At 45.4% G+C, this 57,671-nt stretch carries 49 protein-coding genes and 1 pseudogene (2 of these 50 running past the window's edge); 23 read left to right on the top strand and 27 right to left on the bottom strand.

Annotated elements, in window-relative coordinates:
• Both AC3FZD_RS21180 and AC3FZD_RS21175 read right to left on the bottom strand, forming a co-directional pair.
• Positions 1-579, bottom strand: the 5' portion of a protein-coding gene (locus tag AC3FZD_RS21180; protein ID WP_488737927.1) for a M42 family metallopeptidase. Its footprint begins 456 nt before the window's first position; only the first 579 of its 1,035 coding nucleotides appear in the window; it begins with the start codon at positions 577-579; the stop codon falls past the left edge of the window.
• A gap of 10 nt (positions 580-589) precedes the next feature.
• Positions 590-2,083, bottom strand: coding sequence for an ammonium transporter (locus AC3FZD_RS21175; RefSeq protein ID WP_488737926.1), 1,494 nt, complete (start codon positions 2,081-2,083; stop codon positions 590-592).
• A gap of 308 nt (positions 2,084-2,391) precedes the next feature.
• On the opposite strand from AC3FZD_RS21175, the gene AC3FZD_RS21170 reads away from it, so the two are divergent.
• Genes AC3FZD_RS21170 through AC3FZD_RS21155 form a run of 4 tightly spaced genes read left to right on the top strand, consistent with a single transcriptional unit; the run spans position 2,392 to position 5,637 of the window.
• Positions 2,392-3,072 (top strand): hypothetical protein, encoded by a 681-nt coding sequence (locus tag AC3FZD_RS21170; protein WP_488737925.1) that lies wholly within the window; start codon positions 2,392-2,394, stop codon positions 3,070-3,072.
• A 24-nt stretch (positions 3,073-3,096) separates the two neighbouring features.
• Positions 3,097-4,512, top strand: a complete 1,416-nt coding sequence (locus AC3FZD_RS21165) for a bifunctional orotidine-5'-phosphate decarboxylase/orotate phosphoribosyltransferase (RefSeq protein ID WP_488740401.1) — start codon at positions 3,097-3,099, stop codon at positions 4,510-4,512.
• Positions 4,513-4,571: 59 nt separating this feature from the next.
• Positions 4,572-5,042, top strand: a complete 471-nt coding sequence (locus AC3FZD_RS21160) for a tetratricopeptide repeat protein (RefSeq protein WP_488737924.1) — start codon at positions 4,572-4,574, stop codon at positions 5,040-5,042.
• A 25-nt stretch (positions 5,043-5,067) separates the two neighbouring features.
• The gene (locus AC3FZD_RS21155; RefSeq protein WP_488737923.1) at positions 5,068-5,637 is read left to right on the top strand and encodes a Uma2 family endonuclease; all 570 of its coding nucleotides are present in this window, start codon (positions 5,068-5,070) and stop codon (positions 5,635-5,637) included.
• Positions 5,638-5,725: 88 nt separating this feature from the next.
• Here AC3FZD_RS21155 and AC3FZD_RS21150 read toward each other — a convergent pair whose 3' ends face one another.
• Positions 5,726-6,283 carry a Uma2 family endonuclease gene (locus AC3FZD_RS21150; protein WP_488737922.1) on the bottom strand — a complete coding sequence of 186 codons (558 nt, stop codon included), beginning with the start codon at positions 6,281-6,283 and terminating at the stop codon, positions 5,726-5,728.
• A 445-nt stretch (positions 6,284-6,728) separates the two neighbouring features.
• On the opposite strand from AC3FZD_RS21150, the pseudogene AC3FZD_RS21145 reads away from it, so the two are divergent.
• The 5 genes and pseudogenes from AC3FZD_RS21145 to AC3FZD_RS21125 all read left to right on the top strand — a co-directional run.
• A pseudogene (locus AC3FZD_RS21145) lies at positions 6,729-7,175 on the top strand (class I SAM-dependent methyltransferase); the annotation flags it as partial.
• 603 nt (positions 7,176-7,778) lie between these two features.
• The gene (locus tag AC3FZD_RS21140; RefSeq protein WP_488740400.1) at positions 7,779-10,736 is read left to right on the top strand and encodes a glycosyltransferase family 4 protein; all 2,958 of its coding nucleotides are present in this window, start codon (positions 7,779-7,781) and stop codon (positions 10,734-10,736) included.
• Positions 10,711-11,508 (top strand): hypothetical protein, encoded by a 798-nt coding sequence (locus tag AC3FZD_RS21135; RefSeq protein WP_488737921.1) that lies wholly within the window; start codon positions 10,711-10,713, stop codon positions 11,506-11,508. The genes AC3FZD_RS21140 and AC3FZD_RS21135 overlap by 26 nt, the downstream gene beginning before the upstream one ends.
• Positions 11,509-11,634: 126 nt before the next feature.
• Positions 11,635-12,030 carry a tetratricopeptide repeat protein gene (locus AC3FZD_RS21130; RefSeq protein WP_488737920.1) on the top strand — a complete coding sequence of 132 codons (396 nt, stop codon included), beginning with the start codon at positions 11,635-11,637 and terminating at the stop codon, positions 12,028-12,030.
• 42 nt (positions 12,031-12,072) lie between these two features.
• Entirely contained in the window at positions 12,073-13,620 is a 1,548-nt protein-coding gene (locus AC3FZD_RS21125) for a glycosyltransferase (RefSeq protein ID WP_488737919.1), read from the top strand.
• A gap of 30 nt (positions 13,621-13,650) precedes the next feature.
• On the opposite strand, the gene AC3FZD_RS21120 is transcribed toward AC3FZD_RS21125, so the two are convergent.
• The 3 genes from AC3FZD_RS21120 to AC3FZD_RS21110 all read right to left on the bottom strand — a co-directional run bounded on the left by AC3FZD_RS21120 (position 13,651) and on the right by AC3FZD_RS21110 (position 18,093).
• Positions 13,651-15,876 (bottom strand): O-linked N-acetylglucosamine transferase, SPINDLY family protein, encoded by a 2,226-nt coding sequence (locus tag AC3FZD_RS21120; protein WP_488737918.1) that lies wholly within the window; start codon positions 15,874-15,876, stop codon positions 13,651-13,653.
• Positions 15,877-16,086: 210 nt separating this feature from the next.
• Positions 16,087-16,647 carry a type IV pilin-like G/H family protein gene (locus tag AC3FZD_RS21115; RefSeq protein WP_488737917.1) on the bottom strand — a complete coding sequence of 187 codons (561 nt, stop codon included), beginning with the start codon at positions 16,645-16,647 and terminating at the stop codon, positions 16,087-16,089.
• 126 nt (positions 16,648-16,773) lie between these two features.
• Positions 16,774-18,093, bottom strand: coding sequence for a methyltransferase domain-containing protein (locus tag AC3FZD_RS21110; protein WP_488737916.1), 1,320 nt, complete (start codon positions 18,091-18,093; stop codon positions 16,774-16,776).
• A 107-nt stretch (positions 18,094-18,200) separates the two neighbouring features.
• Between AC3FZD_RS21110 and trxB the strand changes: the two genes are divergently transcribed.
• Positions 18,201-19,562, top strand: a complete 1,362-nt coding sequence (gene trxB / locus AC3FZD_RS21105) for a thioredoxin-disulfide reductase (RefSeq protein WP_488737915.1) — start codon at positions 18,201-18,203, stop codon at positions 19,560-19,562.
• 77 nt (positions 19,563-19,639) lie between these two features.
• On the opposite strand, the gene bicA is transcribed toward trxB, so the two are convergent.
• Together bicA and AC3FZD_RS21095 are read right to left on the bottom strand one after the other, a co-directional pair.
• Complete coding sequence (gene bicA / locus AC3FZD_RS21100; protein ID WP_488737914.1) at positions 19,640-21,370, bottom strand: bicarbonate transporter BicA; 1,731 nt, start codon at positions 21,368-21,370, stop codon at positions 19,640-19,642.
• A 443-nt stretch (positions 21,371-21,813) separates the two neighbouring features.
• Entirely contained in the window at positions 21,814-22,926 is a 1,113-nt protein-coding gene (locus tag AC3FZD_RS21095) for a sodium-dependent bicarbonate transport family permease (protein ID WP_488737913.1), read from the bottom strand.
• A 779-nt stretch (positions 22,927-23,705) separates the two neighbouring features.
• Here AC3FZD_RS21095 and AC3FZD_RS21090 point away from each other — a divergent pair.
• Both AC3FZD_RS21090 and AC3FZD_RS21085 read left to right on the top strand, forming a co-directional pair.
• Positions 23,706-24,023, top strand: a complete 318-nt coding sequence (locus tag AC3FZD_RS21090) for a P-II family nitrogen regulator (RefSeq protein WP_488737912.1) — start codon at positions 23,706-23,708, stop codon at positions 24,021-24,023.
• Between the two features lie 133 nt (positions 24,024-24,156).
• Positions 24,157-24,744: an NUDIX hydrolase gene (locus AC3FZD_RS21085; protein ID WP_488737911.1), complete on the top strand. Its 588-nt coding sequence runs from the start codon at positions 24,157-24,159 to the stop codon at positions 24,742-24,744.
• A gap of 46 nt (positions 24,745-24,790) precedes the next feature.
• Here AC3FZD_RS21085 and AC3FZD_RS21080 read toward each other — a convergent pair whose 3' ends face one another.
• From AC3FZD_RS21080 to cpeY, 3 genes are all read right to left on the bottom strand, one after another.
• The gene (locus AC3FZD_RS21080) at positions 24,791-26,449 is read right to left on the bottom strand and encodes an ABC transporter permease (RefSeq protein WP_488737910.1); all 1,659 of its coding nucleotides are present in this window, start codon (positions 26,447-26,449) and stop codon (positions 24,791-24,793) included.
• A 31-nt stretch (positions 26,450-26,480) separates the two neighbouring features.
• Entirely contained in the window at positions 26,481-27,428 is a 948-nt protein-coding gene (locus tag AC3FZD_RS21075; protein WP_488737909.1) for an ABC transporter ATP-binding protein, read from the bottom strand.
• A gap of 132 nt (positions 27,429-27,560) precedes the next feature.
• Positions 27,561-28,829, bottom strand: coding sequence for a C-phycoerythrin alpha-cysteine-82 phycoerythrobilin lyase CpeY (gene cpeY / locus AC3FZD_RS21070; RefSeq protein WP_488737908.1), 1,269 nt, complete (start codon positions 28,827-28,829; stop codon positions 27,561-27,563).
• Positions 28,830-29,057: 228 nt separating this feature from the next.
• Here cpeY and cpeB point away from each other — a divergent pair, with 228 nt between their 5' ends.
• The 3 genes from cpeB (at position 29,058) to AC3FZD_RS21055 (ending at position 30,972) form a co-directional block, all read left to right on the top strand.
• A complete protein-coding gene (gene cpeB / locus AC3FZD_RS21065; RefSeq protein WP_488737907.1) occupies positions 29,058-29,612 on the top strand; it encodes a phycoerythrin subunit beta in 555 nt (184 codons plus the stop codon).
• A gap of 87 nt (positions 29,613-29,699) precedes the next feature.
• Positions 29,700-30,194: a C-phycoerythrin subunit alpha gene (cpeA, locus tag AC3FZD_RS21060; protein ID WP_488737906.1), complete on the top strand. Its 495-nt coding sequence runs from the start codon at positions 29,700-29,702 to the stop codon at positions 30,192-30,194.
• A 157-nt stretch (positions 30,195-30,351) separates the two neighbouring features.
• Positions 30,352-30,972, top strand: coding sequence for a HEAT repeat domain-containing protein (locus tag AC3FZD_RS21055; RefSeq protein WP_488737905.1), 621 nt, complete (start codon positions 30,352-30,354; stop codon positions 30,970-30,972).
• 65 nt (positions 30,973-31,037) lie between these two features.
• On the opposite strand, the gene AC3FZD_RS21050 is transcribed toward AC3FZD_RS21055, so the two are convergent.
• The 6 genes from AC3FZD_RS21050 to AC3FZD_RS21025 all read right to left on the bottom strand — a co-directional run bounded on the left by AC3FZD_RS21050 (position 31,038) and on the right by AC3FZD_RS21025 (position 37,504).
• Complete coding sequence (locus AC3FZD_RS21050; RefSeq protein WP_488737904.1) at positions 31,038-32,723, bottom strand: NAD+ synthase; 1,686 nt, start codon at positions 32,721-32,723, stop codon at positions 31,038-31,040.
• Between the two features lie 116 nt (positions 32,724-32,839).
• The gene (locus AC3FZD_RS21045) at positions 32,840-33,568 is read right to left on the bottom strand and encodes a ribonuclease III domain-containing protein (RefSeq protein WP_488737903.1); all 729 of its coding nucleotides are present in this window, start codon (positions 33,566-33,568) and stop codon (positions 32,840-32,842) included.
• A gap of 13 nt (positions 33,569-33,581) precedes the next feature.
• Complete coding sequence (locus AC3FZD_RS21040; protein ID WP_488737902.1) at positions 33,582-34,316, bottom strand: NUDIX hydrolase; 735 nt, start codon at positions 34,314-34,316, stop codon at positions 33,582-33,584.
• Positions 34,270-34,875: a nicotinate-nucleotide adenylyltransferase gene (locus AC3FZD_RS21035; protein WP_488737901.1), complete on the bottom strand. Its 606-nt coding sequence runs from the start codon at positions 34,873-34,875 to the stop codon at positions 34,270-34,272. Before AC3FZD_RS21035 ends, AC3FZD_RS21040 begins: the two co-directional genes overlap by 47 nt.
• 57 nt (positions 34,876-34,932) lie before the next feature.
• Positions 34,933-36,273: a nicotinate phosphoribosyltransferase gene (locus AC3FZD_RS21030; RefSeq protein ID WP_488737900.1), complete on the bottom strand. Its 1,341-nt coding sequence runs from the start codon at positions 36,271-36,273 to the stop codon at positions 34,933-34,935.
• A 370-nt stretch (positions 36,274-36,643) separates the two neighbouring features.
• Positions 36,644-37,504, bottom strand: a complete 861-nt coding sequence (locus tag AC3FZD_RS21025) for a prohibitin family protein (protein ID WP_488737899.1) — start codon at positions 37,502-37,504, stop codon at positions 36,644-36,646.
• Between the two features lie 221 nt (positions 37,505-37,725).
• Between AC3FZD_RS21025 and AC3FZD_RS21020 the strand changes: the two genes are divergently transcribed.
• A complete protein-coding gene (locus AC3FZD_RS21020) occupies positions 37,726-38,919 on the top strand; it encodes an NAD(P)/FAD-dependent oxidoreductase (protein ID WP_488737898.1) in 1,194 nt (397 codons plus the stop codon).
• An 18-nt stretch (positions 38,920-38,937) separates the two neighbouring features.
• A complete protein-coding gene (locus tag AC3FZD_RS21015; RefSeq protein WP_488737897.1) occupies positions 38,938-39,648 on the top strand; it encodes an HAD-IA family hydrolase in 711 nt (236 codons plus the stop codon).
• 140 nt (positions 39,649-39,788) lie between these two features.
• On the opposite strand, the gene thiD is transcribed toward AC3FZD_RS21015, so the two are convergent.
• From thiD to AC3FZD_RS20995, 4 genes are all read right to left on the bottom strand, one after another.
• Positions 39,789-40,595, bottom strand: a complete 807-nt coding sequence (gene thiD / locus AC3FZD_RS21010) for a bifunctional hydroxymethylpyrimidine kinase/phosphomethylpyrimidine kinase (RefSeq protein WP_488737896.1) — start codon at positions 40,593-40,595, stop codon at positions 39,789-39,791.
• 22 nt (positions 40,596-40,617) lie between these two features.
• On the bottom strand, positions 40,618-41,907 hold the full coding sequence (gene ftsZ, locus AC3FZD_RS21005) for a cell division protein FtsZ (RefSeq protein ID WP_488737895.1): 1,290 nt from the start codon (positions 41,905-41,907) through the stop codon (positions 40,618-40,620).
• 331 nt (positions 41,908-42,238) lie between these two features.
• Positions 42,239-43,072 carry a cell division protein FtsQ/DivIB gene (locus AC3FZD_RS21000; protein ID WP_488737894.1) on the bottom strand — a complete coding sequence of 278 codons (834 nt, stop codon included), beginning with the start codon at positions 43,070-43,072 and terminating at the stop codon, positions 42,239-42,241.
• Between the two features lie 111 nt (positions 43,073-43,183).
• On the bottom strand, positions 43,184-43,597 hold the full coding sequence (locus AC3FZD_RS20995) for a hypothetical protein (RefSeq protein WP_488737893.1): 414 nt from the start codon (positions 43,595-43,597) through the stop codon (positions 43,184-43,186).
• A gap of 228 nt (positions 43,598-43,825) precedes the next feature.
• Here AC3FZD_RS20995 and AC3FZD_RS20990 point away from each other — a divergent pair, with 228 nt between their 5' ends.
• Together AC3FZD_RS20990 and AC3FZD_RS20985 are read left to right on the top strand one after the other, a co-directional pair.
• Positions 43,826-45,592 (top strand): S8 family peptidase, encoded by a 1,767-nt coding sequence (locus AC3FZD_RS20990; RefSeq protein WP_488737892.1) that lies wholly within the window; start codon positions 43,826-43,828, stop codon positions 45,590-45,592.
• Positions 45,589-45,807 carry a hypothetical protein gene (locus tag AC3FZD_RS20985; protein ID WP_488737891.1) on the top strand — a complete coding sequence of 73 codons (219 nt, stop codon included), beginning with the start codon at positions 45,589-45,591 and terminating at the stop codon, positions 45,805-45,807. Before AC3FZD_RS20990 ends, AC3FZD_RS20985 begins: the two co-directional genes overlap by 4 nt.
• 103 nt (positions 45,808-45,910) lie before the next feature.
• Here the strand turns inward: AC3FZD_RS20985 and AC3FZD_RS20980 are convergent, their stop codons facing one another.
• Positions 45,911-46,537, bottom strand: a complete 627-nt coding sequence (locus AC3FZD_RS20980) for a ThiF family adenylyltransferase (protein WP_488737890.1) — start codon at positions 46,535-46,537, stop codon at positions 45,911-45,913.
• An 83-nt stretch (positions 46,538-46,620) separates the two neighbouring features.
• Positions 46,621-47,358: a GDSL-type esterase/lipase family protein gene (locus AC3FZD_RS20975; RefSeq protein ID WP_488737889.1), complete on the bottom strand. Its 738-nt coding sequence runs from the start codon at positions 47,356-47,358 to the stop codon at positions 46,621-46,623.
• 231 nt (positions 47,359-47,589) lie between these two features.
• Between AC3FZD_RS20975 and selD the strand changes: the two genes are divergently transcribed.
• Positions 47,590-49,827: a selenide, water dikinase SelD gene (selD, locus tag AC3FZD_RS20970; RefSeq protein WP_488737888.1), complete on the top strand. Its 2,238-nt coding sequence runs from the start codon at positions 47,590-47,592 to the stop codon at positions 49,825-49,827.
• 66 nt (positions 49,828-49,893) lie between these two features.
• Here selD and AC3FZD_RS20965 read toward each other — a convergent pair whose 3' ends face one another.
• The 3 genes from AC3FZD_RS20965 to AC3FZD_RS20955 are packed head-to-tail and all read right to left on the bottom strand — an operon-like array spanning position 49,894 to position 52,714.
• Positions 49,894-50,817 (bottom strand): DNA cytosine methyltransferase, encoded by a 924-nt coding sequence (locus tag AC3FZD_RS20965; protein ID WP_488737887.1) that lies wholly within the window; start codon positions 50,815-50,817, stop codon positions 49,894-49,896.
• A 15-nt stretch (positions 50,818-50,832) separates the two neighbouring features.
• Positions 50,833-51,927, bottom strand: a complete 1,095-nt coding sequence (locus tag AC3FZD_RS20960) for a HindVP family restriction endonuclease (RefSeq protein WP_488737886.1) — start codon at positions 51,925-51,927, stop codon at positions 50,833-50,835.
• Between the two features lie 34 nt (positions 51,928-51,961).
• Complete coding sequence (locus tag AC3FZD_RS20955) at positions 51,962-52,714, bottom strand: amino acid ABC transporter ATP-binding protein (protein ID WP_488737885.1); 753 nt, start codon at positions 52,712-52,714, stop codon at positions 51,962-51,964.
• A 140-nt stretch (positions 52,715-52,854) separates the two neighbouring features.
• On the opposite strand from AC3FZD_RS20955, the gene AC3FZD_RS20950 reads away from it, so the two are divergent.
• The 3 genes from AC3FZD_RS20950 to AC3FZD_RS20940 all read left to right on the top strand — a co-directional run bounded on the left by AC3FZD_RS20950 (position 52,855) and on the right by AC3FZD_RS20940 (position 57,031).
• Complete coding sequence (locus AC3FZD_RS20950; RefSeq protein ID WP_488737884.1) at positions 52,855-54,369, top strand: ABC transporter permease subunit; 1,515 nt, start codon at positions 52,855-52,857, stop codon at positions 54,367-54,369.
• Positions 54,370-54,498: 129 nt separating this feature from the next.
• Positions 54,499-55,611 carry an S-(hydroxymethyl)glutathione dehydrogenase/class III alcohol dehydrogenase gene (locus AC3FZD_RS20945; protein WP_488737883.1) on the top strand — a complete coding sequence of 371 codons (1,113 nt, stop codon included), beginning with the start codon at positions 54,499-54,501 and terminating at the stop codon, positions 55,609-55,611.
• A gap of 37 nt (positions 55,612-55,648) precedes the next feature.
• Complete coding sequence (locus tag AC3FZD_RS20940; RefSeq protein WP_488737882.1) at positions 55,649-57,031, top strand: D-alanyl-D-alanine carboxypeptidase; 1,383 nt, start codon at positions 55,649-55,651, stop codon at positions 57,029-57,031.
• Between the two features lie 120 nt (positions 57,032-57,151).
• Here AC3FZD_RS20940 and AC3FZD_RS20935 read toward each other — a convergent pair whose 3' ends face one another.
• A protein-coding gene (locus AC3FZD_RS20935; protein ID WP_488737881.1) for a DUF4033 domain-containing protein crosses the window boundary here: on the bottom strand, positions 57,152-57,671 show its 3' portion. Its footprint extends 134 nt past the window's final position; 520 of the gene's 654 nt are visible here — the last part of the coding sequence; its start codon lies off the right edge, out of view; it ends in the stop codon at positions 57,152-57,154.

The following is a 57,671-nucleotide window of genomic DNA, read 5'->3' as shown; positions in this document are numbered from 1 at the left end:
AATGGCTACCGAAGCCTTGTTATCTAAGGTATAACTGGCAATATAATCCTGCAATCGCAGGGCCCGCTTGCGCTGTTTTCCCACTACCACGCGAGTTCCGGGACGGACTCCAGCTTCGTGTAACTGCTCCTGGCTCAGTTTGGTTTCGATCCAAACCTTTTCCCACTCTACCGGCTGGGTTTCCTGCTGTAGCTTTTGGGGAGATTCATGGGAGACATGACGAGAGCCAAAACTAAGGATACCGGAAAGGGTGCGGCGATCGCCCAAAATATCAACCACACCCTCCCCATACACCCAAGGAAACGAGCCTCCTAGTCGAGCCACCTCCAACCGTCCCCCTGGTTTGATGCGCTTGACGATGGCCCCAATTTCATCCTTATGGGCTGTAATGGCGATTGCCCTGCTGTTATCTTTACCGGGAATTTTAGCCACCACATTATCAGCCCAATCTACCTTCACCTCAACTCCCAGACGCTCAAACTCAGCCAACAGAAACTGAGTCATTTCTCCCTCTACTCCACTGGGAGAGTGGAGCATCACCAGATCTTCAATCCGTTTAAACCAGCTATCTCCGTTCATCAATCTCCCTTCAATCTTGCTCTTTGATAAATCCACTATAGGCTTCCATACTATGTTCGCTCAGATCTAAGCCTTCTTGTTCCTCCATAGGAGTTACTCGTATACCCACCGTAAAGCTCAAGGTTAACCAGAACAACAAGCTAAAGGTAATCATGGCAAATCCCACTGCCAACACCCCCAACAACTGATTGAGGAATTGGGAATAGCCCCCACCAAACAACAATCCTGCCAATGGCCCCTGGAGGTCGGTATACCAAGGATAAATATTTGGCCCCACACTAAATAGGCCTAGTGCCAATGTTCCCCAGATCCCACAGACTAAATGTACAGAAATGGCTCCTACTGGGTCATCAATGCGCCATTGTTCCAAGTAGACTACCGAAAAGACCACGATGATACCGGAGATTACGCCAATGGCGATCGCACTACCAATATGGATATAAGCACAGGATGCTGTCACTGATACCAAGCCCGCCAAAATCCCATTAATAATCATGGTCAGATCGGGTTTGCCAAAATAGCGCCAAGACACCACGGTGGCAGTTACTCCACTGGCGGCGGCTGACATATTGGTGGTTAGAATAATATGGGTAATCGCTTCTGGATCGGCCGTCAAGGTTGAACCCGGATTAAATCCAAACCATCCTAACCACAGAATCATACAACCCAGGGTAGAAATGGCTAAATTATGACCGGGAATTGCAGCAATTTGCCCATCTGGATACTTATCCATGCGCGGCCCTAATAAAACTGCTCCCATAAATGCCCCCCATCCCCCCACAGAATGAACGACGGTCGATCCAGCAAAGTCCCAAAACCCCAGTTGGGCTAACCATCCATCCCCCCAAATCCAATGGCCAATAATGCCATAGGCTAATCCGACTAAGCCCACACTGAAGAGGATAAAAGCAGCAAATTTAATCCGTTCGGCTACTGCTCCAGAGACAATGGTTGCGGCCGTACCTGCAAAAGCTAGTTGAAAGAAAAATTTCGCTTTTAGGGGAATTGCTGCCCAATCTAGGGAACGATAGATTCCTTCATAGGCTTCACCAATGGCTGGACTATTGTCAGGGCCACTTAAGAAAAACCCTTGCACCCCAATGAAGGGGTTACCATCGCCAAACATTAAGGCAAATCCCGTGGCCCAAAAGGCTAGAGACGATAAGGCGAATACAATCAGATTTTTTGCTAAAATATTAACAGCGCTTTTGTGACGGCAAAAGCCTGTTTCTAGCATGGCGAAGCCAGCATTCATAAAAAATACCAGCACTCCAGCAAAAATTACCCACAGGGTATTCAGGACGATTTGGATTTGATCGGGGATGTCACTACTTGAAGGGCTGGGAGTCTGGGCCTGGGCGATCGCCTGCCATGCAAGAGGAATTAAAGTCGTCATTACTCCCAAGCTTACCCAAAACCAAAGGGAGTGTTGCTTGATGCTTATTGACAATTGAGTTGGTTTCTTTGAGGTTTTTGGCTCAAACTGTAAATACGGTTTTCTCATCTCTTAAAATACACGGATTTCGGGTAAACTGTTTAAGTCTCATTAACAACTGAATAAAAGCGTGAATTCTCTAGCCATGGGAAAAAATCTAGGGAAAAGATATCCACCTTAGCAATCTCAACTTTGATTGTGCATGAAAGATCCGACCATTAAATGAATTAAATGATACAGAATTTTTTCGCTGTTTTCTGTTACACCGATCGTAAGGAATTCCTTAAAAACGGTTAATCAAAAGATTAAAATATAAACTTAGCTTATACTTTACAATTTTCTCCATGGTACTCTGAATCCATTTGTCTAATCCTTCTATGACTAATCCAAGAGCGACTGTTCTTTTATGTCAACCCTCCGATTTCCAACGGTGGATATGGCAAAGAGTTTTAATCTGCCAAAACTTGGCAGTGATCCTGGCAGCATCTGCCGCCAAGGTATTGGAAATGCTAGAAGAGATCCAATCTAGTGGTCATCCGCAACCGGTGGTTATTCTGATGGATCGACAAACTTCAGATTTAGAGCCAGATCTATTCTGTCGCTGCTGCCAAGATCGAGATCCAGAAATCCCGGTGATTCTGTTAGAAAGTACCGATCCAGAAGTGACTCATTCCCAACGACAAGCGGCGATCGCCTATGGAGCGATCGAGATCCTGCCTCCTTTTGAAGCTGATACCCTAGCGCTTAAAGTGATTGCGGGCATCAAAAAAGTCCTATTGGCTCTGGGCGGATTAACCATTTATAATGATCCTCTGGTTTCCTGTCTACTTGCCTTAAAACAGGACATGGAAAATAGCCCATCTTTATCGGTTCCCTCCCTGGAGAGTGCCCTGAAGCCTGAAGATGCCTTGGAGACTGCTTCTAATGCCTTTGCTGCATCTGAACATAAGGGAGAGAGTCCCCCTCATCTGCAACCTGTACCTTCTGTGCAAAAACCAGGACAAAATAATTCGGAAAAAGCGCGTCATAAACGAGTGTATCGAGGCAGAGTATACTAGGGTACGGTTTGAGCAGGAGGGATGATGGGTTTTTGGCAGAAGTATGAAGGGGCGATCGCGAAAACGGATAGTCTGCTCTACGCGAATCTCGATCCGGATTGGGAGCGGTTAGTAACTGAGGATTTAGAGCAGGATTTACAGCAGAGAATTGCCCAAACTCAGGATCTTGTTTGTGCCTATACCTTGAATTTGGGTGCTTATCAAATTTTAGGGGCTGAGGGCATAGCTTTACTGCAATCGATCCGGCGATCGATTCCCCTATCGATTCCCATTATCCTTGATGCCCAATATAGCGATTTAGAGACGAGTACGGGGTTTGCACGGTTGGTGTTTGAAACTTGGCAAATGGATGGGTGTACGGTATTGCCCTATGCGGGTTTAGACCAAGTAGCTCCGTTTTTGATGTATGGCGATCGCCTGGTTTTTGTCCTCTGTTATACTGGTAATCCTTCCGGCTCTGTTCTCCAAGATTATCCCCATAGCGATACCCCTCTCTATCTCCATCTTGTCGAAGCTGCCCAAAGTTGGGGCACACCGGATCGAGTTGCCCTATCTTTAGGAGAAGTGATGCCGGATGTGTTGGCGCAAGTCCGTTTAGCGGCTCCAGAACGGTTGATTTTATTGACGGATTATGATAGTATATTCCCGGATGTAACAGAAATTTTAGATGCGGGTTTGAATGGCAGTGGGGATGGCTTATTACTGCCGATTCCTCCGGAAATCTTCGCAGAGGATAATCCTAGGGAGGCGATCGCTAATTTACGGGACAAAATCAATCAAGAACGACAACAAAAACTTGAAGGTCGTCCTACCTGTGAGCTATGGGTTCCCGATGTCTGTTTCTTGGAGGCTACGCCCTATCGAGATTTAATCCTGCAACTCTATGATATTGGCTGCATCACCTTTGGCGATCATGTACAAGCTTCTGGTGCAGTGTTTCCTTACTACATTGATCTGAGAAAAATTATTTCTTTACCGCAAATTTTCCATCAAATTGTCAGCGCCTATGCTGATATTTTGAAGACTTTAGAGTTTGACCGCATTGCTGGAATTCCCTACGGAGCCTTACCGACAGCGACTGGGTTAGCCTTGCGCCTAGAACATCCGATGATTTATCCTCGCAAAGAGGTGAAAAATCATGGGGCAAAACGGTTAGTTGAAGGTCATTTTGAACCGGGTGAAAAGGTGGTGGTGATTGAGGATATTTTGATTACGGGACGCAGTGCCATGGAGGGAGCGGCAAAACTTAAATCTGTGGGTTTAGAAGTTGAAGATATTGTGGTGTTTATCGATCATGAGCGGGGAGTGAAAGAGAAACTGAAAGAACAGGGCTATTGCGGCCATTCGGTTTTAACTTTATCGGAAATTGCCCAAACGCTGAAAGAAGGGGGACGGATTACGGGGGATCAGTTTGAGTCCTTGATGAGCGAACAGATCTGAATTTTGCTCAAAACTCGAAAAGGGTAATACACTAGAAAGAAAGACCCTCGTAGAAAACCATGCGCGATCCAGAATTAGATGGTTTGCTATCCGATCTCCAGAGTGACTCCGAACCTGTGCGCGAACAAGCGATTCAGGAACTATGGCGGCGCTGGTTTAATCAGAAGGGGATGATGGGTTTAAAGCGGCTGCAACAGGCTCAGAGAGTCTTGGATGCGGGTCAATTTGACAGGGCAGAAGAGGTGCTAACGGAAGTGATTCGGGATTGGCCAGATTTTGCGGAGGCTTGGAACCGGAGAGCGGTATTATATTATATGCGTCGGGAGTATTACAAGGCGATCGCCGATTGTGAGGAGGTGGTGCGCTTAAATCCGCATCATTTTGGGGCGCTGCATGGGTTAGGATTGTGTCATGCGGCTCTGGCTCAGTATCGGGAGGCGATCGGGGCGTTTCGTCAAGCTTCGGCGATTGTTCCCCATGCGATCGAGAATCAGCGCCTCATCCTTGAATGTACTGCCCGGTTAAGTTAAATGCCGATATCTGTGGTCAGGACGTATGGTAACTTTAATGCTCGATCCGATTATTCAACTTACCTCTGAGCAATTTTATCAACTCTGCCAACAAAATCCAGAGCTTAAACTCGAACGCAGCGCAACGGGAGAACTGGATCTTATGCCCCCTACAGGTGGTGAAACGGGCCGTGTGAATACTAAACTGATTCTGCAACTGGCTCTGTGGAATGAACAAACCCAACTCGGTGAAGTTTTGGATTCTTCGACTGGGTTTCATTTACCCAATGGTAGCGATCGCTCCCCAGATGCAGCTTGGATTACTAAAGAGCGTTGGCACAATCTTACCCCAGAACAGCGCGAAAAGTTTCTCCCCCTGTGTCCCGATTTTGCTGTGGAAATTCTGTCTCCGAGCGATAGTTTGGCCAAAACTCAAGCCAAAATGCAAGAATACCTCGATAACGGTTGTCGTCTGGGTTGGTTGATTAACCGCAAACAGCGCCGGGTGGAAATTTACCGTCCCGGACAACCCCCAGAAGTGCTAGATGCTCCCAGCAGTGTATCAGGTGGAGAGGTTTTGCCAGGTTTCTCCCTGGACTTGACTGCGATTTGGTAGGGGGCGATCGCCGATTGTGATCTCAAATCCGAATAATTAGTTACACTATGTTGGGTTGTGGTGGGTATTGCCCACTTTACTACAACTACTACAATATTTTTTGCAAAGCGACGGTAAAACCCGGAATCACATCTTCTCCTTCTAGGATTGCATTCTCTGGATATTGCGTAATCGAACCATCAGCACGATAAACAAAAGCACGACGGTTGATGCGATCGATTAACCATCCTAATTTCACCCCATTGTCGATATATTCTGCCATCTTTGCTTTTAACTTAGTTAAACTATCCGTCTTAGAACGAATTTCAATGACAAAATCAGGGACTATATCGCAAAATTCGTCTTCTCCAGTATCCCATTCCTCTGAGAGACGTTCTCTGGCAATAAAAGCAGCATCAGGAGAGCATAACGCACCGTTAGGAAGTATAAAACCCGCACTTGAACTAAAAACTTCTCCTAATTCATGAGAGTCTACAAAGGCGAATAAATAAGCACCTGCTTTTAGTTCTCGATTACTAGAAATTTTTCCAGTTGGTGGCATTGTGATTAAAGTTCCATCGGCATTGCGTTCAAATCTCAGTCCGGGATTTTGGGAACTGAGTTGCATTAATTCTGCATCAGTAATGGGTTTAATGGCTAGGGTCATGATAGCGTGATCGCATGGGTTTGTTTGTTTCCTCTCATATTAACCCTCTCTCTTGATAAGTGGTTGTTGAGTACCTCTGTTACAGGGTGGGGGGATGGGGGGATAGGGAGATAGGGGGTTTCAGGAACAATAATGTAGCAAACATTTAAGAATTTGATTTATAATGACTCTTAACCTCGATCGCATCTTCCACTGGGTTTCATTTACCCAATGGCAGCGATCGCTCTCCGGATGTCGCTTGGATCGCTAAAGAGCGTTGGCATAATCTTACCCCAGAAGAACGGGAAAGGTTTCTCCCTGGATTTGACTGCGATTTGGTAGGGGGCGATCGCCTGGCTAAAACTCAAGCTAAGGTAAATGAATCTGATCGCTTTCCTGAGCAAATGGGGAATACTAATTCAGTAACATAAAACAGACTTCAATTGAGAATCGGGTAAAAGAAACAATGCTAAGTGAATCAAATATTGCCGAATGTCAAAGTAAGTTTAATCTCAGCTATCATGTCTCTTTTGCCCATATCTGTCAAGAGTTAGTTGGTTTTGCTGGAAAAGATGTTTTAGAAGTAGGGGGAAGTCTCCCTCCAGAATTCGTTTTTGACTATCTTCATGTAAAATCTTGGTCAGGAATAGAAACGCCAGAGTATGAAGAGTCTTTAAAAGAAGCAGGGGGATTATCTCATACAGGAACCATTCTTTACGATCTCAAGGATATTTCTAAGTTAGGATTTAAGGACAGAACTTTAGAAAAATATAATTTTTTCTTAGCCAATATAGAAGATTTACCTCCAGAATATTACGAAAAATACGATCTGATTTTTTCCATTGCCACTTTTGAGCATATTCATAAATTACCGGCTGCCTTAGATAAGATGTTTCTGGCTTTAAAGCCGGGTGGAAAACTCTTCTCACTATTTGCACCCATATGGTCATCTCATGATGGGCATCATTTACCCAAGATAACCGATCGCTCTGGCCAGGTTTTCGAGTTTGGCAATTCACCCATTCCACCTTGGGGACATTTATTGATGAGACCTCCAGAGCTATGCCGTTACTTATATCAACATACAGATAAAGAAACAGCCGACTTAATTGTATATTATGTTTATAGTTCACCTCATATTAATCGTTATTTCACGGAAGATTATCTGGGTTTTATTGAAGCTAGTCCATTTAAATCTATTCAAACGCAAGTCATGTTTGAAGGCTCAATTGACGAAAAAATAAAAGAGAAGTTAGAAAACTTATATCCAGGTCGAAAATCATTCAAAAACAATGGTTTATTGACTATTCTAGAAAAGCCTCAAGCTCGATTAACTGAGCAAAACAAAGAAGGTTTTGAGAAATATTCTCTACAGAAAATCATTGCACCGGAAATAAAAAATGATGAGTTCTATGTACAAATTGAACGAATTGCTAGAACCCAAGATGTGCAAACCATACTAGAGATTGGGGCATCATCGGGAGAAGGTAGCACAGAAGCATTAGTCAAAGGGATTATGCTAAACCCTCATAAACCAAGGTTATTTTCTATAGAAGTATCTAAATCTAGATTCAAAAAACTGAGGGAAAGATATCAGAATAAATCTTTTTTTAAGCCCTATAATGTGTCATCAGTTTCAATAGATGATTTCCCACAAGAATCAGAAGTATCTGATTTTTATCAAAACTACAAAACTGGATTAAATAGTTACTCCCTTGATTTGGTTTTACAGTGGCTGAATGAAGATAAAACATATTTGAGAGAAGCTGGATTAAGTCAAAATGGAATTGAGATTATAAAGCAAGAAAATAACATAGATCAGTTTGATGCAGTTTTAATAGATGGTTCTGAGTTTACAGGTAGCGTAGAACTGAATCAATTATATGGCGCAAAGTGGATCATGCTTGATGATATTAATACCTTCAAAAACTATCGAAGCCATCGCAGGTTATTAGCAGATCCAAACTATGACTTAATTAGCTATAATTTGTTGGTGCGTAATGGATATTCTATTTTTGCAAAAAACAAACAAAAAAAAGCTAACCAAGCTTCCAATATCCCCATCCATTTTTTCACTATTGTCCTTAACGGCGAACCATTTATTCGCTACCACATCGATATTGTCAAACAACTTCCCTTTAAATGGCATTGGCATATTATTGAAGGAGTCGCTGACCTCAAACATGATACGAGTTGGAGTGTGAAGCTTGGCGGGAAGGTAACGGATGAGATTCATAATCAAGGGTTGAGCAAAGATGGAACATCAGAATATTTAGATCAACTCAAATTAAAGTATCCAGAAAATATCACAATTTACCGAAAACCAGAGGGGCAATTCTGGGATGGCAAGCGAGAAATGGTGAATGCTCCTTTAGCCAACATTCAAGAAGAATGCTTGCTTTGGCAGATAGATGTGGACGAAATATGGACATTAGAGCAGATTTGTAGTAGTCGGAAACTGTTCATCAGAAATCCAGAAAAAACAGCAGCCTATTACTGGTGCTGGTACTTTGTTGGAGAAAATTTGGTTATAAGCACCCGTAACTGCTACACTCAAAATCCAAGACAGGATTGGTTGCGGACTTGGAGATTTAAGCCGGGATATGTTTGGGCAGCCCATGAACCGCCGATATTGGTTGAGCCTTTATCTGAGGGACAATTTCAAAATATAGCGGCTCTTAATCCTTTGACTCATGATGAAACGGAGAAAGAGGGGTTGGTGTTTCAGCATTTTGCTTATGTGACTGCTGAACAATTGCGCTTTAAAGAGCAGTATTATGGCTATCAAAATGCGGTTAACGAGTGGAGGTCGCTACAGTCAGTATCTCAGTTCCCGGTTTATTTGCGTGATTATTTTTCATGGGTGGGAGATGAGACAAGGGTCGATCGGGCTGAGTCATTGGGTATCGTTCCCTTAGTCCAGAAAGAGGTAACTGAAGGAAATTGGAAATTCTTGCAACCTCAATTCTCAGAACTCTTGAAACCAGTTGAAAAGCGATCGCCGACCATAGTCATAGATGGCGTGTTCTTCCAGCTTTATAATACAGGGATTGCGCGGGTCTGGCGATCGCTACTGGCAGAATGGGCTAAAACGAACTTTGCTGGCCATATAGTATTACTCGATCGAGCTAACACTGCCCAAGTGCCTGGAATCCTATCGAGAACAATTCCAGCTTATGACTACAACAATACAGAAGCGGACAAACAAATGCTTCAGGAAGTTTGCGATCGCGAAGGGGCAGATCTATTCATTTCTACCTACTATACGACTCCCCTATCAACCCCTTCTGTATTCATGGCCTATGACATGATTCCAGAAGTCCTAGGAGCAGATGTTAATCAACCCATGTGGCGTGAAAAACACCATGCCATCAGTCATGCAGATGCCTACATTTCTATTTCTGAAAGCACTGCCCGCGATCTCGTCAAATTTTTCCCAGAGATTACCCTCGATCGAGTTACCGTAGCTCATTGCGGTGTTTCTCCCACATTTACGCCAGCAACAACCGCCCAAATCAATGAATTCAAATACAAATATGGGATTACTAAGCCTTATTTTCTGCTGGTGGGTGCGGGTGGAAATTATAAAAATGCCATCCTATTTTTCCGAGCGTTTGCCCAACTACACAGCAAACAAGGCTTTGAAATTGTCTGCACAGGTAGTGGTTTAACCCTCGGCAATGACTACAGACAATATGCTTCAGGGACTGTGGTACATCCATTGGTTCTCCCAGATGAAGAGTTGAGAATAGCCTATTCTGGGGCAGTGGCTTTGGTTTATCCCTCCGTGTATGAGGGCTTCGGAATGCCAGTAGCAGAAGCCTTAGCTTGTGGTTGTCCGGTCATTACCTGTGCGAATGCTTCTCTGCCAGAAGTTGGGGGAGATGCTGTTATCTATGTTGAACCGGATGATGTCGAGGGTTTGGCAGAACAACTCTGTGAAGTGCAAAAACCTAGTGTTCGTCGCTCATTGATGGCTAAAGGTTTAGCACAAGTGAAGCAGTTCTCTTGGCAGAAAATGGCTAATACTATGCGTTCAGCCCTACTAAAGGCTACGTTGGCTCATCTCAATCTCCGAGAGATCAATTTAATCGTATTTCCAGATTGGTCACAACCGGAAGAAAAAACTGGGTTAGTCTTGCAGGAGCTGATTAAAGGTCTAGTTAGTCATGGCGATCGCGCTAAAATGACCTTATTGATCGATCATAGTGGTATGGAAGCCGAAGATGCCAATCTGCTTCTATCGAGTATAGCGATGAATTTGCTGATGGAAGAGAGTATGGAGGTAGATGAAGGGCCGGAAGTCGTTTTGGGGGACTTAAGTGAGGCTCAATGGTCAGCTTTAATTCCTCAATTACGGGGGCGAATTCGGCTAGAGGATGAAAATCAGGAGGCGATCGCCTTATCTCAGGTAGAGACTATTCCGGTTATCGAGCTAGGAGATCTCCATGTTGATGAAGCGACAGTGGACTAACACCGTAGCAACAGCAGGGCTAATGATCCTCTGTTGTCTGGCTATTGTTTCAGTACAATTGCCTAAATTGAATCGTCTTAAAGTCGCTTCCAGTGAGCGATCGCTACAACAACTCCAGCAAGAAGTCGCTCAAGAAGCGATCGAACTTCAATTACTCCAGGTTTTGCCCAACTTTGGCTTTGATAATCTCATTGCCAATTGGAGCTTTATTAAATTTCTCATCTATTTTGGAGACGATCCAGCCCGCGATCAAACTGGTTATGATTTAGCTCCTGAATATTTTCAGATCGCCCTTCATGAAGACCCCCGATTTATTTCCGCTTATTTTGGCATGTCTGCCAGTGTATCCTTGTATTTAGGAAAACCTGAATTCTCCGTAGAAATGATGCAAAAAGGATTACAGTCTCTTAATCCCAAAGATCCCCAGCATTCCTACTATATTTGGCGTTACTTAGGCACTGACCAACTCCTGTTTCTTGGAGATGGAGAAGCAGCAGAAAAGTCCTTTGCTCAGGCGGCCCAATGGGCTAGTGAATATTCTGATTCAGAGAGTCAGTTTATCGCTCAACTGTCTAGTTCCACCGCAGCATTTTTACAGGAGAATCCAGACAGTAAACAAGCGCAATTTCAAGCTTGGCAGCTTGTGCTATTTAATGCAACAGATGACAAAACACGCCAGAGGGCAATTTCCAAGATGGAAGAACTTGGGGGTCGTGTTATCCTGGATTCAGACGGTAGGATTAATCAGCTTATTCTACCTCCCTCCCCCTAACCCAGATTGACCAGTTAGTTCCTTCTCCTGATTTTTATCTACTTCAGTTGGGGTATTCTAAAGTTATCAACTGCCCACAACGGATTTCTAGTCCCTCTACTTTTTAGCAGCAATTTACATAAAACCATGACTAACTTACAACGCTTTTTTGCTATTTTTGGTGCGCTTGCATTCTTTGGTTCTACTGCTTTGGCTACTACTAGACTCTTTCGCACCCCTCCCAGACCCAATCCCTCTTCAGAGACTCAAACTCTGACAGTAGAAGAACAGCTCTTAAGTCAAGAACGAGGTTACCTAACTGTTTTAGAACGAGAACCTGAAAACAAAGTAGCTCTAGAAGGTTTAGTCATGGTTAGACTACAAATGAATAACCTTGAAGGGGTGGTCAAACCCCTAGAAACTTTGATCAAAATTGCTCCAGAAGACACTACTTATCAAACTCTTTATAAGGAACTTCAACAGCAACTCAATACGACTAAACCAGATGAATCAAGTCCATCACCCGCTAATGAATCACCCTAATTTTTAAGAATTTTTTTTGCTCGACTGTAGCTTACGAATAGAATGAATATTGAACCTGAAAATCCGGATAATAAAGTTCAGCCTTGTACGGTTTACTTCTATGTTGTTGAAGGTAGTTTTCCTCACCTGGCTATTTGTTTAGCAGAAGGATTCAAAGCCCTCGGAATACCCGTCTATTCTAATTTGAATTACTGGTTAACTTCACCGGATCGACAAGAGTACCTATTTACCCACGATCCTGATATTCATCCTCAAGATTGCTCCATCGCGATCATGGATAAGAATTGGGCTTTTAGTCCCCATCCTGCCTTACCTGAAGCCATATTGCAACCCCAGCGCAACTACCTGACCATCTATTTAGATGATATGGATGGACTGCGGGCATCTGTAAATGAAGCTAATATTCCTAAATTTGACTTTATTTTCCGAACCCACTGTCACAGTCGCAATCAAAATCCTAGCAATTTTGTGCCTTGGGTTTTTGGACTCTCGAATCGCATTTTAGACGCTACAGAAAGTTCCATCAAGTTTTCGGCACGGGAATCTTCTATTTTGTTTAATTATCGCGTCTATCAAGACTGTTTATTGGTGGTTAATTTGCCCAAAAAAATTGATGAAGGCGTTTTAATCGCTGAAAAAGGTGTAATTTGGGCAGATTGCCCCCTGCGATTGGTCATGCGCGATCGCTTTCTGCCTTTAATTGAACTGATTCTTTCGGTGAATCAAACGATTGATACTTCTGATAATGCTCCTTCTGAATCCTATGATTTATTGCACTGGCAGCAAACGGGTCATCGTCATCATCCCCAATATTATCAGCGTCTAAAAAGTCACCAAGCTTGTGCTGCTTTTGCTGGGTGGTTAGTTCCTCAGTCGGCCACGAAACTCCCTTATGTTACTTGGTGGGATAGTTGGCGTTTTTGGGAATCTCTAGCGGCTGGATGTGTCACGTTTCATATGGATTTTGATAAGTATGGTGTAGAGTTGCCAGTGATGCCAGAAAATTGGAAACACTATATCGGTATTGATATTGACCAGATGAAAGAAGCAGTCGATCGAATTGCTAGTGAGCCAAATCTCCTTAACAACATTTCTCAAGCTGGCCGAGAATGGGCCTGGGAGCATTATTCTCCTGTGCCAACTGCTTTGAGATTTTTGAAGATATTGGGATTTAAAACAGTTGGCGAGTTTCTCCCTTTTGAATTAAGAGCAATTAACCTAATTGCATTTCCAGATTGGTCAAGGGCTAAATCTCAGTTGTATGATGATTTATCTGAGTTACTCAAAGCGGTTTTTAATCACGGCGATTGCCCCCAAATTTCTCTCCTGATTGATACTACAGACATTACCCCAGAAGAAGCCACTGAAATCTTATCTCACATCAGCTTTGATCTGTTGATGTCCGAAGAAATTGTAGAGTCCTCACCGGATAATGAACCGGCTATTGTACTTTTAGAGCCTCTAAATTCCTCTCAGTGGCAAGTTCTACGATATCACCTGCACGCTCGCATTGCTCTAAAATATGACAATCAAGAGGTGATCGCACGTCGAAAACTGCAAGATCTACCCCTATTTCCTTCTTCCTCTTAACTGAAAGCCGCCTAGCTTCTGGAATGATCCCTAACCGGCTGATTCAACATAGCGTTGCCACATCTGTCGATAGGCCTTTTCCATTTCCTGGGCAAACTGCTTACCATTCCACAGGGGTGAGGTTTTACGAGACTCACTCAACTGCCAATGGACTTTTTGCCGCAGTTCAGGTTCCATACCGAAACGAACCCCCCATTCCACATACTCTTCATCTGTCCAAGCAATCCCCTCAGTTACTCCTGCGTTCACCATCATGGTATAACTATTTCGCGCAGCAAACTGTTGTCCTACTCTAGTTACCAGGGGAACACACATCCACAAGGTTTCTAGGGTTGTCGTGGCTCCATTATAAGGATAGGTATCCAGAACTACATCAGCAATGCCCATATTGGCTCGATGCATGGCAGACGAAGGAGCAGGTAGAACAAACTTTAAGCGATCTTCTGAAACGCCTTCTTCCTCGGCTAATTCCAGAAAGAATCGCTGAATCGCAATTTGATCCCCATATCCTTTAATTAAAAAGTAACTGTTGGGAACTTCTCTAATAATTTTTAATTGTAATCTCGCCGTTTCTGGATGACGCTTATACCCCCTTTGGGAGCTAAAATAAAGGATGGCATCATTGGGAATATCCAGCATTTCTCGGCGCAGACACGGAACACCGACTTCAAAGCCATCTACAGCCACATAGGTTTGTGGTAGTCGCCAAATCTTCTCACTATAGTAATCCTGGGCGCGATCGGGCAATACATAGGGATCGGCGATCATATAGTCTACTGTAGGAATACCTGGAGCATCCCATCCCAACCAAGTTACTTGAATAGGAGCGGGTTTCATGGCTAAAACAGCACAAGATAAATCCAAGGTTAAACTATCAAGATCGACCAAAATATCCACTCGATCTTCACTGATTTGATCCGCAACTTCATTATACTTGAGACCTAATTTACGAGCTTCAGTGACATTATTGATGAACCATTGCTGTAAGGGATCGATGACCTGCGATCGATAGTTGACCACATAGGCATAAATATCATAGTTTTCCCGGTCATGATGTTCAAAAAGCCATCGGGCTAACCATCCGACAGAATGGGTACTAAAACAATGGGATAAGTAACCAATTTTGAGACGCTTATGGGCTTCAGTGGGCGGATTCCAGTTTTGGCGATAGGTTTGAATTTTTTCCTGGGCATGAAACTCAATTCCTGCCTGACAGAATTGAGCTAGATTGTTGTGAATTTGACGATTATTTTCCGCCCGATCTTCAAAGTAGGGAAAGAAATAAGCGGTGGTGTACAGGCGAATATTGGTTTCTATATCATAATTACGAGCTTCATCTAGATTCAGGGACTGAAGTAACTCTGCTTGTTGATGGGCCACATTGAGGGATTCTTGCCAATAGCCTCCTGACCCCATCAATGCCCTAACTTTTATGTAATAACTGATGATTTTATCGATTTGAGTTGTAGAAAAAGCAAATGCTTTCTCTGCTGCCTCAATGCCTTTCTCATAATCCGGTACGGTTTGATAATAGGCTGATATATGCCGTAAAATTTCTACATTTTCTGGGGCAGTTTTCAGCGCAATTTCAGTGAGCTGGACAGCGATATCAGGCCGCTGTAAGGTTTGACAAATTTTAACACAAGCAAATAGAAGGATATCAACAAAAGCTAATGATTGGTAGCGAAGAACATGGTTTACACTCGCTTCTGCTAACTGGGGTAAGAACGGATCGAGGGGTGCTTCATCTAAGAATAACTTTAAGGTTTGCAGCAAAAGGCTAAAATCAAGATTTAGAATTTCGGGATCGGTTTCTAGGATCGAAATAATCTCCATCTGATCAAGTTCTTCTTCCGTTAGGACTTCTAACTTAAGACCTAATTGGAGAAGTTTGAGCAGATTATTAATATCAGTTGGACTAATTTCACGAAGATGCTGACGCACCACCCAGGCTAACTGAAGATCCTCTTTTTCCTCTTGGCGATTGGCTTCGGTGACTAAAATTTCTACTAATTCTTGTGTCCATTGTTCGACTTCTGCTTCATTTCCTTCTCCAATCACCAGCATCCATGTCACTTGCGCTTCTACTTCCTGGCCTTGAAGAAGTAAGGCTAATCCCAGATACCAATATCCCTGTCTTGCTTCTGGATTGATTTCCACCATTTGTTCATAGAGCGTAATCGCTTGTTCATACTTCCCTATGTTGAAATAGTCTAATGCTTGTTGCTCTAACTCTGTCGTTGGTGTTTGTAGCATAGTAAATATGAATTTGAAGAAAATTAAGGAAGAGCTAATGCCCTTTACTCTCCCTTAATAATAATCCCTAAAAGCCTCTTTTGTAGGCTTCTAGGGATTTTTAAGGATAATCGTTTTTTTCACAAAACCATTAGCAAGGCGGGTGGTGAGTATAGCTGTATTGATTGATTATTGCTCTTCACCACCACCAATTCTAAGCCAGTCAATTCATCAACCGGACAAGTCAGACCAGCCAGTGGGGCAAGAAGGACCTGTTCCGTCTAGGGCTGTAAAGCTAGTAATTACAGCAGCCATGGTTACTTTGTCGCTTTCACACAATACGGCTAAAGTGGTTGCTTCACTGGTTTCTTTAACCGCTGCTGCTTGTACGCCACCGATGTAGGTTTTCAAGGTAGCAATCTTCGTTTGTCCGATGTTGGTTACAGCAGTACCACCACTGATCTGGGCGATACCTTGACCAACAGCTCCACTAATCGTATAGACATAGTTTTCAGTATCCGTTTTGATACCTAGACCCAAGGTTCCCAGGGTTGAGGTAAATCCACCTTTTTCTAGGTAAAAAGCTTGTTGCTGGCGGTTCATGGAACCTACATATTGCTTGGACTCAGATTGTTTGGCTTTGTTGGCTTGGTTGAGGAAGGAAGGCAGAGCGATCGCCGACAAAATACCGATAATGATGATAACGACCAGCAGCTCAATCAGGGTAAAGCCTTCATCTTCTTTCTTGGTAATCAGGTGTTGCAGGAACTTGGTTCTAAATTCAGTCTTCATGATGATCTACTTCTCCTTGGGGGTGGATGAACTAAGACTTCTAACTCCATTGACTATAGCTTACCCATCCCATTCTGCTTTCATATCACCCCGATCAAATTTTTTTTTTGATTTTTCCGGATCGGGTTAGGACTCTAGCAATACATAGCCCATCTCGTACAGGGGGATGAGCAAATCTTTGACTTTCTGAGTCGCTTGGGAGAGAGATATCTCTTCTCCAGTGACTGGATCGACGGGATAGAGCCTTTGCGATCGCCCCACCAAATCTCTAAAAGTGTAGGAAGCATCAATCAAGGGTAACAGCATACTCATGACCACACTATCGACCAAAGGCGTAATCTCTGGGTCGATGGAGAGATATTCATATAAGGGTAGGGCGCTCATTTGGGTAATAGAGGCGATCGCCCCCTGCTTTAACGCCTCCGTTCTCAGTTGGGGGTGCAAATGAACTCTTGCCCGATGCCAATGCTCCTCTGTCCATTCCTCAACCCTTACGATCTGACTATCCTCTTGAGGATGTCCGCACCAAAAATCAATCAGCCGACTTGCAGGGTGCAATAACTCATGAATGTGAAATTGCTCTTCTATCGGCATCTCCGAGAGCTTGAACAGGATATCAATCGGCAATTCATCTACATTTTGGAATAAATCCAATAAATCCCACTCTTTCCACTTCACCATACCGAAGAATTCCAAACCACTTTCCCTAAATAAAGTGAACACTTCAGGAATACTAAAGCCTTTATCTCCGAGCAAAAGATGATTAGAAAACATTAACTGATCTGAGTTTTCATATCGTTCTCCCCAACAGATTTGTTTACTGAAAACCTTATCTTTTAAATTTCTCATCGTAGCTTTAACTAGCTCTGCTTCTTCCTCTTTAGGATTACCATCCATTAATCCCACTCTTTGCCAAATTTCTTGCATTCTAAACATGCTTTGTCTGCCCATTTTACTATGCAAGTTAGCTCGAATTATTCCACCTTGTTTTAATACCGACTTAAAAGATCTCAACCCTTCCAAGGTATCAGGCACTAAATAAAGAACATCATCACAGTTGATATAATCAAATTCATAGTCCAAACTCTCAATTTTCTCAATGGGCATCACATAAAATTCAGCATCCTTAAACCCATGCAACTTTAGCCGTTCGCGAGCAATTTCAACTGATTTTTCAGATAGATCGATGCCCACAACTTTAGCTCCAGGATTGGCTTCAGCTAAGGTCAGAGACTTATATCCACTGCCGCATCCAGCATCTAAAATCACTTTACCGGCTGTGTCAATTACTTTTTGATCTCGCCGATAAAATGCCGTCACCATATTATGAATATAGAGGGAAGAGTAATCTACTTTAGGGGTTGCGGCTAAAGGAGCATTATAATAGGGGAGAGCATTAAATTGATCTCGAATCTTATCAATATCTTCCATTGGGTTACCCACCATTGACTTAATCTTTCCGCTTAATTTTAACCTGTATATCCCTCTCAACTCAGATTTTTACACCTTTTATGGGCTATACTAAACGGAGTCGTTATGAGTTTAGTTAGCCCATGAGCAACTCCACAGTCGAGAATCTAGTGATTATCGGTTCCGGCCCGGCCGGGTTTACGGCCGCCATTTATGCAGGTCGCGCCAACCTCAAACCCGTGGTTTTTGAAGGGTATCAGATGGGGGGAATTCCGGGGGGACAACTGATGACCACCACAGAAGTGGAGAACTTCCCCGGTTTTCCCGATGGTATCACCGGGCCGCAACTGATGGATAGGATGAAAGCACAAGCCATCAGATGGGGAGCGGAACTGTATACGGAAGACGTGATTTCCGTTGATTTAAGTCAGCGCCCTTTTACGGTAAAATCGGACGAACGAGAGTTGAAGACTCATACTATTGTGATTGCCACCGGTGCAACGGCCAAACGGCTGAATCTTCCCCACGAGCAGGAATTTTGGAGCAATGGCATTTCCGCTTGCGCCATTTGTGATGGAGCGACTCCCATTTTCAAAGGTGTAGAACTGGTGGTCATTGGGGGTGGAGACACCGCAGCAGAAGAAGCGGTCTATTTAACCAAATATGGCTCCCATGTTCATCTGCTGGTGCGAAAGGGCGAAATGAGAGCTTCTAAAGCCATGCAAGACCGGGTACTGGCTCACCCTAAAATTACCGTTCATTGGTATACAGAAGCTGTCGATGTCTATGGAGAAGGGAATAAATTTGGCGGTGTGAAGGTCAAGAATAACCAAACTGGAGAAGAGAAAGACCTACCTGCGGGGGGGTTATTCTATGCCATTGGTCATACTCCCAATACCCAACTATTCCAAGGGCAATTAGCGTTAGATGATGTGGGCTATATTATTACCCAACATGGGGTACAAACCAGTGTAGAAGGGGTTTATGCCGTTGGTGATGTGCAAGACCATGAATTCCGCCAAGCCATTACTGCTGCTGGAACGGGATGTATGGGAGCCATGTTAGCCGAGCGGTGGTTATCGGTTCAAGGTTTAGGTCAAGAATTTAAGCAGGAAGAAGGGGAAAAGCCATCAGAAGCGGCTCCAACGGTGACGCAAGCGGATACAGAAGAGACGTTTAAGCTGGAGGAAACACGGCATAAGGGAGGGTATGCCCTACGGAAATTATTCCATGAAAGCGATCGCCCCCTACTGGTTCTGTATACCTCCCCCACCTGCGGCCCCTGTCACAGTCTCAAACCCATTCTCAGCAAAGTTATCGATGAGTTTGACTCTAAAATTCACTATATCCAAATTGACATCGAAGCCGATCCAGACATTGCCGAAAATGCAGGAATTACTGGCACTCCCACCGTACAACTCTTCAAAGATAAGGAATTAGTGCAAGAACTCAAAGGCGTGAAACCCAAAAGTCAGTATCGCCAAGTGATTGAAAGCAGCCTTTAGGTTACTGGGGAATGAATCCCTACAAATAAGATATGTAGAGTATTTCCGGCCGGAAATACCCTACATAATTATTGAATTCAAGTATTCATCGAAGAAGGGGAAAAATCAGAGGAAGAAGCCATACTAGAAGCCTCATTATCCTCAGACTGATATTGTTTTTTATGGTCTAACAAGGCGATTGCCTGACGCAAAGCTTCTGTACGATCTACCAACAGATGATGGGGCGGCAATTTTGCCAACACACCCAACTTTTCTAACCGTTGTTTCACCTTACCCATAGCACCCACGATCATCACCTGACGACCTTGATCGAGAGCATCTTCAATCGCATTTTGAATCGCTAAAGAAGAGGTAACACCCATCACCGGTACATCTGTCAAATCAACAATCAGAATATCATGGTCTTCCATCGCTGTATGCTCACGAGAAATGGCCTTAGCCACCCCGAAAATCATCGGCCCGCTTAAGTGAAACAGTAACACTCGGTTATTTCCGCGATCGAGAAGTTCTTTTTCTTCATCATTGAGCAAGATCGCATCATCAGCATCCGTAATCGTTTTCACATCATTGGACTGGAGTTCACTTAAGCGCTCAATCGTCAAGATATTCGCAATAAAAACCCCAACTCCAACCGCAGCAATCAAGTCTACGAATACCGTTAACCCGATCACCCCGTACATAATCAAGGCCCCTTTCAAAGAAACCTTATGAGCTTGTTTGAGGAAACTCCAATCAATAATATCAACACCCACTTTCAGGGCAATCCCTGCTAATACAGCCAAGGGAATATTTTGGGTTAATCCACCAGCAAACAGAACCACACAGAGTAACGTAACTGAACGAATCACACCAGAGAGAGCAGTACGTCCTCCCGTTTGGATATTAATCACCGTTCCCATGGTGGCCCCAGCACCAGCAATCCCTCCGAATAAACCGGACATAATATTACCCAAACCTTGACCAATTAATTCCTTATTAGAATCATGTTGGGTACGGGTTAAACTATCAGCAACCACAGAAGTTAAGAGGGCATCAATACATCCGAGCATCCCTAGAACCAGAGCATCAACCACCATGATTCTGAGAACATCAAAGCTGAACATGGGTAATTGTAAGCTCGGTAAACCACCGGGAATTTCACCAATCCGCCGCAGGTCTGTACCTCCTAGGAAAATGACAGAAATGAGTGTTCCAGCAATTAAGGCAATCAGTTGGGGAGGAACGAATTTCTTAACTTTTGAGGGAGTGAAAAACAGAATCCCTACCGTTAGTGCAGCCAAACTCAATTCCATCGGTTGAATATTGGCAAATAAATCGGGTAAGGAGCGCAAAGTTCCGACCACACCGCCTTTGGGACTGGCCTGACCTAAGAAGGGCCCTAATTGCAGGATGATCATGATTAAACCAATCCCAGACATGAACCCAGAAACCACGGTATAAGGCATCAGGGTCACGTATTTACCCAACTTCAGGACTCCAAAGAGAATCTGAAATCCCCCCGCCATCATGACTACGGTAAATGCCATGGCCAAGCCTTGTTCTTGACCGTGGCTGGCAACTAGGTGGGCAATAATCGAGGTCATGACTACAGTCATGGGCCCGGTAGGTTCAGAGATTAGGGTAGGAGTACCCCCAAATAGGGCAGCAAATAAGCCGACCAAAACTGCACCATAGAGTCCAGCCTGGGGCCCTGCACCAGAGGCGACCCCGAAGGCTAGGGCCATTGGTAGGGCAATTACTGTGGCAGTGAGACCGCCAAAGATATCGCCCTGTAGGTTATTAAAATTGATTCGGTTAAAGACTTTCATTTTGGAACCGGTTTTCCTTGGTAGCAAAAAATCTGTATATTGATATACAGCTAACGGGATTTAAGCTCTCTTTGAATACATAGTATTTAATCTATGCATTTATTAAGATATCTTGAGACTTTCTATATATTACCCTAAAAAATCGCATAGTAGAAGTAAATCGATAGATTTTGTATGTCAAGTCTCTGGGCTATGAGCCATAGCATAAGTCAAAGATGCGATCGAGGTAAATAGCCTGCCAAAATCCAAGAGATGATGATAACCAAGCCTATCAAACCCAAAAAGCCGGGGTCATAACCCCGGCTTTTTGGGTAGCCGTTTTTTGTAAGGATTCCATATTAATCAAAGGAGAGTGAAGGTAGGGAAGGGGTCTAGATTCTACATCATAGCCGCCGCGTTGGTCGCTGGGCAGAAGCACCGGCAGACCCCAACCCGTCTAGGATTCAACCGCCTAATGCCTGAGCAAGTCCGATGAAGAGCGGTATACACAAGGCAATCGCAACCGGCGTGCCTACGGCTGTGGATGCACCGATGTAGGCGGAAGGGTTGGCCGACGGGATACCAGCTCGTAAGGTAGGCGGCCCTGAGATGTCAGAACTCGAAGAAGCGATGACAGCGAGAATTACGACACCACCAAGGCTGAATCCTGTGGCGTAGTGGGCAATCAGGCCGAAACCGAAAGCAATGAAACCATGGATTATGGGAGCAACCAGGGCATATAGGGCATACCATTGGGCGACCTTGCGGAGTTCACCGAGTCTTGACCAGGCTTCCATACCCATGATCATCATCAGGATGGACAGCAGACCGCGAAAGAGTGGCTCATAGAAGCTTTCAAAGACACTTTCTGGGCGGGTTAGCAGGCCTAGACCGAGGCCGAGCAACAGTGCAGATAGGGCAGATCCCTGGAGACTTTCTTCAATGATGGGCCATATCTTGACGCGATCGCCTCCTGGAACATGCTCCTTGCTAGGATATCCACTGGCGATAATCCCTTGATCGCTGGAATAGCCACCTACGGCAACGGGCTGCTTGCTCAGAGATTCTTCCTCTGTGAGGTATTTGTCCCGTTTCTCCTTGGTATAAACGCTGGCTAAGACGATTGCCGTCACCAGTGCAGGGATATCCATGAAGGGATAAAGGGCAGCAGCCCAGGCCTCATATTCTATGCCTTGGGCTTCCAGTAGTGTCAAGGCAGCCGCCATGGTTGAACCACTCACCGCACCGAATAAGCCTGCGGTTGCCAGGGCATCCACGACTCTGATCTTCGGCAGATTGGCCAAAGTGAAGCGCCCGATGAATACGATCAAGATGCCCATGACCACAGCGAACAGGGCGGGTAATAGCATTTCTCCCAGATTGGAGTTGCGGATTGCAATGCCGCCGCTCAGTCCAATTTTGATCAGCAGCATGAAGACGATAAACTTATAGATCGCATCGGGAATTTCCAGTCGGCTATTGACTGCGGCAACGACCACACCACCAATCAGAAAGCCAAGTGTTGGCGACTGTAACTGGGACAGAAAGCCGGTCAAGAAATCGGAAATAAAATCCACAAATACCTCCTTCAACCTCCTCTACGAGGGGTGATTATTGTGATGAGTGAGCTTTGAACGGGTTGGGAAGGTGATAAATGTTTTGCACCTTCTTCTATAGATAATAATCTATCAAGAATTTAATTCTATCTGTTTAACTCTATCCTAAAATGCACAGATTTTTGCAATTCCTAGTAACGTAATCTCAAATTGAAATGATAAGTTTTTCTTTTATATTGTCCTGCCGGACTCTGGTTAATAGGCCAGTGCGATCACAGAGTTTTCTCCATGGGATAGTCCCTTTGCCAAAGGGCAAAATGACTGTAATTGCGTCTTTTTGCTGATTTGCGCTTCCTTGATTATCATTGGACTTGGAGTCTAGGACTGATACCGCCAGCAGACCTCTATTAGTGAGCTATCGATTAAGCCCTTGAGTGAGTGGTATGAAGAAGGAGTTCACCTGCCACCCGCCACTTGATATAGGCTTCACTAAACCCTTAAACCTTTACTGCATAAGAGTTTGGCTCGATACCGATGTCCTCATCAACCAAGAAGAGACTCTACTGCTAGAGCAATATATTGTCTCAAACTTGCCGAATTTTTGATAACTGAAACTTATTGACCGATCGATGGTGATGATGCTATCGTGCTGATTATAGCAACCGCGCTATTACGCAACGTGCAGGCGAAGGTAATACCATTCCTTTCGTTGACTCGGATCGCTGTGATAGCGCCTGGTGCTGCCGTTTTCCTGAGTTTCTGTGTAGTTCACTGATTACACGCATAAAGAGGTAACCCATATGACCCAGAAGGCCAGCAAACTCGTCATTGTCACAGAAAAGGTACTGGAAAAAAAAGTCGGCAAGATCATCGAAGAAGCAGGGGCTACCGGTTATACGGTCGTGCCTGCTGGGGGTAAAGGTAGTCGGGGCGTGCGGTCATCAGGACAACCGAGCGTTAGCGATTCCTACTCGAATGTAAAGTTTGAGATTCTCACCCCCAATCGGGATATGGCTGTGAAGATTTCGGATGAGGTCGCATCACGGTTTTTCGATGATTATTCGGGCATCGCCTATATCTGTGATGTGATGGAGGTTCTGCACGCGCACAAGTTCTAATTCAAAATCCCTTAGTGGTTCAGAAAACTCTGTGGTCTACGGCCAAGGGTCTCATCATGAGATAGAGAGGTTTTCTGCACCACTAAGTTCATGTTGCTTTAATGATGAATGATAATGTAGGCTGAGAGACCCAATGCAGCAACCTCAATCCGATCAAAACTGGAAAATCCTCAATTCATTAGTGAGAATTTCTTCTGGGTGGGTGACGTTGATTGGAGAGCGTCTAGAGGATAATCAAGGTCAAGTCGTTGATTATTGGCGAGTAGAAAAAGCGGATTCAGTGGTCATTGTCACCCTTCAAGGGGAGAATTTAATCCTGCCTGTACCCCAGTATCGTCCAGGAGTTCAGAGCGTTACGTTGGATTTTCCTGGGGGACGGGTGAGCCAAGAGGGAAGTCCTTTGGAGGCTGTACCCAAGATTCTTGAGCGTGAATTGGGGATTGGAGAGCAAGGAATTTTAAAGGTTCAATTACTCAATGAAAAAGGATGGCTGATTAATAGTTCGTTTTCTAATCAGAGATTGTATGGCTGTGTGGCTCAGATCGATCCGAAGATTACCATAGAGAGCGATCGCCTTGGCGCGGTCTATCCCCATACTCCCGAAGGAGTCCATCAACTTGACCAAGATTTGATCTGTCTACAATGTCGCGCAGTGCTTCAGGAATGGCGTGATCGAGGATTTAGAAGATCAAAAACCCCCTACCCTGATGGACAGGGTTAGGGGAATTGAGAGTCAGGAATGGGTGTTATCTCTGAATTCAGTTCTATTATCCATGGCCCAAGGCTTTAGAAGCTGAAATTCCAGCTTGACGCAGTTGTCGAGAATATTGGCTGGCCACTAAACCCACAACTGCCCATTGGGTTAGCACGGATACCATAACGGTCAAAGCTGAGGTATGGTGGAGAGCTTCCCAGGGGAAGATCGTAAACATCCAGAGCAGGGGAGTTTCATCAGGATAAGTAGACAGCACGAGGAACAATAGAGGGGGTAAGGTAATTGCCCCACCGATGGCGGCGGTTGCCCAAATGCCGCTTTTCTTGGATTTCATCATCATCATCAGTTGGGCAACACTGGCATAAACGAGCAGTACCGAAAAGCTCAATAGCAGGTTAAAGATTCCATGGAGAACATCGTCTGTACCGCCGGGCCACATTAAAATCCAGGGTAGAATAATTAACTGAGCTTCAAGTAAATTAAAGGCGATCGCCAACAGAGCTGGACTCTTATTCCCAGATATCAGCTCTTGAAATAACCCTTGATGGCGAGTTTCCGACATATGGCGATAGCGGGCCCAGTCTACACAAACCTGTCTTTGGGGAGACAAAGCAGCCATTAATCCAGCAAAGAAAATCAGGTTGAAAACCAGCAAACAATAGAGATTTTCAAACTGATATCCATGGGGAGCCAAACCCAGGGTAAAGACGCTGAAGCATCCCGTTAACCAATAGGACTGTTTTTTGCCGATTAAGGTTTGATTGGGATTGCGGAAACAGCGATCGATCACCAGCCAATTCCAAGCTGTCCATACTGCACAAGTAACCACCATAGCCAGACTTAAGGTCACGATTGTCTTGCCAATGGGAAGAATAAACCAGTGCCACTCCACTGAATGATCCCGCAAACTCCATAAATCGTAATTAAAGAACTCAATATTCCCCAGCCATTTTTCCCCAATCAGATAGGGAATCAAACTAGAGGGTGTGAAGAGTTTGAAGATATCAATAGGAGCATCTTCAACCCGCATCATGGAGGTGGTAAACAGAAAAGCAGTGACCAAACCTCCAGCTAACCAAGCTTGAAATCCACCCATCCAATGGCTGACTAAACCGAAAAGTATGGAGCCACTGAAAAAGAAGGCGCTACAGGCTAATAGCACCCCATAATAAAGGGCGAGTAACCCTAGGGATATATGCAGATTAATCGCTGCCCACAGATGGAGGGGAAAGGCGAGGAAGCAGGCAAAATAGAGTAAGCTGGGGGCCCCTAGGAGTTTACCGAGCAGAATTTGCTGGGTAGATTGGGGACTCAGGCGAATAAAATTTAGGGTTCCCTTGCGCTCTTCTCGGTCAAGGTCGCTGATAATCAGATAGCTGCCTCCGACTAAAAGGGCAAAGATACCTACTACGGTTAACCAGACAAAGAGATCTGACCACCAGAGTTGCCAGTTAATTTCGGGATTGCCGAGGTGATTCATTAAGCAGCGTAACTGGTGGTAGTAGTATTCCGGTTTACCTCCAGTACAATAGCGATGATATTCACTATGGCGATCGGGTAATGCATTGAGGAAGCCGAAGAGTACCAAGACTTGGGTAAATAAAGACATACCCCCGGCAACCATGATGTTGCGAGTCTTAAAGCGACCTTTAAGTTCTCGGAAGAGTTGGGGGTTGATCTCCCCAATGAAGTTCATTAAATCTAGTCTCATCTTTTATATATCCTTTACGGAGGGCATTAACTTAAGATGCTTGCTTATGACCGAGTTTCAGGAAGATGGTTTCTAAATCTTCCTGGGTAGAATAAAACTCAGTTACGGGTAAATTGGCGCTAATGAGCGATCGCAATAACTGGGCGCTCTCTTCTGGGGTTCCGTTAAAGTTCACCCGCAAATGACCGGATGAGAGGGTTTCCCATCCGTCCACCTGGGGAAACTGTTTTAGTTCTGTCATGAGGGCATCTTGAGATCCCAGGGTGGCGATCGAGATTTGTTGGCGACTTAGGCGCTGATACAAATCTTTGAGGGTTGTGCTTTCGACTAAATAGCCCAATTCCATGATACCCACTGAGGTACAGAGTTCTGCCAAGTCACTGAGGACATGGGAAGAAATTAAAACGGTCATTCCTGCTTCTTGCAGCACTTTGATAATTTCCCGAAACTGCATTCGCGCAATGGGATCTAATCCCGATACTGGTTCATCGAGTAATAACACAATGGGTTCATGGATAATGGTTCGGGCTAGGGAAAGTCGTTGTTTCATCCCTCGTGAAAGGGTAGAAATCTGGCTATTACGTTTATTGCCCAGTTGTACCAGTTCTAGCACATCATAAAGGCGTTGACGACGGCGGGGGTCTTTGAGTTGATATAAACGGGCAAAATAGTCTAAATAGTCCCAAACGGTTAGATCGTCGTAAACGGGGAAATCGTCGGGTAGATAACCAATGCGCCGTTTGAGGGTGGGGTTAGAATGGTCTCTGAGGAGGCGATCGCCGTTAATATAAATTTCCCCTGTCGTCGGTTCTTCGGCTGCTGCTAACATGCGAATTAAGGTGGTTTTCCCTGCACCATTGGGGCCAATTAAACCGTAGACTTCACCCCGTCCGACTTCTAAATCTAGATCGTTGACCGCGATATGGCGATCGAATTGCTTGGTTAGTCCACAAGTCCGGATTGCGAGTTCTTTTGCCATAATCCCTAATCTAAAGCTTAACTATCAGCCTAGCCTTTGGGACTGGAATTGGGCAGGAGTGTTTCCAAATTGGTAACCTTTCCCTTTTGATAGCACTAGGTTCTATGGGTTATAACGTTTTGCTCTGAGATCCTATGTCTGACTTAGAGCTTTAGCTTGTAAGATTAAATCCCGATCCTCGATGCAGAGTTGCCATCCTTGGCGATCGCCTAATTGTTGTAATGCTAAGAGGGCGGCATACTTGAGATCGAAAATTGAGGTTTGCAGAGCCTGGTGTAATAGGGGTATGGCTGCTGTTGCGCCTAAATGTCCTAGGGCGATCGCTGCTGCTGCTCTGGATTTTTGGAATTGAGGGGCTTGGTTTTGCAGAGCTTCTACCAGTAAATCATAGGCGGGGGTATAACCTAGCCATCCCAAGAGTTTGACCACATGGTAATGAGCGCCATAGTCATTATGGGCTTTATCGGCAAACGTGGACAGTAAAGCCTCTGGCGCATCTTGGGGGTAAGTATGCAGCAGGGTATAACTGGCTAAATAACAGCGCCCAAAATCCGTACTATAGAGTTCATTGATGGCAAATTCTAGGCTGGGGGTTTGGTCATATTCATGGACAAATTCCAGGGTATCGGGATGATCTCGGATGACTTGATCAAAATAGGGTTCAACTTCTGCAAAGGTGAGTTTCTGGCTAGAGATCCCCGTTTGAGCCAGATGTTTAATGCCTCGCAGACGAAAGACAATGGAAACAGGACATTGGACAATTCTGGGCAGAGCTGGATAATAATTCGCATCCATTAAATCTTGGATGCAAGCTCGGCGGACATTAAGATTGTCACTATGGAGAAAGCCCACCACCCGATCCATCAGGCTAAAATCTTGGCTTAACTGACTGGTAGCGGCGATCGCCACACTGGAAATACAGAGATCTTCGGAGTCGATGAAGGGTTTAATCGCTTCTAGAGCGCTTTGATAGCCTAACTTGGCTAAAACTTGGATAATCACTCGATAGCTTTGATTGGGTTGCTGCAACAGTTGAGTAATGGCTTCTAGAATTTCTGTATCCTCTGTACCCATTTCGCCGATCGCCCAGACCGCATTTTCCACCGTATAGATATCTGAGTCCGTCAAACACTCGCGCAGTGTCGGTATAGCCATCTCAGCTTTCAATCGTCCCAAGCTTTCCACTGCCTTACGTCGGGCAATGCGATTATAGAGATCGTCTTCTTGATTCTGGATGGCTTTAATCAGGGCGGCGATCGACCGTTCAGTAGGATAATGCATGAGGTGACAAGCGGCTACATAGCGATCGCTCGGATCGCTCAGTTGATCCAAAGGCATTTCTAAGAGGGCGATCGCCCGGTCTTCACTTAAATTAAAAAGCTGAGAAAATCGTTTATCCATAACTCTAGCACTGAACACCCATCAGCAGATTTCTTAAAAATACCTTGAAATTGACCCTTTCTGGATCGCAGATCTCCCAGTTTACTCATCTATAATCCCCTAAATTGTAAAGGATTGTTACCTTGTTTATCATAAACCCGGTCTGGGTACAGTCCATCTCCTATAGTCGATTATGACCAGTTCCATAACCGGTCACCTGAATTCAACTATTGAGAGGGAAACATTTCAATGCTTGACGCTTTTTCGAGAGCTGTGGTATCAGCAGATGCCAGCACTGCCACTCTGAGCAGTGACAAAATTGCTGAACTCAAAGGCTTCATTGCTGCAGGAAACAAGCGCCTAGACGCTGTTAACGCCGTAGCCAGCAACGCAAGCTGCTGCGTTTCTGATGCGATTACCGGCATGATTTGCGAAAACCAAGGCTTAATCCAAGCTGGTGGTAACTGCTACCCCAACCGTCGGATGGCTGCGTGTTTACGCGATGGTGAAATCATTCTGCGCTATGTCACCTATGCTTTGTTAGCTGGTGATGCTTCCGTTCTCGAAGATCGGTGCTTAAATGGCCTGAAAGAAACCTACACCGCCCTAGGAGTTCCTGCAACTTCTACTACTCGTGCAGTACAAATCATGAAGGCTATTTGTGTTGCTCACATCACCAACACCAATACTGAAGCTCAAGCAGGAGCTAAATACCGTAAGAATGATACTCCCCAAGGAGACTGTTCTGCGTTAGCTGCTGAGTGTGCTGGATACTTTGATCGCGTTATTGCCGCTTTAAGCTAAAACCGATAAATAACTGCACCAAAGAGCGACGGGCAATCGTCGATTAAAAAGTAACACCGATCACATAAATCTGGAGATAGTAAAGAAATGAAATCAGTTCTCACCACGGCTATTGCTGCTGCTGATGCTGCTGGTCGTTTTCCTAGCACCTCTGACCTAGAGTCTGTTCAAGGTAGCCTTACTCGGGCGGCTGCTCGTTTAGAAGCTGCTGAAAAACTCAGCGGCAATATTGATGCTGTTGCCAAAGAAGCTTATGATGCTTGCATCAAAAAGTATTCTTACCTGAACAATGCTGGGGAAGCCAATTCCACCGAGACTTTCAAAGCCAAGTGTCTGCGTGACATCAAGCACTACCTGCGCTTGGTTAGCTACTGCTTGGCAGTTGGCGGTACTGGTCCTCTTGATGAGTGGGGAATTGCTGGACAGCGTGAAGTTTATCGTGCTTTAGGTCTGCCCACCGCTCCCTATGTTGAAGCTCTGAGCTTCGCTCGCAACCGCGGTTGCGCTCCTCGCGATATGTCTGCACAAGCTCTAGTTGAGTACAATGCTCTTCTGGACTATGTAATCAACTCCTTGTCCTAGTCTATCGCCGGGAAAAAATTGAGTTGAGTTCTTGACATTTAAGTTCAAGAATAAAACTTTAGAGAACTCTAAGTCTAAAGCTTGGCTTTAATATATAGTCAAGTTCAAGACTTAGAGTTCTTAGTGTCTAAATAGTTAATAGTTATAGTTGCCTAAAATGACTACAGATATTGACGCTTTATTTGCCCAGCTTAAACACCCCAACCCCAATCTACGGGAACGGGCTATGGTAGAGTTAGCTGAAAATCGCGATGAACATACTATTGACCGCTTAATTGAAATGGTGAATGAGGAAAATGTAGATCTTCGCCGAGCGGCTGTGAAAGCGTTAGGGGTGATTGGTGCAGATGCAGTTTCTGCCATCGTTTCCTTGTTTAATCAGAGTGATAATCCTACGATTCAAGCCAGTTGTGTCAAGGCTTTAGCCCAAGTTGCTGTTAATTATGGCTCTGATGCTTTTCCTGAAGAAGGGGTAGAAGGCTTAAAGGTGGCTCTCAATCATCCGAATCCGGTGGTGAATATTGCAGCAGTGATGGCGTTGGGGGCAGTGGGTTCGCCGATGTTAGATTTATTAGTGGAAACCCTAAAGACTACGGATAATTTAGCTTTAGCGGTATCTATTATTAATGCTTTGGCTTCTATGGGAGATGATAGAGCCACAGAAGTGTTAACCCAATTGGCGAATGATGAATCGGTGGATAGTTATGTTCGGGAATCGGCGACTAATGCGTTACCCCGCTTAGAGCAAACTATACAATATGGTGCTGGGCGCTGGTAAGTCATGATATCAAGTGACGTATTGTAACTGATTCACCGGACTTGATTTCCAGCGCTCAGGGAAAATTATAAACTGGGGATACCTTTGGCGGCGATGGGCATTCGCCATCCTGTACCGAAGGCTCTGGAGGTAATTTTTAAGCCGGGAGGGGCTTGGCGGCGCTTAAATTCGGCTTGTTTGACTAAGTGTAAAACTTTATTGATGATGGCTCGATCGTGTCCGGCAGCAGCTATGATTTCTGGGGATTGGCGATCGTGGATGAGGCGATGGAGAATGTCATCGAGGGTGTCATAGTCGGGGAGAGAGTCTTGATCGCATTGATCGGGTTTGAGTTCAGCGCTAGGGGGTTTAACTAAGATATTTTCGGGGATGATTTCCTTTCCTGAATGGCTGTTGAGCCAGCGACAGAGGCTATAAACGCGGGTTTTGGGGACATCGGCGATCGCCGCTAAACCGCCATCCATGTCTCCGTAGAGCGTGCAATATCCGACTGCCATCTCCGATTTATTACCGGTAGAGATGAGGAGATGACCGAATTTATTGGCGATCGCCATGAGCAGATTTCCGCGAATTCGAGATTGAATATTTTCTTCGGCAACACCGGGTTCTGTCCCCGTAAATAAGGGTTCTAGAGTGCGATCGAAACTCTTCATTAAGTCTCCAATGGGAAAGGTTTGGGTTTGAATGCCGAGATTTTGTGCTAATTTGAGAGCATCCGTAATCGAGTGTTCCGAGCTATAGGGAGAAGGCATGAGGACACCGAGAACTTGAGAGGGTGCGATCGCTTCTGCGGCAATCGCCGCCACCAAAGCCGAATCAATTCCCCCACTTAATCCCAACACAATTTTACTAAAGCCACACTTGCGAGCATAGTCTCGAACCCCTAATACCAAAGCCGACCAAATCTCCGAATTTTCATCCTCAGAAAGTTCTAGAGACTCACCGATTAAATCATGCTGTTGGGGATCAAATTTCAGGACTTGAAAATCAGACTTAAACCCCTCCAATTGAGCCACCACTTTTCCAGTTTGATTCACCGCCAAACTATGACCATCAAACACCAAATCATCATTTCCGCCCACCTGATTGACATAAATAATCGGCACTTGGTAACGACTCGCGCTATAACTTAACATTGAACTTCTCAATGTAGGTTTATTTAAACTATAAGGAGAAGCCGATAAATTAATCACAAGATCTACATTTTTATCCATTAAATCTGCCAAGGGATTAATCGGATAAGAACGCTTACCCCAAAACTGTTCATCATTCCATAAATCCTCGCAAATGGTCACCCCAATTCTCAGATCCACTTGCTCCGTCTGTAGGGCTAACACTTGACTTTCATCGCCTGGTTCAAAATATCGGTCTTCATCAAACACATCATAGGTCGGCAGCAGGCGTTTATGAAACTCTGCTAAAACCTCCCCTTGATAGAGCGCCACCACACTATTAAATAACTCTTTTCCTCCCTGTTCATTTGCTTTTAAGTTTCGGGTGACTGTGCCCACACAAACAATCAAATTCTTGGGTATTTTCTGAGCTAAATTTTCGATTGATTGACCCATTCGATCAATAAAAACAGGATAATTTAACAGGTCACGGGGAGGATAACCACAAAGGGATAATTCTGGAGTGAGCAACACTAGAGCGCCCTGAACAGCCGCGATTTCTGCCGACTTGAGGATCATTTGGGCATTATTTTCTAGATCGCCAATGGTGGGATTGAGTTGAGCGATGGCAATTTTCATGTTTTAGGGAATGGGGGAATGGGGGAATGGGGGAATGGGGTGATGGGGTACAAAGCAACCCTAGTTGTCACCATTTTATGAAGACAATAAAATAAGATTTAATTTAAGCAAGCTAGTTATTTCTCAGCTTTCTGAATCAAAGAAATTAACTTGTTTCTCACAAAAACAAATTTACCTTTGACATAATTTTTGCCCAAAGATTTCTCATCAATTTTTCCCAGATCTAGCATTTTTTCCTTGCAGCCTTCCCGAATATGGCATAACACCTCTTTGGGCACTCCAGGAAATCGAGCATATAAATAATCGCTGGCAATTAAATTTAAAGCTGATTTACCCAAATGAAAGAAATCACGATAGGGTTCACCACTGCCGGGATAATCTGGGGGAATCAGGGGATTATCAATGCCAATGACTTGCCCCAAAAACCAATCGCGTACCTGATAAAAATTACAATCGAGGTAAATCATACCAGTGAGCAGTTTAAGAAATTGCCCTAAATGGATTAACCGTTCATCACCCCAGCGTTCAGGATGATCGACCCGAATTTGTATCCAATCGGTGACTTCCAATTGATCGGCTAATTGTCCTAGCATTTTTGGCTCCAAAAACTCAATCCAAGCTTTGGGTTGTTCATAGCAGCAATCAGCAGCAATCATTTCTAAAACAGCTTCTCCGAGAAATAACAGGCGATTGCCTGATTCATCGAGAGCTTTACCTTGCATTAATGATCGACCTGACTTTAGCACTTGCCAAAGATATTCCTTTTCATTAAACTGGTAACGAATTGTAACTTCAATCCGTTCGGCTTGATGGACTTGTCCGGGGTTATCGTAGATTTTAGTCATGCGATCGCACTCATCAAATAAACACCATGGGTTTATCTTTTAGTAAATCGAACGCTTGTGCATCAAATCGATAAAGGCTGGCCGGTCTCCCTGCTCCTCGTGAAGCTTTCACCCCTGTATCATATAGGAATCCTAACTTCAGCAAGCGAGCGCGGAAGTTAGAATAGTCTGAAAAATTCTCTCCTAACACCGTAGTGTAGAGTTGATACAAGTCATTGAGGGTAAACATCTCCGGTAGGACATCGAAGGCCACGGGACTATATTCCAATTTGTTGCGTAAACGTCTGTAGCCATATTCTAGAATCTGATTGTGATCGAATGCTAGGTTTGGCACTTGATGAATGGGATACCAAGCAATGCCACTGACTCCATCGGCAATCAGTTGAGCTTCATCAAAACGCACGAGGGCAAAGTAACTGACGGAAAGATATCGAACGCCATATTGATCGGGAGACTCTCTGGGGTCACGTCCAGGGTCGCCAAAGGTATAGAGTTGCTCTAGATAGAGGTTTTGGGCGCGAATTTTCTCCGAAAGGATGCGATAGGCGGCTTGTTCGAGAGATTCGGAGCGACGGACAAGGGTTCCGGGTAAACTCCATTGATTGAGATAGGGGTCTTCATGGCGCATTACCAAGAGGACGAGGAGTCGGTTAAGGGCGCTATCAACGGAAAAGATGACGTTATCTACGCCCACTTTAAAGTCAGCTAATGGCTCTTTGCGAGTTGGTTTTGAATGGCTCTCTGGCATGATACAACTGCTCCCGATGGATGTAATCCTGAATGGGAGGCGTAATAACTTGGGTCTCCTTTCTTTCACGATACGCTGTTGAGGACACAGGTGGAACATCAAAATCGGCGATCGCCACAATTCCTCCTAACTCGGTGAGCGCTTGCACTTGCTCCGACTCGATCGCATACCCCGAACGCTCTACAATCAAAAGTTCGACTTGCTGCAATAAGGTCTTGATTTGATACCATTTGGGCATTTGGGCAATCAGATCGGAACCTACCACCAGAATAAACCGTTCTTCGGGCCAGAGATCGCGGGCGACATGGACTGATTCTAGCGATCGCGAATAACCCAATTGCGGATATAAGCCAATATTCGGATAGTGGTCTTTGAGATTTTCGATCAATAATTCCAGCATCGCCAGACGGTGATCGAGAGGGGTTTGATGGTCTTTAAACGGATTGTTTGAGGCCCAAACCGCCACATGATCGTAGTGTTGGCTCAACCATTCGAGAATGGCTCGATGTCCCTGAGTGGGGGGATCGGCGCTAGTTCCAAAAAGGGCAACAGTGTTCATAGGGAATGGGGAATGGAGGGATGGGGGGATGGGGGAAATTTTGGTCTCCTTGTCCCATCAAGCCATATTCTGGATCAGTTGTTGTAGTTTAGCGGAAATTTCCATGGGAAGAGGGATCGGATCTTCTAAACGGCGACAGGAGAGGGGAAGTTTGAGGATAGAGGTGCGGGTACGCTCTTGGATGATATCCAGAGTATCGCCCATAGTGACTTGTTCTCCGGCTTTGAGCATGGGTTGCAAGAGGGGGATTTCTTCGGGTTCGGGGGGTTCATGGATTAAACCCAGGCGATCGCCTCTATATTCTCCCTCACTGAAGCGCCGAAAGATTTGTTTGCGTCCAGGATAGCTCATTTTATCCGTAGAGCGCTTCATCACCGGTTTATCTTGAATTTCCACCAGTTTATAAACTCCATTGACGGGGGAACCGGTGACCAATTTTGTGCCAATGCCATAGCCATCAATGCAAGCACCGGCTTGGTTTAAGCGCTGCATTTCATATTCATCGATGTCTCCACTAACCAGAATGGGCACTTCAGGTAAGATTTGGCGGATTTTCTGGGACAGGGTAACCAGATCCCCAGAGTCGAGGCGAATTCCTTTGACTTCTAGGGTTCCCGCTTCCATTTGCTTGGCTAACCGTTGGGCTGCTGCCAGACTATCATAGGTGTCGATCAGCAGAGGAGCGCCGGGAAAATAGCGGTAAAAGGCTTGAAAGGCGGCATCTTCTGTGCCTTCGCAGGCGGCGATCGCCATTACGAGAGAATGAGCCATGGTTCCTGCTGGGTTACGACCCAATTTTAGGGCGGCTAAGACATTGGATGTGCTATCCATTCCCCCCGCAAGGGCGGCTCGTGCTGCCCAGAGTGCCCCCTGGGGACTAAAAGCCCGTCTTGTGCCAAATTCTAGGATCGAGGCCCGATCGCCCGCCATATCCCGCATTCGGGCAGCTTTGGTGGCGATCAGGGTCTGATAATTTAAGGTATTGAGTAAATAGGTTTCCACCAGTTGCCCTTGCCAGAGGGGGGCTTCTATTCTCAATAGGGGTTGATTGGCAAAAATCGCGGTTCCTTCGGGTACAGCCCAGACATCGCCGGTAAAGCGAAATTCGGCTAATTTTGTCCAGAAGCGATCGGGCGCAGGGTCAAAAATGCCAGTTGCTTGCAAGGCTTCAATCTGAGCGGGGGTAAAGTGCAGGTTTTGCAAATATGCGATCGCCGGTTGCAGTCCCATGGCGATCAGGTAACCGAAACCTGGGGGTAAACGGCGTGTAAACAGTTCAAAGCTGGCTCGATGTTCTTCTATGCCTTCACCGATGTAACAGGCGTTCATGGTGAGCTGATAGAGGTCAGTCAGTAGGCTGTTGTCTTCTCGGTTAAGGGTGAGTAAGGAGTCTTCCATTTTGGCGATCGCCTCCTTTAAGGCTGCTTCTCTTCCTATTATAGTAGATTAAACCATAATTATGTCAAGTCATTTTTCTGAAAATCACCTTAAAGCCCCCCTCATCCCCGTTGCTCTATTGGGGGAATGAGTTGGCAAAAAGACTACTATATAAGACTTTGAGCTATTCTGGTTATCTTCAAAAACAGCCTAATTGTCCCTCATAACAGAGCCAAGCACTATAAAATCTTAAAGAGAAATGGTATAACCTCATTCAATCCATCGATTCATATAGTCAATTCAAATAACAGTGAGACATACAAGGGGTGGGTTTGGGCAAGCGGACATGAATGAAACCCACCCCTACAGATTATTTTTGTGCTGCCAAAACTTACTGGGAATCTACAGTTTGTTCCAGATTACCGAGATTAAAGAGAAAGGGTATACCCGAATTAGATTGACTTCCAGTGACTAAAACTTTGGGCATTTGTGCCCCTCCTTCTCGCCAAGCTTCGATCGCCTCTTTTTGCAGCACTAATGACCCCCCTTGAGCCTTTAAAGTCTCTGCTAATAACCGTTGAGCTTCGGCTTTCCCTTTCGCCCGGTTAATATCGGCTTGGGCTTGTTGTTCCGCTTCTTGTGCAATATAAATCGCCCGTTGCGCTCGTTGTTCGGCAATTTGTTTTTCTTCGACAGCACGGGCAAATTCAGCCGAAAAGGCAAGGTCAATGACGCTGGTATCAAGGACAATAATGCCATATTTTTGCAGCCTTTGATCTAGGGCGATATCAAAATCTTGCTTCAATTCTGTCCGTTTGGTAATCGATTCCTCTACAGTTCGCACTGCCGCCGCAATTTTAAAGGATTCCTGGGTTTGAGGAGCAATCACTTTAGAAACCAAATTTTCTAGAGTTCCTTGGGTACGGCGAATTTCCACCACTTTAAGCGGATCGAGGCGGAAGTTAATAGCAAAACGAGCGCTTAATTCTTGTAAGTCGCGGGTGGAACTTTGGGCAGGAACTTCAAATTTTTGCACGGTAACATCATAAATATCAACGTTGGAAACTAAAGGGGGTTTGAAGTGAATGCCTTCTAGAAGTACCCCATCTCTGGCTTTGCCTAAAATGCTGATAACCCCGGCTTGACCGGGGTTGATAATTACAAAGCTATTTGCACCAATTAAAATAATTAAGGCAGCAATAATGCTAAACAGGATTGCGGATACACCAATGTCTGATTGATTTCTGGACATGATAACCTCCTTAAGATCGAATGTCTTGCCTCGATCATCTTATCAGTGCTTTGTGGGGGATGGGGGGATGGGGAGATGGGGGGATGGGGGGATGGGGGGATGGGGAGATGGGGGGATGGGGAGCGCGAGCATCTTGCTCGCTTATTTACTCATTGCTCATTGTTCATTGCTCATTGTTATGCTGTAAGAAGTTCTCTTGTAGATGTCCGAGTCTTCTGGTTATGTCACAACGATCTACACGCATTTGTATCCTCGGTGGTGGTTTTGGGGGGTTGTATACTGCCCTGCGTTTGAGTGAGTTTTCTTGGGAGGGACGGGAAAAACCAGAGATCGTTTTGATCGATCGCCAAGACCGATTTTTGTTTATGCCCCTATTATATGAGCTGATTACTGGGGAAATGCAGACTTGGGAAATAGCGCCCCCTTATGCAGAGCTGTTAGCAGACACTGGGGTGCGGTTTATCCAAGCAGAGGTGAGTCAAATTGATTTGGAGACTCAAGAGGTTATCCTAGAATCAGGACAGGTTTTGCATGGCGATCGCATCGTGTTAGCTTTGGGAGGAGAAACACCCTTAACTTGGGTTCCCGGATGTCAGGAATATGCCATCCCCTTTCGGACTCTGGAAGATGTCTATCGCTTAGAAGAGAGTTTACGCTCTTTGATCGCATCGGAGCAAGAAGTAATTCGGGTGGCGATCGCCGGTGCAGGCTATAGTGGTGTAGAATTAGCCTGTAAATTAGCTGATCGCTTGGGCGATCGCGGCCGCATTCGTTTAGTGGAAAAAGGGGATTGTATCTTAGCCCATTCTCCAGAGTTTAACCGCAAAGCAGCAGAAGCCGCCCTCAAACAAAAAGGGGTTTGGATCGACTTAGAAACCACCATTGAGGCGATCGCCCCCGATTCTATTTCCTTATTATATAAAGGTCAAGAAGATACCCTTCCCGTAGATATTGTCTTATGGACAGTGGGAACCCAAATTCCGCCCAGTATCCAAGGTTTAGATCTCAAAAAGAATCCTCGCGGTCAGATTACTACTACTGCCACCCTACAGGCGATCGATCGTCCCCATTATTTCATTATTGGCGACCTTTCTGACTGCTGTGATGCTACGGGTCAAATCCTCCCCAAAACCGCCCAAGCAGCCATTCAACAAGCAGATTATTGTGCCTGGAATATCTGGGCCTCTTTATGCAATCGCCCCTTGCTCCCCGTCCGCTATTCTCACCTCGGTGAAATGATGGCTTTGGGCATCGATAATGCTACCTTAACCGGTTTAGGGCTGCAACTCGATGGCCCCCTAGCCCATATCGCCCGTCGTCTCATTTATCTCTATCGTCTGCCCACCCTCAACCACCAATTAAAAGTCGCTTTTAACTGGATGACACAACCCTTACAAGAGATAATGTTAAATTAGATCATCAAAGGCATCACCATGTCACAACCGAAGGTTATTTTTTTAGATGCCGTGGGTACGCTCTTTGGGGTACGCGGCAGTGTAGGCGAAATTTATAGCCAATTTGCCCAAGGATTTGGGGTTGAAGTTTCTGCCGATTTGATTGACCAAACCTTTATCGAGAGCTTCAAAAAGGCTCCGCCAGCCGCTTTTCCTGGGATTGATTCTCAAGCCCTACAGTCCTATGAGTTCGAGTGGTGGAAGGCGATCGCCTTTGAAACCTTCACTCAAGCTGAAGTGATGGATCGGTTTACTGACTTTGACCGCTTTTTCAATGAACTCTATCATTATTTCTCAACGTTTTACCCCTGGTTTGTTTATCCCGATGTCAAATCTTCTCTCTTAAGCTGGAAAAATCAAGGGATTGAACTGGGAGTCATTTCTAACTTTGATTCCCGTTTACATAAAGTTCTCAACGCCCTAGGTCTACAACATTTTTTCAAGTCGATTACCATTTCCACCGAAGTTGGCACAGCTAAACCTGACCCAAAAATCTTCCATATCGCCCTCGCTAAACATGGCTACAAACCCCATGAAGCCTTACATATTGGCGATAGTTATGAAGATGATTATTTGGGTGCAATTGAAGCTGGACTTTCTCCCATTTGGCTACAACGCCAATCTCAACACCCGGAATTGTTTAAGGTGGCTAAAGGTAAAGTCTGGTCTTGTTTTCAAGCCTTTGTATGAGCAATAGATCGACTTGCCAGGAAATAGGCAATAGCAATACAGTAACTTAGCCTTTATCTGATGGATATCCTCAAGAGTATCCAACTGATTCAAGCCAATGAAAATTTTGAGTAGGTTAGAGAGCTGCAACCCAACTTTAATTAAGGCATCAGTGGGAAGAAATGACCCACTGGGCCAGTTCCCTGGCCAATGTCTAAACTCCATTTCAGGGCTTCAGTGACATAGTTTTTCGCTTTTAGCACAGCATCGGGTATGGAATGACCTATAGCCAGATTCGCGGCGATCGCTGCTGATAAGGTACATCCGGTTCCATGGGTATTAGATGTATCAATACATTCCGTTTTTAGCACCGTAATACCCCGATCGTCAAGCAGAACATCAACACCCCGTAATTCTCCAGTCATTCCCCCGCCCTTAATCAAAACCGCCTGGACTCCAGATTGCCATTTCAAGGTTTCGGCGGCTTCTTTCATTTTTTCTAGAGAGTCAATTTCTACACCGGTAAGCAACTGTGCTTCATAACGATTTGGGGTCACCAAAGTGGCTTGGGGGATCAGCTCCTGTTGCAGGACTCTCACAGCCTGCTGGTCGATCAATTGGTTCCCATTACGGGAGACCATCACCGGATCGACCACCAGGGGACGCAGTTGCAACGCTTGCAGGCGATCGCTTACAGCCTTAATAATCTCCACATTGAGTAACATTCCCGTCTTCACAGCCTGAACCCCCATATCCTCAACCACCGCTTCAAGTTGAGCGATGACCGCTTGTGGAGGTAAAGCATCCACCCGGTTAACTGCCACCGTATTTTGGGCTGTCACGCAGGTCAAAGCTGACGCACCATGAACACAGTGAAACGCGAAGGTGCGTAAATCAGCCTGAATACCTGCACCTCCTCCACTATCCGATCCGGCGATCGTCAGCACAACCGGGATTTTCGACTTCATCTGTAAAGATCTCTCTTCCCTTCTAGGTTTTCGGTGGACGGCGACGTTGGAGGAAATCGGGAATATCCAACCCTTTCGGCGGAGGATTCAGGGGAGGAGGACTCGGAGAAGGAGCGGGTGCAGGAGAAGGCGTTAAGGGCGCTTGATAGATATTAGGATACGATCGCTGCTGCTGCTGTACCGTGTTAGAGGACGGCTGTTCTCCCGTAAAACCTGTGGCAATCACCGTAATCCGGATTTCCCCTTGTAGTTTCTCATCAATCACCGCCCCAAAAATAATATTGGCATTCGGATCGACTGCCTCATAAATCACCTGAGCTGCCGCATTCACCTCAACCAAGGTTAGATCGCTACCGCCCGTAATATTCAGCACCACACCTTTAGCCCCATCAATGGAAGACTCCAGCAAGGGGGAGGAAATGGCGGCGATCGCCGCCTCCCTCGCTCTCGACTTCCCAGAACCCCCTCCAATACCCATCAAAGCCGATCCTGCATCCGCCATCACCGCCCGCACATCGGCAAAATCCACATTCACCAAGCCCGAAACCGTAATAATATCCGCAATTCCTTGTACTCCTTGGCGCAGAATATCATCCGCCACCGTAAACGCTTCCTGTACCGGGGTTTGCTCAGACACCACCGACAACAACTTATCATTGGGAATAATGATCAAGGTATCCACCCGACTTTTAAGGGCTTCAATCCCCTGTTCCGCCTGATTCATCCGCCGCCGACCTTCAAACAGAAACGGGCGAGTCACCACACCGACGGTTAGGGCCCCCACCTCTTTCGCCACTTCTGCCACCACAGCCGAAGCGCCTGTACCCGTACCCCCTCCCATACCAGACGTAATAAATACCAAATCTGAACCTTGCAGAGCCTTACCAATTTCATCACGGGACTCTTCTGCGGCCTTTTGTCCGATCGCCGGATTTCCCCCAGCACCCAAGCCACGGGTTAGCTTCTGCCCAATTTGCAATCGATTCAATGCTGCTGAATGTACCAAGGCTTGGGCATCCGTATTAATTGACCAAAACTCAACCCCTGACACTTCATTAATCACCATGCGGTTGACGGCATTACCGCCACCCCCTCCCACACCAATCACTTTAATTCTAGCCACACTACTCGGTGTAATATTTTGTAGTTGATCCTCATCACTTACCATCTGTTGATGCCCTTTAAAATTAGAAGAAGAAACTCCAGCATTTTTAAACGGATTACCTGAATCCACTGCCATTGAAGGGTTGGATTGACTATCACGATTAGAGTTGAGGGGGACATGCCCCAGCTTCTGATTGGGAGGTGTCATGGGCAGTTGCTTTACACAATAAATATCAATGAATGTATAGTATCAAGTCGGCTAAGGAACAACATCGCAACTCTTGTAGGCACAAATCGTACCCAGTAGCTCAATTCCTCACCCAATATCATAGTGGCCGATGGGGATTATATCCCAAAGTTTAACCTCAAGCTAGGGTTTTGGCCAATTCACCATGCCCTTGATGAAGCTTATCATAGCTTGTACTCATTGGTTCGGAGGTTTCAGTTTCATGCTTTTTTATCTGGGCAAGGGGGAATCTTTACCAGAAGTTTATCAGACTTGCCCAGAAAAAACGTTAAGTCTTCCCTAAATTTAGGATTTATTCTTGAGGGATCTGGTCTGGCTCAGATGGCTTAGATTGAACAGACGAGGACTTCATCTCAATAGAGGGGGCCTCTGGATTTCTCAGATCGATATAGTTCATTTGCCCCGGATCGAGCTGCTCCGGTAGCTGTCGCATTTGATCGAGAACTTGCAATTGCTTGGCAAATTGGGGGGTATAGACTCCCAGATGGACTTGTCCTAATTCGGTGGTCAGGATTAAGTTTTTGGGATCTTCCCAGTTCAGCTCGGTAATTTGAACAGGAGACTCTTTGAGAACTGCATAGATTTGGGGCCAAGAGGACTGATAATGGGTTAATGGGCCAATGATTTTTAGGGTGGGAAGAGGAAAGGAGGTTAACTGGGTGTAGCTTTCCATGGGCATCCAGATGCCTTGTTCATCAATTAACCCCACCGTTTTACTCTGTCGAGAGTCCGTGGCGATCGCCACGGGTAACCGTTCGCTCACCTTGATCGTTAATCTCAGGGGTAATAATTGCCGAGTGACTCGTGCTTGAGCTATTGGCCCCTTGGCTTCTAAGGCCTGGGCAATTTCATGGGGTTGGAGTCGAAACAGGGACTGGGGATATTTAATCGGTAACATCTCTCGCAAAGCTTCTGCGGTGAGCAACTCATTGCCCGTAATTACCACTTGTTCGGGATCGTTGATCGCCCAATTCGGCTGAGTCAATAGCCATCCTCCCCCATAGGCGATCGCCCCAACAGCTACGGTTTGCCAAAGGGTTTGCAGGAGCTTCAACCGTTGCTTTTGGCGGAGTTGTCTGCGTCGTTCCAGTAATTCCTGTTTAGAAATCGGTTGAATAATGGTCATTGCTTAAATAGGCAAGAGGCAAGAGGGAGTCAAAGGTTGAGAATATAGCTTACAAACTGCTGGGTTATGGCCATTAGTGGCTCTTACCCTCTACTCAAAAGATTTTTAAACTCATTTTTGCTGCAACCACTCCTGATTTAAATAATTCCCCCATTGCTGTGCCAATTGTGCATCTGTGAAGGAAATTTTCACAGGTTCGCTTTTCCCTTGCAACTGTAGGGCTAACATCACCGTTTTTCCTTGGGGGATATCGTCCTTAACCCTCTTACCTTCAACCCACAGTTGAACCTCTTCTAAGTCAGTCAGAGATAAGGTTTGGCAGTTCCTCACCCCGGATGCTGTGGGTTGGCCCCAAGTTAACTGGTCTCCTTTTTGTCCCAAAGCAGCATAAATATCATACTTAGAGCGATCGAAGTCTTTCGCCCACTGTTCATAAGCTTGTAATTTTTGGTATTCCTTCCATCCCGCCCAGGTTAAGCCTATAAATACTGCCAGTAAAGGTAACCAGAGTAAACCGCGTTCCATAATTTTTCTCGTTAATGATGGCTAGAGAGGGAAACTGTTTTTTGGCGATTCCTCCGGCAAGCCGCGCTTTCATGTCGGTGAGAGCCGAAACGCCAACTTGAAAAGAATCGTTAACCATTCGGCTAAATGGGGCCCAAATCCCCAAAAGGATGAGTTATGGTTGTAAAAGCTTCCCCTAACTTCTACTCCTGTATCTCTGTTTCCATCGAATCATCGATTGTGTCAGCCATGAAAAAATTTATCCTCCTGTGCTTATTTATTTTTACATTAGGGTTTGCCCTTTTCAACTCTGAAGGGTTGGCCACTCAAGGAACCTATCAATCGATTATCCTGGATTTTCGTGAAGAGCGAGCCAATCAAATTCCCGAATGGGTGCAATCTTTCAATCAAGAGTATGGCATAAGTCCCCGGCTCAACAGTGAATTTTCTCTTGACGATCATGTATATATTGTCGAAGGCGATCGCCTCTTGTTAGAGCAACTGCAAGCTACAGATCTGAAAAATTATACCGAAACTATTGAACCCAATTATATTTATCAAGCCACTGAGATCCCCAACGATCCCGATTATGCCAAACAGTGGAACCTCCGCAGCATCAATATGGAATCCGCCTGGGATGACACCAAAGGCCAGGGGGTGACGGTGGCGGTGATTGATACGGGAATTACACAAGTACCTGATCTTAAAGAAACAAAGTTTGCTCAAGGCTATGATTTTGTCAACGATCGCATCGAAGCCAAGGATGATGCCGGTCATGGAACCCATGTAGCGGGAACCATTGCCCAATCAACCAATAATGACTATGGGGTAGCCGGGATCGCCTACGAAGCCAAATTAATGCCCCTGAAAGTCCTAGGAGCAAGCGGGGGTGGCACAGTAGCCGATATTGCCGAAGCGATTAAATTTGCAGCCGACCATGAGGCCGATGTGATTAACCTGAGTTTGGGGGGAGCAGGTGAAAGTCATCTGCTCAAAGAAGCGATCGATTATGCCTATAACAAAGGGGTGGTCATCATTGCAGCAGCCGGGAATGCTAATCAGAATACTGCAAGCTATCCCGCTCGTTATCCCCATGCGATCGGGGTTTCTGCCCTCGATCCCTCTGGTGCAAAAGCGCCCTATTCTAACTTTGGCGCTGGGGTAGACCTGTCAGCCCCCGGAGGCTCAGAAGCCGGTAAAATTCTGCAAAATACCATCGATCCCCAAACTGGAAAAGCTGTCTTTGAAGGCTATCAGGGAACCAGCATGGCCGCTCCCCATGTGGCCGGAGTTGCCGCTTTAGTTAAATCAGTAGGCGTAGAAGACCCCGAAGATGTACTAAAAATCCTCAAAGAATCGGCCCGTGCAGTAGAAGAAGACCCCCTCAATCATTTTGGTGCGGGTCAATTGGATGCTGGAGCAGCCGTTAAACTGGCTCTGAAAGGTCAAATTACATTCAAAGATTTCTTCCGGTGGCTGCGCGATAATGGTTATCTGAATCCTCGCTTCTGGATCGATGGGGGAGCGATCGCCTTAATGCCCAAAATTGCCATGGTACTCGGTTCCTATCTCCTCGCTTGGCTGCTGCGGAACTATTTCCCCTTTGTCTGGAGTGGATCGTTAAGCATGGGTTTAGTCGCCGGAAGTACCGGTTTATTCTTCCTGCGAGGCTTATATTTCTTTGATGTTCCCCAATGGCCCTTCCGGATGATGGGCAGCTCGATCGCCGAATGGGGTAATATCATGAGCGGTAGTCCCCTACTTAACCCCATTTTCGCCAGTGTTTTAATTCCCCTCATCTTGGTTATTGCTCTGTTGGGACATCCTTCTGGAAAATGGTTAGCCATCGGCACAAGCTTAGGATTTGCCAGTTTCCTGGGCATTAGTGCTGTTATTGACCCAGACATGCTCTGGTTAGGATCGGGTTGGGTGGCCCAACTGTTTCTAGGGGTAAATGCCCTCTTGTGTTTTGCCCTTGCTCGTTTAGCTGTGACTGGAGAAGGAAAAACCGCATGAGTTTAACTGTAAATGGGGTAATTGAACATCAACCCATGGGCCCGGGAACTTGGGCCTTAGTCACCGATAGCACAACCTATGAACTCAAGGATGTTCCTGATGAGATCAAACAATCGGGACTTCAGGTTAAGGTTGAAGGAACCATTCGCGAAGATGTGATGACCCTAGCGATGATTGGCCCCGTGTTAGAAGTGCATTCGTTTGAACGATTGTAATGCCTTGATTCAAAAGACTGTAGGGGCGAACGGCTGTTTGCCCCTACAGATTCTCTGGTTGTAGATAATATTGAGCCGCATCACGCAGGAATAATCAATTCACTCACATGAGTTTAATGGAAAAATCAGCAAACGTAATTGTATAGCTATTCTGTTTTTGCCCAGTAATAAACTTCAGGATGACTTCCGACGCTACTGCAACCGCGAGCAAGACCAAATTACGGGCTAGGGGATAGTCGCAAACGTCATCATTAACCGGTGAAGGGACGCGATAGCAATCGTTCCAAATAATTTCGGCATAGTCGCTGGCTAATCCAATATGTAAACAAGGAATTGAATGACTGCTGCAATAGTCTTTTACGCTTTGGCGACTGGGACTATTATCAAAAGTATCAATCACTAATGAAGAACCTTTGAGGAATTTATGAACGGTATCATCGGTTAAGCGCTGATTGATACTCTGTAAACTGATGCCTAGAGCGCGATAGAGGGTATTGGTGAGGATTTTAACTTTATAAGCGCCCACATCTGATTGATAATAGGGTTGGGTGGAGAGATTGCGCTCTTCTATGCGATCGTCATCAATCACTTTAATTTGAGTCAGTCCCGTTCTGGCCAAATTTTCTGTCAGATTTGCACCTAAAGCGCCCGCGCCACAAATAGTGACGGGAAAGCTTTGGAGCTGTTTCATAACGGCGGCTGTGCGGTGTAATTCTTCATGGAGAAACATGGACGGTTACGCTGTCTAAATCAGGGAAGGGCGATCTCTATTGTGTAATGTTAATCATAGCGAAAATAGTTAACAATTAACCATTAATAATGGTATTGCATCGATCGCCCCACACCTTGAGGTACATCCAATTTCTGAATAGGTTCCCAAGCACAAATTTGTTGAAAAATGGTCTGATATCCCAAAACATTGGGATGGAGTCCATCGGTACTCAGGCGCTCCCGTTGCCAACTGAGGGAGTGTTGCATCCAGAGATCGAACAAATCTAAATAGGGGATCTGGCGCTGTTCGCAAGCTTGGCGCGTTGCTTCCTTGTAGCGATACTGTTGCTCATGGTTATAGTACAAACAATCTAAAAAGGGCATCTTAGACTCATCCACCGGAACCATACCCACAAATAGCACGGGACATAGATCTTGAGCTTGATCTAATAAATAACTCAATTCCGACTCAAACTTATCAAACTCCGTATAGTTGCGCCCTTGGGGACGAGACACACAAGCGGAATCATTCAACCCTACCGATAAGATTAAGAGATCGGGGAGGCGATTACGCAACTCTCCCCGGCGGCAAAACTCACATTCTAGCCGTTGTACCACTTGTGGAGTGCGATCGCCCCGTACCCCCAAATTATAAACCACATGCCCAGCCGTTTCTGGAGCCATCCACGAGCGTCGCAGGCGCTCCACCCAACCTCCACCTTCCACATCCCCAAACCCATAAACCAGACTATCACCAAAGGCAATAATTTTCAGGACAGAGCCTTTGCTAGAGGGAGGAGTCGAACTCTGAGAAGCTGATGCTATAGGACAATAGTGCATAGACAGAACCCTCAAACTAGGGTGGACAGCGATATAGCAGTGCAATTGCTTTCAATATAGTTTTACACCGTAACAGAAAATTAACAAAGTAAGGAAAAATTTACAAATCTGGGGAAAGAATAAACCGTTTTCCAGGGATGCAGTTGCGGTAAAATCCCAAAGATGGCGATCCAACGCATTCCCAACTCAGACCCCTTTTTAATTTCTAATTTCTAATTTCTAATTGATATCATGGCCCAGACCCTGAGCAAAGACATTGTATTGATTGGCGGAGGACACGCCCATGCAATCGCCCTGCACCAATTTGCCCTCAATCCCCTTCCAGGAGTTCGCCTCACCCTAATTACCGATACTCTACACACTCCCTATTCTGGAATGTTACCGGGCCATATTGCCGGGTTTTACAGCTTTGACCAAACCCACATTGACCTACACCACCTCTGTAAATTTGCTGGGGCCCAGCTCTATCAAGATCATGCCATTGGTCTAGATCTCAAGCGCAATCAAGTCCTCTGCTCCCATCGTCCCCCTGTGCTATTTGACTTGCTCTCGATTGATATTGGTAGCACCCCCAACCGACTCCAGGTCAGGGGAGCGGATAAGTACGCGATCCCCGCTAAACCGGTTTCCCAATTTCTCAACCATTGGCGAGAAACGATTGAAAGCTTTGCTCGTTATCCCACCAAAACCCTAAAGTTAGCTATTGTGGGAGGAGGTGCGGGGGGAGTAGAGTTAGCGCTCACCATGCAGCAGGGGTTATTTGTCTGCCGTCAAGCGACGGGGGGAATGCGGAATATTGATGCGTCTTTTGTGATGTATACGGCTTCATTTCCGGAAATTCATCTGTTCCATGAGGGGCAAGAAATTATGCCCTCCCATAACGGGGTGGTGCGGAAACGGATTACTGAGTTAATGCATCGTCGGGATATTCAATTGCATTTAGGGGAGCGGGTGACCCAGGTTTCGGAGCGGGGAATTCAGTGTCAGTCGGGATTAAGCTTAGAGTGCGATCGCATATTTTGGGTCACCCAAGCCTCGGCTCCACCCTGGTTAAAGGCGGCGGGTTTAGCGACTGATCGGGATGGTTTTATTTTAGTTAAGGATTCTCTACAATCGATTTCCCATCCCCAGGTGTTTGCGGCTGGTGATATTGCCACGATGGTGAATTATACCCGGCCGAAGGCGGGGGTGTTTGCGGTGCGCCAAGGAAAGCCTTTATATGAAAATTTGAAACAGGCGGCTTTGGGGAAAGCACTGAAACCTTATGGCCCGCAACCGCAGATTTTAGGACTCATTGGTACGGGGGATGGGAAGGCGATCGCCTCTTGGGGAAAATGGGGACTGGGCCCTAACCCTCTCCTGTGGCGCTGGAAGGATTGGATCGATCGCCGATTTATGGCCCAGTTTGAGAACTTGGGGCGATCGCCAACCCCTTCCCCCTTTACTCCGATTCCCATTCCCCCTGAGCTACTATCCTCGGTATTGAAGCGGATGATTAGGGAAAATCCCAAGTTAGAATCCTTGATCGATATCAGCAACTCTGGGGACAATTTAGCTCTCTCATCGGTCAGTCCGGGTATTCTGATTGAGAGTATGGATTTACTGGCCGATCGTTTGCACGATCCCTATTTATTCGGTATATTCGCCACCCACCATTGCTTAAATCCGATTTTGGCTAGAGGCGCAACCCCCCATAGCGTGTTAGGTTGGATAGAATTGCCTGATAGTCTCCCTCCGCAACAGGAAGAAACCCTCTATCAACTGCTTTCTGGAGTTCTAAAAGCGCTGATGGTCAGTCAAACGCAGTTGGTCGGATGTCGCGCTTCTTTGGGGCCGAGTTTATCCCTGGGATTGGCCAGTCAAGGGTATGCCTATCCCGAACAGCTCTTAGATCCACAAAAGTTACAACCGGGACAAGTATTAATTCTGACTAAGCCTCTGGGAGTTGGTGCTCTACTTGCAGCTCAAGAGCAGTATAAGGGTAAGGCAAGATGGTTAGAAGGGGCGATCGCCACCATGATCCAATCCAATTATCCCGCATCCCTAACCTTTGTGGAAATGGGGGCCACCGCTTGCACCGCAGTGGGAAATTTGGGTTTATTGGCACATCTAGGGAAAATGGTAGATATTGGTTCTGTCAGTCTTAGCCTTAATTTAGATCATCTCCCCGTTTTGGAAGGAGCGTTAGAGAGTTGGGGACAAGTGAGATCGAGTTCATTCTATGAGCAAAACCAGGAGAGAAATCGCTATTTGCAAAATGCCCCTAGCTTTGAGTCCCATCCCCTTTATCCCCTCCTATTCGATCCTCAGTGGTCTGGGGGGTTGGTTGCAGGGGTTCCCCGACTTCAAGCCAAGGAATGTTTGAAACTCCTGCAAGATTTAGGCTATACCCAAAGTGCGATCGTTGGTGAGGTTCATCTCCCCACAGGGGATCTGCCCCCGATCCAATTAATCGTTAATGAGGAGTAATTAGTATTTTTAATTGATATAATTTCTTCAGGGTATCTCTGTCTGAGATTGTTTAACGGATAAACATTATTTGGATGGTGCTTCTATACGGTTCCAATCTTTAGTAAATACATATTCCCCAATACATAGCGCCACATACTCAGCTAATTTGACGGGTACTGCATTGCCAATCATTTGCTCTAATTCAGATTTATTACCTTGAAATTTAAATGTTTTGGGAAAGGTTTGTAAATAGCTACGTTCTAAGGTAGTTAAAGCTCTCAAATATTGATCGATATCTCCTGCGTCTCCTGGATGTTTTTGATAGGTTTTCGGCACGGGACGATTGACTCCCCGAATGGTAGGACTCGGTTCATAAATACTAAAAACACCTCTCCTTTTATAACTCCTGGGATGACGATAAAAATATTTAATGCCTAAATTGTCCCCTAAATAATCAAACACCGTCATCGGTTTCTCGGATTTATTTTTTTGCAAAATCGGCTTTAGAGCATCATCTTCTCCCTGCAAATGACCAATCAAAAAATAGCGTTTTCTCGTTTGTGGAACTCTGCAATAACTGGCATCTAGAATACAAGAAGTGAGTCCATATCCAACTTTTTTGAATTGGTTATATGCAATTTTTAGAGTCTGACTTTTAGAAATTCTCGCCACATTTTCCATTACAAACCATTGAGGTTTAAGCTTGACAATAATATTAGTAAAACTAAGTGTCAAATTAGCACGCCCTAGACTTTCATCCCGTTTCCCTGCACTAGAGAAATCTTGGCAAGGAGGCCCCCCAATAATCATTTCTGGCTGAAAATGTCCGACTATCTCGTAAGCATCTGGAGCAGATAGATCTTGTTTGAAAATGGGATGATCGAAATTTTCTTGATACGTTTGTATGGCTTTTTCCCAGATATCAAAAGCGGCTACTAGATTAAATCCAGCCTCTTGAAATCCTAATGACATTCCTCCACATCCAGCAAATAAGTCTACTGTTTTCATCGGCCCATTGATACTTTACAACTCAATAAAAAGGTCAGGTGAGTTATAGATTATAGCATCTAGTCTTCTTTCTGGGCTTAATAAGTTTTGACCTCCACCTAAAATTATGTTTGATATTTCATGCTTGTGAATCCTAGGTTGAGTTAAAGCCTCTGACTTCATATAAACATGGGTAAATCTTCCACTAACGGCAAAAGCTTTATCATTTTTAGTATTATAGGAGAGAGAATCTATAATTTTCCTATAATCAAAAATACCCTTGGCGGTAAATTCATCAAGCATTTTAAACAACCAAATTGCAGTTCGAGCTTGCCGAGTAATCGATCGGATTCGATCGAAGTTATTAATTTCTGTTTTAACCGAATCTATAAATAATCGACTAAAAGCCAGATTACTCCAAATAAAAACATCCATACATTTTTCTGATAGTTGTGGCGATTTTCCTTGAGTTTTCCATATGGGCTGCATCAAAAAAGGGGTTTGATTTTCTACCATTAAACTTACTATCTGATCTATAGAATCAATAATATCTGGAAGATAGGGTATAACAGTTTCAGGTTCTGTCCAGTCAGAAATGCGAGAAAACCGATCGTTCACTAATTCAGAGGGTAATCCAGGTTTATTTTTGAGAATTTGAGCAAAACTACAGGCTAAATAGACAATGGTATCTGGTCTAATTACCAGCTCACAACCATACTCATCTTCGTTTAAATCACAAGTTGAGTTATCAGGTAAGGCAGTTAATTTAATTTCTAGCGCTTGTAAACAATTCCCTGTATCTCGTGCTTGAGTTACTAAATCCACTCCTGGAAGTGTACCCAGTACATACGGCTGATAGGGAGTAAATTGTGCTTCAAACGCATAAAAAAGGTTGGATGATAGAGGCGCTAGAGCATAAACTTGGGCTGTATTAATGGTGGAATGCTCAACGGCTAAACTGGAATTGAGCTTCAGGTAAATATTGTCTAAATTACGACTATGTAAATAAGTACAAAGAGAAGCTGGAAACGAAGAATTAAAGCAATTTTTACCCCAAGCTTCTTTTCGGGTAAAATCTCGATTGGAATATTGAATCCCAAATAGACTGGGTTTGAGAATGTTAGGATTCATGGAAGAGTGGTTCTTATCTTCCTTAAGCTTACCTCTAACTAATGCGGCTGAGGAAAGATTTGAGGCGATCGCTCTTCGGTTGGGTAAATAGCTCTTGTGGATCGCCCGACTCTTCAATAATGCCTTGGTGGAAGAACAGCACCTTATTAGAGACTTCCCGCGCAAACTGCATTTCATGGGTGACGACAACCATCGTCATTCCCTCTTGGGCGAGTTGCTTCATGACGCTGAGAACTTCCCCGACTAACTCTGGATCGAGGGCACTGGTGGGTTCATCAAACAGGAGAACACTGGGTTTCATGCATAAACTGCGGGCGATCGCCACCCGTTGCTTTTGTCCCCCAGAAAGTTGTTCTGGATAAAACTCTGCCTTATTGCCTAACCCCACTTTTTCTAAGTAATGAAGCGCCCGTTCTCGACACTCCGAATCTGATTCTTTTAATACCTTAGTTGGGGCAAGCATCAAATTTTGTAAAACCGTTAAATGGGGAAACAGATTAAAATGCTGAAACACCATACCCACCCGACTGCGAAGTTGACGCAGGGTGGCTTGAGTAACTTGGGGATGGGAAATATCAATCCCCATCACTTCTAACCGTCCTTTATTGATCGACTCTAGACGATTTAAACACCGTAAAAATGTCGTTTTACCACATCCAGAAGGGCCAATCACCGACACCACATCCCCTTCATAAAATGTCGTGCTTACCCCTTTTAGCACTTCTAGATCGTGGAAGCTTTTGTGTAAGTCTTGACATTCAATGACGGCAGTTGCTGAGTTAACCATAGGTGTTCAACCATTTTTAGGGGAGTTAGGTTTAAAATATCTGAATCCTCCATCGGTAAAATGTATCGGCCATTACTTTTATTCCGGAATCAACCGTTGATACTAAACAACGGTCTAATATCGACAGGAGAGGGTTGAGGATGATAGGGAGTAAGGGATTTACCCGCAAAATTCAGGTTTTTCTGGCGATCGCCAGTTGTCTACTGGTCGTCCTCTTCACCAGTGTGTCCAGTATTGCCCAGTCCTCTCCCCCCACCCTCCAAGTCGCCACCGAACCCACCTTTCCCCCCTTTGAAATGCAAGACCAAGCCACGGGAGAATTAAGTGGTTTTGACATCGATTTAATCAAAGCCATTGGTGAAGCGGCTGAACTCAACATCGAATTGATCAGCTTACCCTTTGATGGCATTATTCCCGCCCTCCAATCGAACACCGTAGATGCCGCTATCAGTGGCATGACGATCACCGCAGAACGGGCGCAAACCATCTCCTTTTCTCGTCCCTATTTTAAAGCTGGTTTAGCGATCGCCGTTCAAGAGAATAATACTGACATTCAAAGTTTTGAAGACTTAGAAGGCAAACGGATCGCCGTTCAAATTGGCACAACTGGGGCCCAGGAAGCCAGCACAATTGAAGGCGCAACCGTCAGTTCCTTTGATTCCGCATCCTTAGCCCTACAAGAACTCATTAACGGCAAAGTCGATGCCGTTGTAAATGATGGCCCAGTTACCTTATACGCCATCAAAGAAGCGGGATTAAAAGGCGTAAAAGTCGTCGGAGAATTAGTCACCGAAGAATATTATGGCATTGCCCTACCTAAAGACTCTCCTTATATAGATGACATCAATAACGCCATAGAATTACTGATTCAAAATGGCGGATATCGAGCCGTTTATCAAACCTGGTTTGCTGGCGAACCCCCTGAATTACCCTTAGTTCCCCCCTCCCTCGAAACCGAACAAGTGATTACTTTCGACTGGGGCAAACTGTTTGCTAACTTAGTTCAAGGCTCTACCATTACCTTACTCCTCACCGCTCTCTCCTTTGGCTTCGGGTTAATTGGAGGCACAGCAGTGGCGATCGCCCTCATTTCCCCCTACAAACCCCTGCGCCTCCTCTGTCGCATCTATGTAGACTTCTTCCGGGGAACCCCCATGCTCGTCCAACTCTTCATGATCTACTTTGGTCTTCCCGGCTTATTCCGAGAAATAGGACTAGACTTCAGCTTCGATCGCTTCCCCGCAGCCGTCTTAGCCTTAAGCCTCAATATAGCCGCCTACTTAGCAGAAATCATGCGCGGAGGCATTGAATCTATTGATAAAGGTCAATGGGAAGCCTGTCAATCCCTGGGCATGAGTCCCCTACAAACTCTGCAAGATGTCATTTTTCCCCAAGCCTTACGGCGCATGTTACCCCCTTTAGGCAATGAATTTATCACCCTAGTCAAAGACACCAGTTTAGTAGCCGTGATCGGATTTGAGGAACTCTTCCGCCAAGGTCAACTCATGGTAGCAACGACCTATCGAGCCTTTGAAATTTATCTCGCCGTTGCCTTCATGTATCTGATCTTAACCACCCTCTCCTCCTTTGCTTTTAAATGGTTAGAAGTAAGAATGAACCCCTTACAGCGCCCGAAAAAAGCGCTTAAAACTTAAAACCTTCAAGCTACCATTATCTCTTAGTGTTCTTTGTGTCTCTGTGGTCAAAAATCACGCACAAAAACCGCCTCAATTATCAACAAATTAAGGTATGATTGCAACCTAAGCCGATCGCAACCCTTAACCATGGAAACTAAAGCTGCCGTTGCCTTTGCCCCCAATCAACCCCTGAGTATTCAAACTATTAACCTGCAACCTCCGGAAGCAGGAGAAGTATTAATTGAAATTAAAGCAACCGGTATTTGCCACACCGATGCCTATACCCTCTCCGGAGCTGATCCCGAAGGACTCTTTCCCGCTATTCTCGGCCATGAAGGCGCAGGAATAGTCATAGAAGTCGGCCCAGGGGTCACCAGTGTCAAACCCGGCGATCATGTCATTCCCCTCTATGTTCCTGAATGTCGCCAGTGTGAATACTGTCTGAGTCTAAAAACAAACCTTTGCCAAGCCATTCGTACTACCCAGGGGCGGGGGGTAATGCCTAATGGAACCAGTCGGTTTACCTTGAATGGTGAAATGCTCCATCACTATATGGGTACGTCTACCTTTTCTAATTATACCGTTGTCCCCGAAATTTCCGTCGCTAAAATTCGTCCAGATGCCCCATTTGATAAAGTTTGCTATATCGGGTGTGGGGTGACAACGGGTATTGGCGCTGTGATTAATACCGCCAAAGTAGAACCCGGTTCTAGGGTAATTGTATTTGGCTTAGGGGGCATTGGCTTAAATGTCATTCAAGGGGCAAGAATGGTGGGAGCTGATCAAATTGTGGGGGTTGATATTAATCCGCAAAAACAAGCTTTAGCGGCAAAATTTGGCATGACTGATTTTGTGAATCCCCAAGAAGTAGAAGGGGATTTAGTGCCTTATTTGGTGGATTTGACTAAAGGGGGTGCAGATTACACCTTTGAATGTATTGGGAATGTGGAGGTGATGCGCCAAGCCTTAGAATCTTGTCATAAAGGATGGGGGGTTTCTACCATTGTTGGTGTGGCAGGAGCTGGACAAGAAATTAAAACTCGTCCCTTTCAGTTGGTGACGGGACGGGTTTGGAAAGGAACAGCTTTTGGTGGAGCAAGGGGACGCACGGATGTGCCGAAAATTGTGGATTGGTATATGGAAGGGAAGATTAATATTGATGATTTAATTACCCATGTATTGCCCATTGAGCGTATTAATGAGGGGTTCGATCTGATGCATGAGGGGAGTTCGATTCGTACTGTGGTAAGGTTTGAGTAGCGCTGGGCCCTGGTAATCGGTCATGAAAAGAAAAGTTATGATATTGCGTGTAATTTCTTCTGTGAGTGCTGGCATAATTTTACCGGCGATCACCACTTTAGGGCTGATCGGCTGTGAATCTGAAGATGCTTTTATACCGCCAGCGCCTCCCCCAGATGTGTCTCAACCGAATGTACCCACCACTCCGGAAGTAGCAACTCCCAGCCCTTCACCGAGTCCAACCCCTGTGGCAGCACCAACTACCCAACTAGCCGCCCCCGAAAATCCCGATCCCCAGGTGAATGCCCAAGTGCAGCAAATGCTCGATACGATGGCGACGAAAGGCTATGCTCAAGCCAGTCAAGGCATATGGATACAGTCGGAAGATGCCCTACTTGCCAATCATCAAGGCACAACCCCCTTACCTGCTGCCTCTTTAACCAAAATAGCTACGACGTTAGCCATATTAGACACTTTTGGCCCCAAACATCAATTTGTCACCCAAATTGGCTATACCGGAACCCTACAAAATGGAGTAATTCAGGGGGATTTAGTAATTATCGGCGATCGCGACCCATTTTTTGTTTGGGAAGATGCAATCGCCCTCGGCAATGCCTTAACTGAGATGGGTATCAAACAAGTTACTGGTGATTTAGTCATCGTCGGTTCATTTTACATGAACTACGAAGATAATCCCAAAACCTCCGGCGCTCTTTTGCGCCAAGGCTTAAATGTACAGCTTTGGCCCGATCAAGCCTACATGCAGTATGAAACCCTACCCGCAGACACCCCGCAACCCGAACTAAGCGCTGGAGGCTTAGTCAGAACCGTCACCACTGCCCCCGCCAATATTAAACCCCTCCTGCGCTATTCCTCCCTACCCGTGGCTGAACTGCTCAAAAAAATGAACCAATACAGCAATAACCCCATGGCTGAGATGTTCGCCCGCATGGTTGGAGGTGCAGGAATAGTCGCCCAAAAATCTGCTGCTGTTGCCGGTATCCCCCCAGCCGAGATTAAACTGATTAATGGGTCAGGATTAGGGGAAGAAAACCAAATGTCTCCACGAGCGGCGATCGGTTTATTCTTAGGAATTGAGAAACTTTTACAACCCCATCAACTGACTGTCAGTGATGTCGTCGCCATTGTTGGACAAGATGAAGGCATCTTAAACTCCCGCTCCTTACCTAAATTGGCTGTCGTCAAATCAGGCAGCCTTTATGCCGTCAGTACCTTAGCTGGAGCCTTACCCACCACCCAAAAGGGGGTCATTTGGTTTGCCATTTTTAATGGTGGCAGCTACTACGAAGACTTTCGCCCAGAGCAAGAAGCCTTCCTTAACCAACTGGTGAGCCAGTGGGGAGCTGTATCAAGTTTACCGCAAGACTTAAAACCTGGCTTGTCTCCAGTCGCTGGATCTCGGATTGAAAAAGTACAATAGTAAAGTTATAGTTGATTCGAGTCACAGTGAGATATTTCTGTAGGGGTGGGTTTGAAACCCACCCCTACAACCGGGCGATCTTTCTGACTGTACCTCATTACCTCGGAAAGCGCTGTATCATTAATCTCGCACGCGGGGACAAGGTTCAGAGCTAGGGGAGGAAATCGCACAATGTGCCCTTAAACAGGGTTGCTCGAAAGCCGCTTCTTGTTCTAAGGGTTGAGGATATTGTCCAAACACCATTTCACAACTGAAATCTTCAAAGTTGGGAGTCATGGTTAAGGGAATGCCAAATTGTTGGGTAAAAAAGTCTTGAGTGGGCAGCTTGCACATATTAATGCACATTCCTACACAACCACTGCTTTCTAAATAGCGACATTTTTTAATCTGAACTGCACTTTTTTGTAACCGGGCGGTCTGATTTTCGCCAATAATTTCTACGGTTTTGGTTTCACAGGGGCCGACTAACCATTCAAATAAAAGAGTTGCAAACCAGGCATTGGCTTCACATACCCATTGAGTCGGTCGGGTTAAGGTACGAATAAGGGTTAAAATGGGAGCAGGAATGAGGGAGTTTAAAACCTTTTTTACCAGTTGCTGTTGCTCTAAGGCATTCCGTCCCTGCATAATTTTCTTGGAT

The sequence above is a fragment of the Roseofilum sp. KMC-1 genome (genome assembly GCF_057802075.1).
This window is presented reverse-complemented; position numbering and strand designations above follow the sequence as displayed.

Coding starts and splice junctions, on each gene's coding strand:
- AC3FZD_RS21080 (WP_488737910.1), bottom strand. CDS start 26,449: ATGAGACTAGATTTAATGAACTTCATTGGGGAGATCAACCCCCAACTC.
- cpeY (WP_488737908.1), bottom strand. CDS start 28,829: ATGGATAAACGATTTTCTCAGCTTTTTAATTTAAGTGAAGACCGGGCG.
- AC3FZD_RS21110 (WP_488737916.1), bottom strand. CDS start 18,093: ATGGTGGGTAACCCAATGGAAGATATTGATAAGATTCGAGATCAATTT.
- AC3FZD_RS21035 (WP_488737901.1), bottom strand. CDS start 34,875: ATGAACACTGTTGCCCTTTTTGGAACTAGCGCCGATCCCCCCACTCAG.
- AC3FZD_RS21015 (WP_488737897.1), top strand. CDS start 38,938: ATGTCACAACCGAAGGTTATTTTTTTAGATGCCGTGGGTACGCTCTTT.
- AC3FZD_RS20950 (WP_488737884.1), top strand. CDS start 52,855: ATGATAGGGAGTAAGGGATTTACCCGCAAAATTCAGGTTTTTCTGGCG.
- AC3FZD_RS21020 (WP_488737898.1), top strand. CDS start 37,726: ATGTCACAACGATCTACACGCATTTGTATCCTCGGTGGTGGTTTTGGG.
- trxB (WP_488737915.1), top strand. CDS start 18,201: ATGAGCAACTCCACAGTCGAGAATCTAGTGATTATCGGTTCCGGCCCG.
- AC3FZD_RS20945 (WP_488737883.1), top strand. CDS start 54,499: ATGGAAACTAAAGCTGCCGTTGCCTTTGCCCCCAATCAACCCCTGAGT.
- AC3FZD_RS21120 (WP_488737918.1), bottom strand. CDS start 15,876: ATGCTACAAACACCAACGACAGAGTTAGAGCAACAAGCATTAGACTAT.
- AC3FZD_RS21085 (WP_488737911.1), top strand. CDS start 24,157: ATGCAGCAACCTCAATCCGATCAAAACTGGAAAATCCTCAATTCATTA.
- AC3FZD_RS21160 (WP_488737924.1), top strand. CDS start 4,572: ATGCGCGATCCAGAATTAGATGGTTTGCTATCCGATCTCCAGAGTGAC.
- AC3FZD_RS20995 (WP_488737893.1), bottom strand. CDS start 43,597: ATGGAACGCGGTTTACTCTGGTTACCTTTACTGGCAGTATTTATAGGC.
- AC3FZD_RS21175 (WP_488737926.1), bottom strand. CDS start 2,083: ATGAGAAAACCGTATTTACAGTTTGAGCCAAAAACCTCAAAGAAACCA.
- ftsZ (WP_488737895.1), bottom strand. CDS start 41,907: ATGACACCTCCCAATCAGAAGCTGGGGCATGTCCCCCTCAACTCTAAT.
- AC3FZD_RS21140 (WP_488740400.1), top strand. CDS start 7,779: ATGCTAAACCCTCATAAACCAAGGTTATTTTCTATAGAAGTATCTAAA.
- AC3FZD_RS21155 (WP_488737923.1), top strand. CDS start 5,068: ATGGTAACTTTAATGCTCGATCCGATTATTCAACTTACCTCTGAGCAA.
- AC3FZD_RS21130 (WP_488737920.1), top strand. CDS start 11,635: ATGACTAACTTACAACGCTTTTTTGCTATTTTTGGTGCGCTTGCATTC.
- AC3FZD_RS21170 (WP_488737925.1), top strand. CDS start 2,392: ATGACTAATCCAAGAGCGACTGTTCTTTTATGTCAACCCTCCGATTTC.
- AC3FZD_RS20975 (WP_488737889.1), bottom strand. CDS start 47,358: ATGCACTATTGTCCTATAGCATCAGCTTCTCAGAGTTCGACTCCTCCC.
- AC3FZD_RS21125 (WP_488737919.1), top strand. CDS start 12,073: ATGAATATTGAACCTGAAAATCCGGATAATAAAGTTCAGCCTTGTACG.
- selD (WP_488737888.1), top strand. CDS start 47,590: ATGGCCCAGACCCTGAGCAAAGACATTGTATTGATTGGCGGAGGACAC.
- bicA (WP_488737914.1), bottom strand. CDS start 21,370: ATGAAAGTCTTTAACCGAATCAATTTTAATAACCTACAGGGCGATATC.
- AC3FZD_RS21150 (WP_488737922.1), bottom strand. CDS start 6,283: ATGACCCTAGCCATTAAACCCATTACTGATGCAGAATTAATGCAACTC.
- AC3FZD_RS21055 (WP_488737905.1), top strand. CDS start 30,352: ATGACTACAGATATTGACGCTTTATTTGCCCAGCTTAAACACCCCAAC.
- AC3FZD_RS20955 (WP_488737885.1), bottom strand. CDS start 52,714: ATGGTTAACTCAGCAACTGCCGTCATTGAATGTCAAGACTTACACAAA.
- cpeA (WP_488737906.1), top strand. CDS start 29,700: ATGAAATCAGTTCTCACCACGGCTATTGCTGCTGCTGATGCTGCTGGT.
- AC3FZD_RS21045 (WP_488737903.1), bottom strand. CDS start 33,568: ATGACTAAAATCTACGATAACCCCGGACAAGTCCATCAAGCCGAACGG.
- AC3FZD_RS21115 (WP_488737917.1), bottom strand. CDS start 16,647: ATGAAGACTGAATTTAGAACCAAGTTCCTGCAACACCTGATTACCAAG.
- AC3FZD_RS20985 (WP_488737891.1), top strand. CDS start 45,589: ATGAGTTTAACTGTAAATGGGGTAATTGAACATCAACCCATGGGCCCG.
- AC3FZD_RS21030 (WP_488737900.1), bottom strand. CDS start 36,273: ATGGAAGACTCCTTACTCACCCTTAACCGAGAAGACAACAGCCTACTG.
- AC3FZD_RS20960 (WP_488737886.1), bottom strand. CDS start 51,927: ATGAATCCTAACATTCTCAAACCCAGTCTATTTGGGATTCAATATTCC.
- AC3FZD_RS21135 (WP_488737921.1), top strand. CDS start 10,711: ATGTTGATGAAGCGACAGTGGACTAACACCGTAGCAACAGCAGGGCTA.
- AC3FZD_RS20980 (WP_488737890.1), bottom strand. CDS start 46,537: ATGTTTCTCCATGAAGAATTACACCGCACAGCCGCCGTTATGAAACAG.
- AC3FZD_RS21040 (WP_488737902.1), bottom strand. CDS start 34,316: ATGCCAGAGAGCCATTCAAAACCAACTCGCAAAGAGCCATTAGCTGAC.
- thiD (WP_488737896.1), bottom strand. CDS start 40,595: ATGAAGTCGAAAATCCCGGTTGTGCTGACGATCGCCGGATCGGATAGT.
- AC3FZD_RS21075 (WP_488737909.1), bottom strand. CDS start 27,428: ATGGCAAAAGAACTCGCAATCCGGACTTGTGGACTAACCAAGCAATTC.
- AC3FZD_RS21000 (WP_488737894.1), bottom strand. CDS start 43,072: ATGACCATTATTCAACCGATTTCTAAACAGGAATTACTGGAACGACGC.
- AC3FZD_RS21090 (WP_488737912.1), top strand. CDS start 23,706: ATGACCCAGAAGGCCAGCAAACTCGTCATTGTCACAGAAAAGGTACTG.
- AC3FZD_RS21050 (WP_488737904.1), bottom strand. CDS start 32,723: ATGAAAATTGCCATCGCTCAACTCAATCCCACCATTGGCGATCTAGAA.
- AC3FZD_RS21165 (WP_488740401.1), top strand. CDS start 3,097: ATGGGTTTTTGGCAGAAGTATGAAGGGGCGATCGCGAAAACGGATAGT.
- AC3FZD_RS21025 (WP_488737899.1), bottom strand. CDS start 37,504: ATGTCCAGAAATCAATCAGACATTGGTGTATCCGCAATCCTGTTTAGC.
- AC3FZD_RS20965 (WP_488737887.1), bottom strand. CDS start 50,817: ATGAAAACAGTAGACTTATTTGCTGGATGTGGAGGAATGTCATTAGGA.
- cpeB (WP_488737907.1), top strand. CDS start 29,058: ATGCTTGACGCTTTTTCGAGAGCTGTGGTATCAGCAGATGCCAGCACT.
- AC3FZD_RS20940 (WP_488737882.1), top strand. CDS start 55,649: ATGATATTGCGTGTAATTTCTTCTGTGAGTGCTGGCATAATTTTACCG.
- AC3FZD_RS20990 (WP_488737892.1), top strand. CDS start 43,826: ATGAAAAAATTTATCCTCCTGTGCTTATTTATTTTTACATTAGGGTTT.